The sequence below is a fragment of the Pseudomonas sp. NPDC087598 genome, assembly GCF_044743525.1.
Lineage (GTDB): Bacteria > Pseudomonadota > Gammaproteobacteria > Pseudomonadales > Pseudomonadaceae > Aquipseudomonas.
In genome coordinates, this window is sequence record NZ_JBIUWQ010000010.1 from 54,197 (window position 1) to 110,147 (window position 55,951).

Consider the following 55,951-nt stretch of genomic DNA (forward strand, 5'->3'; position numbering starts at 1 on the left):
AAGCGCTTGCAAACCGATCGCCTCGACATTGTCTGGGTGCACGACATCGCTCAGGACTTCTACGGCGATCAATGGCTGGAGTACTTCAATCAGGCACGCACTGGCGCGTTCAAAGTGCTGACGCGTCTGCGCGAAGAAGGCGTGATCAAGGGCTGGGGCCTAGGTGTCAACAAAGTCGAACCGTGCGAACTGACGCTGGATCTCACCGAAGCTCAGCCGGATGGCTTCCTGCTCGCCGGTCGCTACACATTGCTCGACCACGAACGTCCGTTGCAGCGCTTGATGGAATCGGCGCGGGCGCAAAATGTCGAAATCGTTGTCGGTGGCCCGTACAGCTCGGGGATTCTGGCCGGTGGTGCGCACTTCGAATACCAGAAGGCCAGCCCTGAAGTCATCGCCAAAGTCGGGCAGATCCAGCGTATCGCCGCTACTTTTAACGTCGATGTAAAAGCCGCCGCACTGCAATTCTCACTGGCCAACCCAGCGGTCGCCGCCGTGATCCCCGGCGCGAGCAAACCGGGACGCATCGCTGAAGACGTCGCTGCGCTGTCGGCAACCATTCCAGCCGGTTTCTGGCAGGCCATGCGTGACGCAAAACTGGTCTCCGAACGCGCACCATTACCTATCGATGAGGTGAAAGCATGAAGATTGATCTGAGTGGAAAACTGGCCATCGTCAGCGGCAGCACTGCCGGTATCGGTCTGGGCATCAGCCAGTCGCTGGCCGAGTCCGGCGCCACGGTGGTGGTGATTGGTCGCGACACGGCCAAGGTCGAGCAGGCACTGGCGAGCATTCGCGAGAAAGTGCCGGGCGCACAATTGCGCGGTCTGACCGCCGATCTCGGCACCGCCGAAGGTGCGCAGAAGCTGTTCGCCGCCGAGCCGAAAGCCGACATCCTGGTGAACAACCTCGGCATCTATAACAACGTGGATTTTTTCGAAGCACCCGACGAGGAGTGGACGCGCTTCTATGAAGTCAACGTGATCTCCGGCGTGCGCTTGTCTCGGCATTACGTGCCGGGAATGGTCGAGCAGGGTTGGGGACGGGTGATCTTCCTGTCTTCGGAATCCGGCGTGGCAACTCCGGCCGACATGATCAACTATGGCGTGACCAAAAGCGCCAATCTGGCGGTGTCTCACGGTCTGGCCAAACGCCTGGCGGGCACCGGCGTCACGGTCAATTCGGTCCTGCCGGGGCCGACCTACACCGACGGTGTCGAGGCGATGCTCAAGGACGCCGCCGCCGAGTCTGGCCGCAGCCTGCGCGACGAGGCAGACGCTTTTGTGCGCCGCGCCCGGCCGACCTCGATCATCCAGCGCGTCGCGGATGTCGAAGAGGTTGCGCATCTGGTGACCTACATTGCTTCGCCGCTGTCCTCGGCCACCACCGGCGCCGCTTTGCGCGTCGATGGCGGCGTGGTCGACAGCCTGACCATTTGAGTATTTGAAGAGAGAATTTTATGGCAACTGCATCCGCAACAATCGACATCCCGGCCTCGGCCGATCAGGTCTGGCAATTGATCGGCGGCTTCAACACGCTGCCGGACTGGCTACCGTTCATTCCCAACAGCGAGCTGAGCGACGGCGGCCGCGTACGTACTTTGCAAACTGCCGATGGCGGCGTGGTGATCGAGCGTCTGCAAGCGTTCGACAACGCAGCAAAGAGCTACAGCTACTCGATTGAACAGGCTCCGTTCCCGGCCACTGATTATCTGGCGACGATCAAGGTTGAAGCTAAGGGGCAGGGCGCACGGGTGACCTGGTCGGGACGTTTCACGGCCAAAGGCGTGAGCGATGAGGAAGTGGTGGCGTTGTTCAACGGCATCTACCAGGGCGGCCTCGAAGCGCTGCGCGCCAATTACCCGACTTAATCATCCAACACAAAAACCTGTGGGAGCGAGCCTGCTCGCGAAGAGGGAATGTCAGGCAACATCTTTGTTGAATGACACACCGCTTTCGCGAGCAGGCTCGCTCCCACATTGATTGCATTCCAAGGTGGGGGGATCAGGTGTTAGAGATCAAACGCTGCTGACAATCCAGCACCAGTTTCGCCCCACCCAGGTCACTGCTGCCCACCTCAAGATTGAAGCCGTGCAGGCTGACAATCGCCGCGACAATCGACAAGCCCAGTCCAAACCCGCCGTGCGGCTGTCCGCCCTCGGCCCGATAGAAACGCTGAAACACGGCTTCACGCTCGGACTCGGGAATGCCCGGCCCGGAGTCATGCACTTCAATACGCGTATGACCACCGGCATTCACCCCGCGCAAGATCACCGTGCCCCCGGCCGGGGTGAACTTGATCGAATTGCTCAGCAGATTCGCCAGTGCTTCAAACAGCAAGGCCCGATCGCCATTGAGCGGCGGCAATGTCTCTGGCATGTTCAGCTCGAAACGCAACTCGCCTTCCTCGGCCAGCGGCAGGTAAAACTCGTGCAGTTCCTGTAGCAACAACACCGGATCCAGCTCGACAAACCCCGAGCGGCGCTGGCGATCTTCCAACTCTGAAATCCGCAACAACCCGCGAAACCGCGCCATCAGCGTATCCGCCTCGGCCAGCACCAGATCCAGTTGCGCCGCCTCTTGCGAGCCTTCGCCCGCCTGCTGCTGCATGCGATACAACTGCGCGCGCAGGCGGGTCAGCGGTGTGCGCAAGTCATGGGCGATGTTGTCGCACACGCCTTTGACTTCATTCATCAAACGCTCGATGCGCTCCAGCATGGCGTTGACGATGGCGGCGAGCATGTCCAGTTCATCGCGGCGATTGGACAGCGGCAATCGGTGGGTCAGGTCGCCGGCGACAATCGACTGCGCGCTGGCCTGAATCGCGCGGATGCGCCGCAACGGCCGCCGTCGCAGCAAATGCCAACCGGCGATCCCCGGCAGAATCGTCAGTGATACCCCCCAGAACAGCGCATGCAAAATGATCCGTGTCACCGCGAACAGGGAACCGTTGTCACGCAGCAACACCAGCCAGCGACCGTCGCGGGTCTGCGTGGCGACGGCGTCGCAGCTGTCATTGGGCAAGGTCGGGTCATCGGAGTTGGCGCAGTCGGCGAGCATGTGAATCTTGCCGTCCAGCGGCAGGCCATCGGGGATCTGCTGGAGCGCGCCGCCGAGGTAAACGCCCTCGGCATCGAACAGGCCATAGGCGTCGATCCCGCGAATGTCGAAGGTCATGCTGGCGGCGAGGGCTTCTTCCAGTTGCTCGCCCCGAAAGTGCGAAAACAGATGCTGACGTTGCATCAGCGAATGCTTGGCGAGGTTATCGAGGTAGCCGGAGACCTCGTAATACATGACCCCCATGAGGATCGCGCTCCAGGCCACAAACAACGAACTGTACAGCGCCAGCAAACGGCTGCTGGAGGAACGCCAACCGTCAGACGGGTTCGGCAATGACATAACCCGAGCCTCGTACCGTGCGAATCAGCGGCACGTTGCCCGCCGCGTCGATCTTCTTGCGCAGGCGCCCGATGTGCACGTCGATCAGGTTAGTACCAGGGTCGAAGTGATAGCCCCAGACCTCTTCGAAAATCATCATCCGCGAGAGGATCTGGCCGCTGTTGCGCATGAGGAATTCCAGCAGCTTGTACTCGGTCGGCAGCAGCGTCAGCACCTGCTCGGCGCGGCGTGCTTCATGGCTGATCAAGTCCAGTTGCAGATCGGCTACCTGCAATGTAGTGGCCTGGGTGGCGCCGCTGTTCTGCCGGCGCAGCAACACTTCAACGCGCGCGGCCATCTCGTCGGTGGCGAAGGGTTTGGTCAGGTAATCATCGCCGCCGGCGCGCAAGCCGCGTACGCGCTCGTCAACATCGGAAAGGGCGCTGATCATCAGGATCGGCGTGGCCACGCCCATGGTGCGCAGGGTGGTGACGATGGCCAGACCGTCCAGCTCCGGCAGCATGCGGTCGAGGGTGATCAGGTCGTAATTGCCGCTCACGGCGCGGTCGAGGCCTTCGCGGCCATTGTCGACCCAATCCACGTCGAGGCCGTGGCTGCTCAGTTCGGCGACGATTTCCCGGGCGGTCACGGCGTCGTCTTCGATGGTCAAAATACGCGTCATAGGGCTGGCCTTGATCGGTTCAAACGGAATGGCAGCATTTTGCCAAGAAATTTCCGTGACGCTTTAAATTAACTTTCATGTTGTAGCTGGCATTTACAGGACTTGGAAACAAATTCGTCCAACATTGATATCATCTGGCCATAATTTCAATCAGGAGCGGTTCCGTGCGTAGCTTGATTCGCCGTGGCTGGATGCCAATCACCGTTTTATTGCTGGCGCTGCTGAGCACGTCGACCTTCGCTGCGAACACGCCCTGTTCCGGCAAAAAGGGCGGTATTGCTCGCTGCGATGGCGATCTGTTTCTGTGCAATGACGGCTCCATCAGTGGCTCGAAGAAAAGCTGCGCAGCGATGTTTGGCGAGCCTCAGCAGACCCGTCCACAAAACTTCCTGCAGAGTAACGATGGCTGCGCCTGTGGCACAGGTTCTTTTTGCACCGGGCCTCGTGGCGGTGTGTATTGCCTGACGCCCAGCGGCAACAAGAGCTACAAACGCAAATAACGCGCCGGTTCGCCAATGCATAAAACCCGCTGCAAATTGCCACTTGTTGCAATTTGCAATGTCCTAGGAAGTTCATATTTTCTAAGTGATTGAAAAATAACGATTTATTTAATGTTCGCGAATGGCACGGTCACTGCAATTCATCTTTCGACGAGTTGTAACACCATTTTTCATGCCTGGAGCACTACAACAATGAATAGATCCTCTGATGGGTTTTATCCTGCCTACGAAGGAGAGTCGAGCAACGTCTCAGGCGTGTCCTGGGGCGCGATCTTCGCCGGTGCCGCGGCTGCTGCGGCGCTGTCGATGATTCTGGTGCTACTCGGCTTCGGTCTGGGTTTTTCTGCCGTTTCGCCATGGGCCGGGGAGGGCGTCAGCGCCAAGGGCTTGGGCATTTCGACGATTGTCTGGCTGGCGGCGACGCAGATCATCGCTTCCGGGCTGGGTGGCTACATCGCCGGTCGCCTGCGGGTGAAGTGGGCGAACATGCACGGGGATGAAGTGTATTTCCGTGATACCGCCCATGGTTTCCTCGCCTGGTGTGTAGCGACTCTGGTTACCGCGATTCTGGTGGTCGGTTCGGTCAGCAGCGTCATCAGCGGTGGCGTCCAGGCCGGTGCCAGTGTTGCCGGCGGTGCAGCGAGCGCTGTGACCCAAATGGCCGGTTCCGCAGCGGCGAACACCGACAGCAACCAATACGGTTACTTCATCGACAGCCTGTTCCGCGATGACCGCCCGGCGTCCGTCAGCGATGACGCGGCCCATGGTGCAGTGGCGCGAATCTTCGCTCAGAGCCTGGCCAACGGTCAGCTCAGCGCGGAAGACCGTACCTATCTCGCACAACTGGTTGCGCAACGTACCAACCTGAGCCAGGCCGATGCCGAACGTCGTGTCGACGAGGTGTATGCCCGTACTCAGAAAGCCATTGCCGACGCCAAGCTGAAAGCCCAACAAGCGGCTGACACCGCTGCGAAAGTCGCTGCCTGGACCTCGCTGTGGATGTTCATTGCGCTGTTGGCCGGTGCGTTCTTCGCCAGCCTCGCAGCCACCTTCGGCGGTCGTCGTCGCGATGCGGTCGAATATGTCGAAGTCGAAACGTACGCCACTTCCACCACACTGCCTCCAGTCCGTTAAACAGGGAGAATCACCATGCGCTCATTACTGCTGTTTTTCCTCGGCGTGCCGATCCCGATCATCATCCTGATCGCCCTGTTCGTGCACTGATTGCTCTATTGAGGCCTATGCCTCGGCCGCTTCCACCTTCGGGTGGAAGCGGCTTTTTGCTTTCTGCCGGACCAGCGGCGAGAATTGCCAGCGGAAGTGGATTGGCCGCTTTCGCTGTTATTTAAGGATGAACACGTTGGACAAGAAGGAAATCAAGCGGCAACTGGTGGAAATGCTCGACGCCGGCCGTTCAAAGACCGAAACCTTCAAGGCCCTCTCGGGTGGCAAGGTCAAGGACCGAGTGTTGGCTGCCTGGATCGGCGGCCGTGCTGATCCCGCGCTTAGAGAACGTCACTCCGTCAAGGTCACGATCCTCGTGGTGTTGACCTGCATTCAGGCATTGATCGGCGCATTTGCCGGGTTCTTTCTGTTTTACGAAGTCAGTGTGGGCATGGCCCTGACCATCATGCTGATCGCGGGAGGCATTCCGTTGCTGTTTGCGTGGGGCTTCTACAAGAACGTCGCCGCGGTTTACACGGTCTACGTGATCCTCACCATCAGTCAGTTGTCGCGCATGTTCAAGGGTTTCGACGAGGATCCAGTGTCGACGCTGATCGGCGTTGGCATCACCCTGGCAATCGTCGGCTACGCCGCCTGGCTAAAAACGCTGTTGTTCCCGGACCTCGGATTCATCGGCGCGAAAAAGGTCAAGGGTCAGTTTGTGTTCTCCAACTGATCGTTGAACAATCCGACCGTTTCACTGGCCTGGATCAATATTCCTGTTGGCGATTTCGCCTAACTTAAATGATCCAGGCCTTTGCTGAGACATGAACTACATTGTTCTCGCGCGCACCGCGTTGCGCTGATGGAGTACCCCGCGAGCCCGCCCGATCGAAGAATTATCCGGGCCGCAAGGTGTAGTGCAGCAAGGAGCTGACGCAACTCTCCCCTGAACCTTTTCACGGATGAACACCGCAATGCACTGCCTAGAAAGAACCTTCGATATCCAGCCCTTGGCGCAGGCGGATATGACTGTCCATATCAACGGTCAACCGGTCACGGCCGCCATCGGCGAAACCGTACTGAGCGTTATTCAATCTCTCGGCGTACGCCAGATCGCCCGCAACGATCATGACCAGATCAGCGGCGCTTACTGCGGCATGGGCGTGTGCCAGTGCTGTCTGGTGAAAATCAATGGCCGGCACAAACGCCGCGCCTGCCAGACCGTGGTGCGCGATGGCATGCACATCGAAACCCAAGTCAACCGCATAGCCGGGCAGGAGGTCGTATGAGCCTGCAACCGGTAATCGTCGGCGGTGGTCCGGCGGGCATGGCAGCGGCCATCGAACTGGCTCGCCACGGCGTGCGCTGCACCTTGCTGGAAGAGGCTTCGCGCCTCGGTGGGGTGGTCTATCGCGGCCCGCTGCGTGACGGCGTGCAGCTGGATTATCTCGGCCCACGCTATTCCGAAGCGCTGGGCAAACTGCACGGAGAATTCCAGGAGCAATCAGGCCTGATCGACGTGCACCTCAATCATCGCGTGGTCGGCGCCGAAGGCACCCGTGCCCTGGTGGTGCTGGACGGCGACGAGCAACTGCACGAGTACGAATATTCGCAACTGCTGCTGTCCGCCGGTTGCCACGAACGCAGTGTGCCGTTTCCCGGCTGGACGCTGCCCGGAGTGATCCTGCTCGGCGGTCTGCAATTGCAAATCAAGAGTGGCGTGGTCAAGCCGCAAGGGCCGGTGATCATCGCCGGCACCGGGCCGCTGCTGCCGCTGGTGGCGACGCAACTGCATGCATCCGGCGTCAAGGTTGCGGGCGTGTATGAGGCCTGCGCGTTCGGCAAGATTGCCCGCGAAAGCCTGGCACTGCTGAACAAGCCGCAATTGTTCCTCGATGGCTTGAGCATGCTCGCCTACCTGAAACTGCACGGCATCCCGATGAACTACGGCTGGGGCGTGGTCGAGGCGCATGGTGAGGGTGAGCTGAAAAGCGTCAGCGTCGCCCCGTATTCCGACACCTGGGAACCGGACATGACCCGCGTCGAGCGTTTCGAAGCGAAGACTCTGGCCGTCGGTTACGGCTTCATTCCGCGCACCCAACTCAGTCAGCAAATGGGCCTCGATCACGGTTTCAGCGACGACGGCTATCTGCGCGCCAACTCGAATATCTGGCAGCAAAGCAACGAGCCTCATGTGCATCTGGCCGGTGACATGGGCGGGATTCGCGGCGGTGAGGCAGCGATGCTGGCCGGCAGGATCGCCGCGACTTCGATCCTGCTGCAACGCGGTGTGCTGGAAGAAGAACTGGCCCGGGTTCGCCGCGACCGTTATCTGGGCAAACTGAAAGCCATCGTGCGTTTCCGTGCGGCGGTGGATCGCTACACCGAACGCGGCGTTGGCCAAACGGCGCTGCCTGCTGCCGACACAGTGATTTGCCGCTGCGAACACGCGACCCGCGCCGACATCGACCGGGCGCTGGAGCAGGGTGTGCAAGACATCGCCAGCCTGAAAATGCGTACCCGCGTGAGCATGGGCGATTGTCAGGGGCGGATGTGCGTCGGCTATTGCAGCGACCGTCTGCGCCAGGCGACCGGGCGCAAGGATGTCGGTTGGCTGCGCCCGCGTTTCCCGATCGATCCGATCCCTTTTTCTGCGTTTCAGTCCATCGGCACGGAGGCCGCTTCCCATGAGTAAGTTCTACGACGTGGTCATCGCCGGCGGTGGCGTGATCGGGGCGTCCTGCGCCTATCAATTGTCCAAACGCAAAAACCTCAAGGTCGCGCTGATCGACGCCAAGCGCCCGGGCAATGCGACCCGTGCATCGGCCGGCGGTCTGTGGGCGATCGGCGAGTCGGTCGGCCTCGGCTGCGGGGTGATTTTCTTCCGCATGATGTCCGCCAACCGCAAGCGCGAAACCCAGGGCGCGGCGGTCGCGGTGGACGCCAGCACGCCGCACATCCTGCCGGAGTCATTCTTCGATTTCGCCTTGCAGTCCAATGCGCTGTACCCAGAGCTGCACCGTGAGTTGAAAGACAACCACGGCATGGATTTCAAGTTCGAAAAGACCGGGCTGAAATTCGTGATTTATGACGACGAGGACCGGCTCTACGCCGAGCACATCGTCAGCTGCATTCCGCATCTGGCCGATCAGGTGCGCTGGCTCGATCAGGCCGCGCTGCGCGAGTCGGAACCGAGCGTCAGCCATGAAGCCCGTGGGGCGCTGGAGTTTCTCTGCGACCACCAGGTCAGCCCGTTCCGCCTCGCCGACGCCTATGCCGAAGGTGCGCGGCAGAATGGCGTCGACTTCTTCGTCAACACCAATGTGACCGGCGTGTTGCATCACGGCTCGCGGGTGACGGGCGTGCAGACGGCCGAGGAGGGCGTGTTCCATTGCAAGACACTGATCAACGCCAGCGGTGCCTGGGCGGCGGATCTGAGCGAGTGGGCCACGGGCATTCGCATTCCGGTGAAACCGGTCAAAGGCCAGATTCTGCTGACCGAGCGCATGCCGAAAATCCTCAACGGCTGCCTGACCACCAGCGATTGCTACGTCGCGCAAAAGGATAACGGCGAGATCCTGATCGGCAGCACCACCGAAGACAAAGGCTTCGACGTCACCACCACCTACCCGGAAATCGCCGGGCTGGTGCAGGGCGCGGTGCGCTGTCTGCCGGAGCTTGCGCACGTCAACCTGAAACGCACCTGGGCCGGCCTGCGCCCGGGCTCGCCGGACGAGTTGCCGATTCTTGGGCCGATGCGTGGCGTGGAGGGGTATTTGAATGCGTGCGGGCACTTCCGTACCGGCATTCTGACTTCGGCGATTACCGGTGTGCTGTTGGACAAACTGGTCAACGACGAACCGCTGCCGCTGGATATCACGCCGTTCCTCGCCGACCGTTTCGAGAAAGCCCCGGTCAAGCAATCACTCGAACTGGAGATGGCCTGACACAACCCCCTGTAGGAGTGAGCCTGCTCGCGATTGCAATCCGTCAGTAACGAATAGGCTGACCGACACACCGCCATCGCGAGCAGGCTCACTCCTACAGGTTTTGCGGCGCTGGCAGATTTTATGAGCGCCAGGCTCCCACATTTTGATATGTCCAAGAAGATCAGGTGTTGCGCGATTCTTCTTCGAGTTGATCCGACTCAAACAGCCGCGCCAGCTCCGCCCGGGCTTCCTGGGCGGTTTGCAAGACTTTGGCGTCGTCGTCGTACACCGCGTGTTGCGCTTCCAGCACCTGTTCGTCGTGATGCTTGAAACGCTTGATCCGCGCATCGGCCTGCGCCTGGGTCAAGCCGAGACCGACCAGTGTGCGCCGGCTCATTTCCAGACTTGAATAATAGGTCTCCCGAATCGCCTCCGCGCCGACATCCACCAAGCGATGTACATGCTGACGGTTGCGCGCCCGGGCGATGATTTTCATGTGCGGGTAGAGCTTGCGCACCACCTCGGCGGTCTTGATGTTGGTCTCCGGGTCATCCGTGGCAATCACAAAATATTCCGCCTCGCCGACCTTCGCCGCATGGAGGATTTCCGGGCGCATCGGGTCGCCATAGAACACCGGCACACCGCCGAAGCTACGCGACAGTTCGATGGTCTCCACCGAGGTGTCCAGCGCGACGAACTTGATGTTTTGCGCACGCAGAATCCGCGCGACGATCTGGCCCATCCGGCCCATGCCGGCGATCACCACACGCGGGGTGTCGGTGTCGATCTCGCGGAATTTCTGTGGCACTTCCACGGGCTGCACCTTGGGGCTGACCAGCCGTGCGCAGATCAACAGCAACAACGGCGTCAGCGCCATCGAAAGGGTAATAGTCAGCACCAGCAAGTCGTACAGGCGCGGCTCGAACAGACCCTGATCGCGGCCGATCTTGAACACCACAAAAGCAAACTCACCGCCCGCCGCGAGGACGATGCCGAGGCGAATCGCGCTGATCTTGTTCAACCCGCCGGCCAGGCGTCCCACCACAAACAGCAGCGGCAGCTTCAGGCCGATCAACAGCAGCGTCAGCCCCAACACGGTGACTGGTGCACTGAGCAGCAGACTCAGATTGGCGCCCATGCCGACGCTGATGAAAAACAGCCCCAGCAGCAGGCCCTTGAACGGCTCGATCTGCGCTTCCAGTTCATGGCGATATTCCGAGTCCGCCAGCAGCAGCCCGGCAAGAAACGCCCCCAGCGCCATCGATACACCGACCAGATCCATCAGCCACGCCGTACCGATCACCACCAGCAGCGCCGTGGCCGTCGACACTTCCGGCAGACCGGTTTTCGCCACCACGCGGAACACCGGGCGCAGCAGATAACGCCCGCCGACCACCACCACGGCGATCCCGCCGAGCACTTGCAAACCGTGATTCAAACTCTCGGCATTGCTGGTGGTGTGATCACCGCCCGCGAGCATCGGCACCAATGCAATCAGCGGGATCGCGGCGATGTCCTGAAACAGTAGAATGGCGAACGCCAGGCGCCCGTGAGGGCTGGTCAGCTCCTTGCGTTCGGCAAGGCTTTGCAGGCCAAACGCGGTGGACGACAGCGCCAGACCCAGCCCCAACACGATTGCACTGTTCAGCGGCTGGCCGAACACCGACAGCGCCAGCACGCCAATCACCGAAGCGGTCAGCAGCACCTGCGCCAGACCGACGCCAAACACCGATTTGCGCATCACCCACAAGCGTCGTGGCGACAGCTCAAGGCCGATGATGAACAGCAGCAACACCACGCCCAGTTCGGAAATATGCGCGACGCTTTGCGGATTGCCGATCAGGCCCAGCACCGACGGACCGATGATCACCCCGGCAAACAGATAACCGAGCACCGCGCCCAATTGCAGACGTTTGGCCAATGGCACGGTGAGCACCGCGGCGAACAGAAACACAACGGCGGCTTGCAACAGATTGCCTTCATGGGGCATGGATTGACTCCTGACAACGGTACGGCGGGGGCGACAAGGATAAGGGCTGAATCGATTCAAGATCCACAGAAGATCCCGCTGCAGAACGGGTTTCACTGATCATGCGGCGTACGTCAGGTGGTATCGTGCAGCCCCGACGCAAGGCGCAGCCGAAGCGTCAGGATCATCTCGATACCCCGTGACGTTACAAGGAGCTTCTCCAGAATGGATTTTAGAACCCTGCTGTGTGCCGGGCTTGTATGTATGACCGCAATTGACGCCAACGCCGAATCCTCGACATTGCCCGGGCACTACTACCTGTCCGGCGTCATGGAAATGGCCGCCGAATTGCTGCTGCAGGCAGACGGGACATTCAAGGCCGGGATGGAATATGGTTCCGCCAGCGGCATGGCCAGCGGCAAGTGGTACGTCGAGGACAACGTCGTCACGCTGGAAAGCCAGGCCAGTGCGCAACCCGCCGAGGCGCTGGCCTTCGAAGAGCCTGGGGAAATCAGCCTGGCGCAACTGGAAGACAATGCCAGGCACTATCCGGATGAACGCGCTGGCCTATGGCGCAACCACTATCTGTTAGAGATGCGCTATGCGCGTTTGCGTGAGGCGCCAAAGGTCCAGCCAGGTTTTGTCTACGTTCAGTTCGACCATGGCGTCAGCGGTCCTTTGCCGTTGGAAACCGGCATCCCGGCCAGACTCTGGCTGCCTTACGATTCACAGAAAACCATCCGCAAAATCGGCTTCAGCAGCGTCAAAAACACCGCGCCCGAGCAGTGGCTGGAGGTCTCGCCCGACACGCGTCTGTTCAGCTTCAACTGGAAAAAACCCAAGCTCCAGCCCATCGTCATCGACAAGCCGCAGGAAGATAAATTGGCCGATGCACAACGGTTTTTACCCGAGGATGAGCAAGGCCGAATTCAGAATCACTACTTGATCGAGCTGTTCCACTACGACCCGGTACCCGCACCGCCGATCAAACCGGTGGACGTGTATTGGCAGTTTGCCGATGGGTCGACTCAGCAGCAGGTCTGGACCGACTCAACTCAGGCCCGGTTGAAGCTGCCCTATACCGGCGCCAGTCCCTTGCAGAAGCTTGGCCTGCGCACGCAAGGATCGACCGAGGACGTGCAGTGGTTTGACGTTGCCGCTGACACGCGATTAATGAAGGTGCAGTGGCAGGCCGAGCACGGTCCCGGAGAGTTGGCGGCGATGTTTGAGGATCTGCAACTGCAGGTCGAACCAAACTGTCTGGCGGTGAGCGGCTGGAGTGACAAGGCCTGTTTCCGTCGGCGCTGATGGCGTGACGCGGCAGTACCCGAACCCGCCCTTGTGGCGGGTTTTTACTGCTTGGCGGCTGTAACAAATTGCATCAATTGGTTACATTTATAACCTCTGCGAATCAATTCCCCGAGTGCGTCCATGGCCATCAACTTCGACCTCAACGACCTGCAAGCCTTTCGCGCGGTGGTCGAGCAGGGCAGTTTCCGCAAGGCCGCCGACACTGTGCGCCTGTCGCAACCGGCGCTGAGCCGACGCATCGAAAAACTCGAAGACGCCCTCGGCGTGAAACTGTTCGAGCGCACCACGCGCAAAGTCAGCCTGACCCAGGCCGGACGTGGCTTCATGCCCAGCGTCGAACGCCTGCTCGATGACCTCGACGTGGCGTTGCTCGGCATCAGCGAAGTCGCCTCGACCCGATTGGGCCACGTCACTGTCGCTTGCGTGCCGTCCGCCGCGTACTACTTCATGCCCCGCGTCGTTGCGCGTTATCACCAGCAATTCCCGCGGATCAAAGTCAAAGTGCTCGACTCCAGCGCCCACGATGTCCTGAGCGCAGTGGTCAATGGCGAAGCCGATTTCGGTTTGAGTTTCATGGGCACCCAGGAAGCCAAAGTCGAATTCGAACCGCTGGTGCAGGAAAGCTACGTGGTCGCCTGTCGCCGTGATCATCCACTGGCCGGGCGCGCCAGCGTGACGTGGGACGAGTTTTATCAGCAGGATTACATCTCGCTGGACAAGACCTCGGGCAATCGTTTCCTGCTCGATCAGGCCTTGAGCAGCGTCGTGCCGCAGCGCCAGAGCATCTGCGAAACCCGTCATGTGACAACGATGATTGGTCTGGTGGAGGCGGGGTTGGGCGTGGCCGCGGTGCCGCTGATGGCAATGCCCGGGCCGGATCATCCGATTCTGACGCGGGTGCCGCTGACCGACCCGCAAGTGATGCGCAGCGTCGGCATCATCAAACGCCGGGATCGCACGTTGACCCCGGCGGCATTGGAGCTGGAGCGGCTGGTGGTGGAGATGAAAGTCCAGCCGCCGACGATCAACGCTTGACCGAGTCCAGCCCGGTGGCTTGCACATCCGTCTGGGCGGCAGGTGCCGCGAGGTAGGCGAGCAGGGCTTTTGCCTCTTCTGGATGCTGCGCACCGAGCGGAATTCCGGCCGCGAATCGCGTCACCGATTGCACCGACTCCGGAATCTTCGCGACAAAACTCACCCCCGGCACCGGCAACAACTCGCTGACTTGCTGAAAGCCCAGTTGATAGTCGCCCGTGGCGACCACCGAGCCCACCGGGATTTTCGGGATCATGTGCGCTTTCGGTTTTAGCTGATCTTCGATCCCCAGTTTCTTGAACAACTGCTGCTCGATGTACACGCCGCTGGCGCTGTCGGAGTAGGCCACCGATTGCGCGTCGAGCAGGGTTTGCTTGAGCGCTTCGACGCTGCCGATGTCCGGTTTCGGCGTGCCTTCACGCACCACCAGGCCGATCCGCGAATCTGCCAGTTCGACCCGCGAGGCCGGGTCGACCTTGCCCTGTTTGATCAAGTCATCGAGGGCGTAGCCGACCATGATCACCACGTCGGCCTGCTCGCCGCGCGCGAGACGATTGGGGATCGCCTCGGGGGCTTTGCCCATCGACGGGCCGAGCGTGGTGTCGAGGGTGTTGCCGGTGGCCGCCGCGAACTTCGGACCGAGGATTTTGTAAGCGGCGGTAAAGCCACCGGAAGTCATCACGCGCACTTCTTCGGCCTGCGCCAAGGCACTGAAAGCGAGGAGGGCGATGGCCGTCAGGTTGAATAGCTTTTTCATCTCGATCGCTCCTTATGCCGTCGCCGGTTGCAGACGACCACCCGCGCGGCGATAGAGGTACAGCGTCGCGCACAAGGCACACAGCGCACCGATGCTCATCCAGTAACCCGGTGCGGCTTTGTCGCCGGTGTACTGGATCAGGAAGGTCGACATTGCCGGCGTGAAACCGCCGAAAATCGCCGTGGCCAGGCTGTAGGCGAGGGAGAAACCGGCGACCCGCACTTCCACCGGCATGATTTCGGTGAGCGCCGGAATCATCGCGCCGTTGTACAGGCCGTAGATAAACGACAGCCACAACAACGACAGCAGCATGTGGCTGAAACTCGGTGCCTGCACCAGGTACGACAGCGCCGGGTAGGTCGTGGCCAACGCCAGCAGCGACATGGCGATCAGTACCGGACGACGGCCGATGCGGTCGGACAGCATGCCGCCAATCGGCAGCCAGAAGAAGTTCGACACGCCGACCAGTAGCGTCACCAGCAACGCATCCGCGGTGCTCAGGTGCAGCACGGTTTTGCCGAAGGTCGGTGCGTAGACGGTGATCAGGTAGAACGCGGTCGTGGTCAGGGCAACCATCAGCATTCCGCCGAGCACCACCACCCAGTTCTGGCCGAGGGTACGGAACACTTCCTTCATGCTCGGGCGATGTTTGCGTGCGGCAAACTCTTCGGTTTCCGCCAGATTACGTCGCAGCAAAAAGATGAACGGCACGATCATGCAACCGACAAAAAACGGAATCCGCCAGCCCCAGTCGGCGATCACATCCGGTGCCATCCACGCATTCAGCGCATAGCCCAGCGCCGCTGCAACGATGATCGCCACTTGCTGACTGGCCGACTGCCAGGCGGTGAAGAAACCTTTGCGGCCCGGCGTGGCGATCTCCGAGAGATACACCGACACCCCACCCAATTCCGCACCGGCGGAGAAACCTTGCAGCAAGCGCCCGATCAGCACCAATGCCGGTGCCAACAGGCCGATCGATTCATAACCGGGCACCAACACAATCAATATCGTGCCACTTGCCATGATCGACAGGGTGACGATCAGCCCTTTGCGCCGGCCGACGTCGTCGATGTAGGCACCGAGCACGATTGCCCCCAGCGGGCGCATCAAAAAGCCTGCCCCGAACACTGCAAAAGTCATCATCAGGGAGGCGAATTCACTGCTCGCCGGAAAGAACACCGCCGCGATCTGCGTGGCGTAGAAGCCGAACAGAAAGAAGTCGAACTGTTCGAGAAAGTTGCCCGAGGTCACCCGGAAAATGGCGCCGGCCCGCGAGCCGCCGTGTGGGATTGAGGCTGTCATAGAAAGTACTCCACCGCTTTTATGACGTGCGCGACGGGAGGGCGGCGCACGGTTTTTATTGGGGCGGATGGTGGCGCAGATGTAACAATCTGTTAATTGCATTGTTGGCATGGATTGATGTGTAAAGCGGATCAATCCCTCGCGGCCAGCACTAAACCTGTGGGAGCGAGCCTGCTCGCGAAAGCGGTGTGCCAGCCAATGAAGATGTTGAATGTGCCGGCCCCATCGCTGGCAAGCCAGCTCCCACAGGTTTCTTTGGTGTACACAACCTTTGTAAACGACCTGATGCATTGTGGGAGCTGGCTTGCCAGCGATAGCGGCCGCACAGACAACTACAATCCTCAGCCCGCCCAGGCAAAAAACAAGGCGCAGTGCCCCCACTGTTCTTGCAGACACCCCGAAACTTTGTGGGAGCTGGCTTGCCAGCGATGGCGGCCGCTCAGACAACTACAATCCCCAGCCAGCCCAGGCAAAAAAACAAGGAATGATTCCCGAGCCCGGTAGTCCGAGTTCAGGTATCACCCACTTCAAGGAGGTTCACCGATGAACAGCAAAACCCTAATCGCCAGACTGGCCCTCGTCGCCGGCATCGCCGGGATCAGCCCACTTGTTCAAGCGGCGCAAACCTCAAACAACACCGTCGAACATTCCCCCACCGGCGACCGTGAGCTGACCATAGGCGACCGCGCGCCGGACGTTTATCAGCGTAGTGAAAAGGCCTTGAAAAATTGGAACCAGAAAGGATTGAAGCAGCCGGAAGACCAGTCGCAGTGGGTACAGATCAATGACAAATACGTGCTGGTAAAGATCACTAACGGGACGATTATGGAAATCAAACCGGTAGAGCGTTAGACAATGTAGCGCTCTAACCATTTTCGTTGAATCGAAGGAATGGTTAGGGCGTAAGACATAACACTTGGCTCCTCCCATAGAGGTTTTGGTAAAAGTTGCTAGCTGAGAAGATATTGGTTTCTGATCACTATTCAGTGATGGCTCTTTGACACTTGCTGATGATTTTAATTAGAATCCGCTTTGTGAAAAAGCATGCAGGGATTCGGCAAGAATATGCCGGGATAACTAAAATATTATCAGCTTAGCGAATCGTCGAATGGAACCGTCAAAACAGCCATTAAGTAAACTTCTTACGATCGAGGGTACGCAGGAAAGCTATCGGGTTCCGAAGTATCAGCGACCTTATTCATGGTCCGCCCGCGACTGGCAACAGTTGGTGGATGATGTGAATGATGATGCAAATGACAAGGAAGGCCACTATATGGGGTCAGTTATTTGCGTAGATGCCAGTTCTGGTGCGCCGGGCGAACCTCGGGTTTATGAACTGATCGATGGTCAACAGCGAATTACCACTATTTCCTGCTTGTTGATTGCTATTTGGTCAAAGCTCAATGAAGTGCTTTCGGCTGAGGTTGATTTGAAAGAGCAGTCCAGTCTGGATGAGGACGATATTGCTGATTTAAAAGCATTGATGGATGATGTTCGTCGTAAGGTGGTACGAGAGCGCAGATATCAAAAAGATGAAAAGATGCCGGTTCATTCAAGCAGGAATACTTTGCTGGGTGATTTTTATATTGGTCGAAAAAATCGTACCGATTATTATTGCCGGATACTGCCGTCGAGTCAGGATTTAAATCGTGTTGATTATATTAATGCTCTGAGTCATTACAGGTTGTTAGCGCTTGTTGAACACGAGGCACCGAGGAACTGGGGTAATCGTCGTATAGCTAAATGCATTCGTTATTTTTCTGAAGAGTTACCCAGCGATGTGACGGCGCTTAAACTGTTGGCCCAACGAGTAAATGCACTGATTTTTATTCACATCAAGGTCGACAGTCATTCTGATGCCTTCAGACTTTTTGAGGCGATTAACAATCGAGGTGTACCATTATCCGCTCTGGATATTATCAAGAACGCAATGTTGGCCACGCTGGAAAGAAATAGCACTGGTGCTATTGATGAGGCTTTCGAAACTTGGTCCGCCATGACCGAAAGTCTGGGACCAGATGCAGGTCTTCATGAAAGCTATCTGCGGCACTTTTATAATGCATTTCAAGTGGAGGCGGGGCGGAGCGTCCCTAATTTTAAACGAGCAACCAAGACCTCGTTGATTTCTATTTTTGAGTATTTGATAAAAAAGGATGCAGGCGATTTGTTGGATGCTCTAGCCCGGCGTGCCAGTTTTTATACTGCTATTACGCAGCCGGAACGTGCAGATATTGCCCCATTGCGTCGCTCGAAACTGTTGAATTTATCGCGCCTGGATGCCAAGCCAAGTCATCAGTTTTTGCTTTATATGTTGGATAGAGAAGAGAATGGGTGTTGTGCGTCTGCTGACGTAAATAAGTCAATCGATTTTCTTTCACGATACTTTGTGCGCCGAAATCTGACCAGCACCCCTGCCACTAACCGTTTAGATGGTTTGTTTATCGATCTTGTGAGTGTTTGTGAAAAGACCATTAAGAAGAGTGGGGGCTTTTCTTATGAGTTGGTTCGCGGCACTTTGCTCAAGGCGAAGGGTAGCGATGCGCCTGCGGACGATGGGGATTTTGAAGAAGCCTTGAGTACTCATATCTATTATTATAACCCGGTCGTTGCTCGTTACTTGTTGTGCAATTATGTGATGGGGCGCGAAACAAAAGAGCGCCAGATTGATTTGTGGCGCAGAGACGACAAAGGGCGATATGTCTGGACAATTGAACATGTTCTTCCTCAAGGTACATTGAAGTCGGGCTGGATTGAGATGTTGGCAGGTGGCGACGTTGAGAAAGCGCTTGAAATTCAGGAACAATTTGCCGATCAAATAGGTAATTTGACACTGTCTGCTTATAATTCAAATTTGTCCAATGCTGAATTGGTTGAGAAGCAGAAGAAGACTTTGGTCACGCTTGCGGGTGATAAGGCTGCTATAGGATATAAAAACGGCTTATTGCTGAATGACTTGAAGTTCAAGGTCGGAAGAAAAATTTCATGTCTCTCAGGTACCGCCAGTTGGAATGATGAGCACATCGATGCCAGGACTGATGTTCTTGTCGAAGCGATGATGTCGGATTATAAACTCTGAGACTTTATCGGCGTTTATTTGAAACGTTAGATTGTCAGGCGAATTTTAACTTGGCGCTATTTAGGTAGCGCCTCGAATTATTCACCTACTCGACCCGAATGTGATTCATCACCTGCCCACCCCCCAACCGATACTGATTATTGCCACTGCGCTTGGCCTCATACATCGCCAGATCCGCAATGTGCAGCAGGCGATCCATGGCTATCGCGTGATCCGGAAATACCGCCACCCCAAGGCTGGTACCAATGTGGCGCTGGTCGTTGCCGATGCTGATCGGGGGCGACAGTTCGATGAAGATTTTCTGGCAGATGCTGCGGGCTTCGTCTTGCAGGTCGAGGCCCGGTGCCAGGCCTTGCAGGATCACGACGAACTCATCACCGCCAATGCGCGCAACCGTGTCGGTGACGCGCAGAATGCGTTTCAGCCGCGTGGCCGTGGTGATCAGGACTCGGTCGCCGGCGGCGTGACCGTAGTGGTCGTTGATGGTTTTGAAGCCGTTGAGGTCGATAAATACCAGAGCTACGCGCGTGTCAGTCTGCCTCGCGTGATCCAGCGCTTCGGACAAGCGTTGTTCCAGCACCAGGCGATTGGGCAGGCCGGTCAGCAGATCGAAATGGGCGAGGTGTTGCAGGTAGCTGGCCGAGGCTTTCTCTTCGGTGATGTCGCGCACCACGCCCATCATTTTGATCACCGCCTCGTGGTCGTTGCGCACCACGTTGCCGGTTTCCCGTAGCCAGCGAATCGTGCCGTCGGGCCAGACCACGCGGTATTCCTCATCGTGGTTTTCACCGGTTTCCAGGCAGCGCAGTTCACCGGCGCGCACCCTGACGCGATCGTCCGGGTGCACGCACGAACAGAACAGCGCATAGGACGGTGTGATTTCGCCGATCTTGAAGCCGAACATGCCGTAGATCGCATCCGACCAGTACAGACGGTCTGAGTCGACTTCCCAATCCCAGGTGCCGATGCGCGCAAAATACTGGCTGCGCTTGAAACGCTCGACATCGCCGTCCTGATGAATGTTCTGGCCTTCGGCGGCACGTGTCAGCAGTTCACGGTATTCGGCAAGTTGCTTGCGCAAACCGCGTTCTCGCCAGATAAGCAAGGCAATGACGGCTAGCATGACCACACCGATGGCGAGGCTGATCCAGAGCAGAGTCATTGGGGAGCTGCCAGCATGGCGAGTCGATCCGGGAGGTAATGGCGGTTGGCTATGTTAATTCTTCATCACTCGCTTCGGATACAGCGTTGATCTGCGCTTACGGGTTGCCATTGACGGGCAATTCTGGGAAAACGGCGGCCAGCTGAACAATAGAGTGAATGTCATGAATGATGAACTGCAGGTAATCGATCTTCAGGTGGGCGAAGGCAAAGCCGCCGTCAAAGGCGCGCTGATCACCACCCACTACACCGGTTGGCTGGAAGACGGCAGCGAGTTCGATTCCTCCCACAGTCGCGGCAAACCGTTTCAGTGCGTGATCGGCACTGGCCGCGTGATCAAGGGCTGGGATCAAGGTTTGATGGGCATGCAGGTCGGCGGCAAACGCAAACTTCTGGTGCCGGCGCACCTAGGTTACCGCGAGCGGACGATGGGCAAGATCCCGCCGAATTCCAATCTGGTGTTTGAGATTGAGTTGCTGGAAGTGCTGACGCGGGATGATTGAGGTAATCGGACTGTTGGTTCGCTTGTCGACGATGCAACTTTAAGGTCTGTTTTCAACCTGACTGACCACTCAGGAAAAACTTTTTGGCCCGCCGAGACAAATGCCAGAGCGGGCCTTTCCTGACTTGTCAGCTCTTGAAACCCTGTAGTCCATTAGCATGGCAATAGTCGCTTACAGCGCGTGTCACACCATCTAGTGAGTCATCCTCGCCAGCCTCCGGGTAGAACAGCAAGTCGCTTCCAGCTGGATGGGGGACAATCTTGTTGAAGTGATCGACGAGCTCACCGCGTTCATCCTCGGTCCGAGCATCTTCAATTGCCTGAATCAGAGACTTGAATTCCTCTTCGGTGTAGTAAGCCAGATGACTCTTTAATTCCATTATTCAACTCCCCTGTGAATGTCGATATGGCGTCTTGGGGTGACGACATTGATGTTGTCCGTATCAAGCCCATTGCAACGGCTGACCCAGCGGGAAGCAAATGTCTACCTCAAGCTTTGCTGCGGCAGACAGATTGACCAGCGCATCCAGAGAGAGCTTGTCGATTTTGCCATTGAGCACATCGTTGAGCCGCGGCTGGGTAATGCCCAAGCGTTTGGCTGCTTCTTTTTGAGGAAGCTCCCAAGCCCGGATGGTCTCGCAAAGCGTGCGCATCAGCTTGGCCCGCAGACGCATATTGGCGGCATCCTGCGGCGTGTCTTCCAGTGCATCCCAGACACTTGAGTAGCGCGGGAAGCGGGGGTGATGTTCCTTCATGCTTGGGCCTTCCTGGGGTTTGGCTTTCAGATATTCGTCGGCAGAAAGAAAGCTTCGCGAGCAGGCTCACTCCTACAGTGATTGCGGTGGTTCTGCAGATCCAGTGTGGGAGCGAGCCTGCTCGCGAAGAGCGATCACGCGGTCAATCAGGCTGCGTGCGCCATCTCGGCCAAGGTGTCGGCCACCGTCCTTTGCAGTGAGGGGAATCGGCGGCTCACTCGGCGCAGCGCCGGCAGGACGGCGTCGATTTCCAGTTCATCGAGTTGGGCGAGGACGGTGACGGCGGAGGCGACGATGGTTTCTCGTTCGCTTTCGAAGAGCACCAGGCAGGTGTTCTGCGCCCAGCGTCGGTCGCGTTCGTTGAAGCCCATGGCTACCAACGCCGCGACGACTTGTGCATCTGTTTTTTGGGTCATGGTCATTGCCTAAGGTCGGGGTCGAGTTTATCGAGGGCGCGGTTGACCGCGAGTTCGCCGAGCATCACCACTTGCTGGATGCCGAGCACGGTGTTGCGGTAGGGCGAGTCGAGCAGGGCGGCGAAGTCGCTGAGCATGATGCTGGCCGAGGCCATGGATTCGCAGGCGTGGGCCATGAGCTCTTCGGTGCCGGTGTTCGGGTCAACGAGGAACATGGTGCTGGGTCTGCGCGGTGGCGAAGGAGGCGTCGGTTTGAGGTAGTGATCGAGGGCGCGTTCGGCGGCGTCGTGGAGTTTTCTGGAGCCCGGCGTGGAATAGGGGGACGTAGGATTTGGATCGATTTCCGCGCCTGTTTCGGGCGGGTTCGGAGTAATTTGAACATATGCTGGGAAACCTCAATGAGGCTGACGCCGTTCTGCGACTAAACATTAGGTGGCAGCTATACGCAGGTTAGTCGACCGGGATCCCAAGCATTACCGGCGCGCTCGAAAGCGCCCTGCGCATAGCCGCCATTGAGTGCAGGCATGGAAATGCCAGACTGAATAACAGCTTGCGAACTTGAGAAAACACCGAGCGACTAAACCCGATCACTGAACATTCAGCGACGCGAACCAAGTTACCGGCACCCCTCAAGCCGCACAAGCCGGCGGATTCTGGCGTAGTTGTAGGCAAAGGCGCAAGGCGCTGTAGCCTCATGGCTGATGCCTAAATGATGCTGCGTTTTACCGGATGCCTTCGCGAGCAGGCTCGCTCCCACAAGGGCAAATGCATTTCAAAAGGTGGGAGCGAGCCTGCTCGCGAAGAGGCCCTGAAAATCACCTCAGGAACTGACCTTCACCCCACGCCCAAACCGCTCCCGATACACCGACGGCGGCACTCCCACCACCCCGCGAAACGCCACACGAAAACTCTCCACTGACCGATACCCGCAGCGCTCGGCAATCTGCTCGGTGTTGTGCGCCGTGCTCTCGAGCAACTCCCGCGCTCGCGCCAGCCGTTCATGCTGCAACCACGCCTTGGGCGACTGCCCGTTGGCCTCGGTGAACCGCCGCAAAAACGTGCGCTCGCTCATCGCCGCTTCACTGGCCAGATCGCGCACCTCCAACGGCTCATGCAAGCGCTCGCGCGCCCACTGCATCACCCGTGACAGATCGTTGCGCGGCGTTGGGCTGACCGGCGTCGGAATGAACTGCGCCTGGCCACCGGTACGCTGCGGCGACATCACCAGTCGCCGCGCCACCGAGTTGGCGACTTGCGTGCCGAAGTCCCGCGCCACCAGATGCAGACAGGCGTCAATCCCGGCCGCGCTGCCCGCCGAAGTGATCAATTGGCCTGAGTCGACGTAAAGCACATCCGCATCGACTGCAATTGCCGGGAAGCGCTGCGCCAGTTCCGTGGTATAGCGCCAATGCGTGGTGGCGGCATGCCCGTCGAGCAGGCCACTGGCCGCCAGCACAAACACCCCCGAGCAAATCGACAATAACCGTGCGCCACGGGCATGGGCCTGACGCAAGGCATCGAGCAGCGCTTGCGGCACCTCGGCATTGCGATCACGCCAGCCAGGAATGATGATGGTGCGCGCCTCGGCGAGCAGTTCCAGACCGCCATCGGCCAATACCTGAATGCCGCCCAAGGCACGCATCGGGCCTTGATCGACCGCCGCAATGGCGTGCGTGTACCACGGGAAATCGAACTCCGGCCGGGCCAGGCCGAAGATCTCCACGGCAATGCCAAACTCGAAGGTGCAGAGGCCGTCGTAGGCCAGAATTGCGACCAGACCTGGTGATGTCGGCATTTGGCGGAAAATTCCCGGTGAGTGTCTTGTCCGCCACTGTAGCGGCAAGCGGGCGCTCGATAAAGTCTGTGCACACCCGTTCAGATAAAGGAGCAAACCCCATGACCAGTCTGGTTCGCGACATCCCTGCCGCTCCGTCGGCAATCGCGCTGATGCACTTCAGCAATCGTCTGACCTTCGAAACCGATTGTTCCGACGTCTTCAGTAGCCAGGAGGCCGGTGAGGTGGATTTTGTCCTGGTCGACGTGCGCGGGCCGCTCGCCTTCGAACGCGGGTATGTGCCGGGGGCGATCAATTTCCCGACGCGGTCGCTCACGGCAGAGGCGCTGGCGGGCTACCCGAAAACCACGTTGTTCGTGGTCTATTGCGCCGGCCCGCATTGCAACGGCGCGAACAAGGCTGCGGTGAAACTGGCGGCGTTGGGGTACCCGGTCAAAGAGATGATCGGCGGCGTGACCGGATGGCTGGATGAAGGCTTCGAACTGAGCGTGGCTACAGCGGCAAACACGCCCATCCCCTGCGAATGCTAATGCCTTTGTAAGAGCTGCCGAAGGCTGCGATCCTTTGATCTTGTTGCTAAAAAACCAGGTCAAAAGATCGCAGCCTGCGGCAGCTCCTACAGGGGATTTTTGTGCTGTTTGAGGGCTTGTCCTACAGCCTTTGCACCACGACGGCGCGCCTGTTGACTCCGGTCAATCGGCTCGCCGATTTTCTATAAGTATTTGTCGCTTCAACACAATTTACCCTGTGCGCGCCGCCATAGACTGCCGGCCACTTCGGAGTTTGCCGCTAAATGGCCATGACCGAACGCTGAATCGAAAGCTGCCAATAAAAGCCTCCGCACACAGGAGTTATAAATGAAGAAGCTAGTGATGTTTGGTGCCCTGGCACTGTCGATGTTGTCCCTGACCGCTGTGGCCGAAGACGCCAAGCCGATCCGCATCGGTATCGAAGCCGGTTACCCGCCATTCTCGATGAAAACCCCTGACGGCAAACTGGCCGGTTTTGACGTGGACATCGGCGATGCGTTGTGTGAGCAGATGAAAGTCAAATGTACCTGGGTCGAGCAGGAATTCGATGGCCTGATCCCGGCGCTGAAAGTGAAGAAAATCGACGCCATCCTGTCCTCGATGACCATCACCGACGACCGCAAGAAAAACGTCGACTTCACCATCAAGTACTACCACACCCCGGCGCGCTTCGTGATGAAGGAAGGCTCCGGTGTCAAAGATCCGCTGACCGAACTCAAGGGCAAGAAAGTCGGCGTGCTGCGTGCCAGCACCCACGACCGTTACGCCACTGAAGTGCTGGTCCCGGCCGGGATCGACCTGGTGCGTTACGGCTCGCAACAGGAAGCCAACCTTGACATGGTCTCCGGGCGTATCGACGCGATGCTGGCCGACTCGGTCAACCTCAGTGACGGTTTCCTGAAAACCGACGCTGGCAAAGGCTTCGAATTCGTCGGTCCGACCTACGAAGACGCCAAATACTTCGGCGGCGGCGCCGGGATTGCAGTGCGCAAGGGCGATACCGCGCTGGCTGAGCAGTTCAACAAGGCCATCACCGAAATTCGCGCCAACGGCAAGTACAAACAAGTGCAGGACAAGTACTTCGACTTTGACGTATACGGCCATTAATACGCCGTAAAAAAAGTGGCCCCGGTTATCCGGTGGCCACTTTTTTTGTGCCCATGATTTATCCTCCACCACACCTTTCCAATGTAGGAGCTGCCGCAGGCTGCGATCTTTTGATGCTGATGTTTAAAAACAAGATCAAAAGATCGTAGCCTGCGGCAACTCCTACAGAGTTCGCGGAGTTTTCTTATGCAACGCATCGATCATGTTCTGCCCTGGAGTCACCTGGGCAGCGAGCGCTCCCTGAGTGTGTTTCGTTATGGCGCCGGCACGCGCAAGGTGTACATCCAGGCCAGCCTGCATGCCGATGAACTGCCGGGTATGCGCACCGCATGGGAACTCAAGCAACGTTTGAACGCACTGGAAGCGCAAGGTCGCTTGCAAGGCGTGATCGAACTGGTGCCGGTCGCCAACCCGATTGGCCTCGATCAACACCTGCAAGGCGCGCACATGGGGCGCTTCGAACTGGGCAGCGGCAAGAACTTCAACCGCGCCTTCGTCGAACTCAGTGCGCCGGTCGGTGCGTTGATCGGCGAGCGTCTGGGCGCTGACGCCGAGGCCAACGTCGCCTTGATCCGCGAGGCCATGGGCCAGGTCTTCGATGAACTGCCGCCAGCGGCGTCGCAACTGGAGGCACTGCACCGCTTGCTGCTGCGGCATGCCTGCGATGCCGACATTACCCTCGATCTGCACTGCGATTTCGACGCCGCGATTCACATCTATGCGTTGCCGCAACACTGGCCGCAGTGGCAATCGCTGGCGGCGCGGCTGAAGGCTGGCGTGGCGCTGTTGTGTGAAGATTCCGGCGGCAGCTCGTTCGATGAATCCTGCTCGACGCCGTGGTTGCGTCTGGCGCGAGCCTTCCCGAACGCGGCGATTCCAGCGGCCAACCTCGCTACCACGCTGGAACTGGGCAGCATGGGCGACACCCGGGTCGATCAAGCTCAGGCCAACTGCGAGGCGATTCTCGGTTTTCTGGCGGAGCAGGGTTTCATCAGCGGCGAGTGGCCGGCGGCGCCGAGCGAGTGCTGCGAAGGCCTGCCGTTCGAGGGCACCGAATACCTGTTCGCGCCGCACCATGGCGTGGTGAGTTTCCTGCGTAGCGCGGGCGAGTGGGTAGAGAAGGGCGATGCATTGTTTGAGGTGGTCGATCCGTTGCAGGACCGCGTGACCACCGTGCGCGCCGGCACCAGTGGCGTGTTGTTCGCGATTGATCGCGGGCGTTATACCGAGCCGGGGATCTGGCAGGCGAAAGTGGCGGGGCGGGTGCCGTTTCGCACGGGCAAACTGACTAACGACTGACAGATCTTCGCTGGATATTTTGGCCCTTTCGCGAGCAGGCTCGCTCCCACTTTGGAAATGTATTCTCCTGTGGGAGCGAGCCTGCTCGCGAAGGGGCCATCAACAACACCCAATTCATAGCCCTTCATTGGATTTGATGGCCTCATCGCTGGCAAGCCAGTTCCCACAGTGATTGAGGGTGTTCACAGATATTGTATTCACACAAATCCTGTGGGAGCTGGCTCGCCAGCGATGGCGGTTTTGACGGCGCCACAGCATTAGGATCCCTGGCCCAGGATGTTAGGCTCCCCCCCGAACCCGACACTCTGTGAAAGGAAGGCTCTATGTTGAAGGTGTTTGCTCTGTTGACCCTGCTGGCGTCCACCGCCGTCCACGCTCAAACCACGCTGCAATCCGATCTACCGCTCAAGTACATCGAACAGGTTCACACCGACGCCGATCCGCGTCCGCTGGTGATTTTCCTGCATGGCTACGGCAGTAACGAGGCCGATCTGATCGGGATGAAATTCCAACTGCCCGCGCAATACAACTACCTGTCAGTGCAGGCGCCGTTGGCATTGGGCGAAGGGCGTTTCCAATGGTTTCGCAAGAAAGGCGAAGGTGCCTACAACGGCGAGACTGATGATCTGAAGGCCAGTGGCCAGAAGCTTCGGGATTTTGTTGCGCAAGCGGCGAAGAAATATCACACCACTCCGGACAAGGTGTACCTGATCGGCTTCAGCCAGGGCGCGATGATGACCTACGAGGTGGGACTGCGTCCGCCCGTGGCCGTGGGCGGTATCGCGGCGTTGAGCGGACGGTTGTTGCCAGTGTTGAAAACCGAACTGAAGACCGCGCAACAACCGCTGCCACTGAGCATCTTCATCGGTCATGGCACGGCTGATGATCGCGTGCCGTACCACGACGGCGTAGCGGCCAATGAACTGTTGCAGAAACTCGCCTACACCCCGCAGTTTCACGCCTATCCTGGCGTCGGCCACAGCATCAGTGCGGCCGAGCTACGGGATTTGAACGCATGGTTGCAGCAACTCAATCCTTGAGGATGGTTTTCACCAGCGCGTCGTGATCTTTTTTGTCGCTGACCCGGGAAATGACCTGGACCAGCGCCATGCGTGTACCGGAACCGGCCATCAACGTCGTGTTGAGTGTCTGGCCGCCGCCCTGAGTGGCGGTGCTGTCGACCTGACGCAGGCCCAGGCCTGTGCCTTTCTGGGTCAGGCTTTTTTCGCTGAGCTTGTTGAAGTCCGGCAGCGCCTTGCGCTGGGCATCAACGAAGTCAGCGACGGTGCCGTCGAGGAACTCGCTGTCGTTGTCCTTGACGTTGTTGCCTTCGGGAATCTGGTTTTCGGCGGCAATCACCACGGTTTTGGTGGCCTGATTGGTGTACATCGTGCCCGTGGCGCCCGTCGGACTGGCCGGCAGCGGATCGGCGACGAAGCCTTTTGGCAGCGTGAAGGTGAACTTGCCATTGAGCATCGAGACCTTCTCGGTCGTGGCTTTTTCCTTGGCCTTGGCGGCCTGAGCGTTGATGGCGCCGAGGCCGGCGACTGCCGCCAGCAACAGGACGACAGCTTTTTTGCTCAACAATGTCATTCGAATCTCCGGGAAGTGGTCGTGCCTAGGCGGGCGATCATCCCACGCAGCGCCTTGGCACTCCAGCCCGGCTCGTCCGGACTCACGTACATGAAGTGACTGATTCCCTGTGGCGAGGGAGCTTGCTCCCGCTGGGGTGCGCAGCGCCCCCCGCTTTTTTGCGACTGCTAAGCATCCCAGCGGGACGGTGCGACGATTAGACAAGCTCCCTCGCCACAGGAATAACCTCAGCCTTCAGACGTTCGCGTTGACCTCACCGGCGCCGGTTTGGCGAGCAACTTGCGGGTCACACCAAGCATGGCCACCGACACGGCAACACCTAGGGCAAATCCGGTCAGCCCCAGGCTCGGCAAGGTCAGCGCCGAGACCAGGCAAAACGCCGAAAACGAATACATCCCGGTCGCCGTTGCCCGTAGCAGCGCGGCAGTAAACGCCGGGCCGCGAGTCTGCTGGGAAAACACCGCCATGACACTGCCCAGCACCGGGAACACCGCCAGCAGTCCGCTCCAGCGTTCGCCGACGGTACTGGCCAGCATCGTCACCACCAGCGTCAATGCCGCACCAGCAATCATTCGCCAGATCAGTCGATCCGACTTCGGCGCCGGGCCGTTCAGCGCCGGTTGCACGTCGGGAAACAGGTAGGGCGCCGCCAACAACGCAATGGCCGCGGCGATTACCGAGAATGGCAATGAAGCCGGAATCAGTGACAGCAGCCACGCGAGCGCAGCCCAGACAGCCAGCGAAACGCATAACGCCCACGGCCAGTTCGCGCGTTGGGCGACCTGCGCGTAGGTGATGCAGAACGCAATCATCGCGAACATCGCCGACAACGCGGCCACCGCCGAGTGCGCGGCAAACTGCGGCCCTTGCTCGATGGCGAGGAAAAACAGAATCGGCCCGACCACCACCGGCAAGCCCGACAGCCACCCGGCCACGCTTGGCCCCCAACGCTTGCCGGCCAGCGAAATCAGCAGCAGGAAACCGGGAATCAGCAGCAGTTTGAGGATCAGCACGCAGGTGTCTCCGTCGGGTAAGAGTGGGGCCACGTTAGCACTGGTGCTGACGGATTGCTGCATTGTTGTACAAAAACTGTATACAAAACTCGGTTGGCGATTCGTGGCTATGCTCTGATTATCAGGGTTTTGCCGGAGTCGATGCCGCGATGAACAGAACACCGAAGGTGTTGCGTGGATGCTGCGGCATCGGCTTGTGGGCGTTGCTGCTGACCCCGACCTGGGCCAATTGGCAGGACGCGGTGCCGGGCGCGCAGATCATTGGCACCGGCGATTTCAGCGTGTGGGGTTTTGATGTCTACAACGCTCGCCTGTGGAGCGCTGCGCGGCCGCTGGCACCGGACCAACCGTTTGCTCTGGAACTGATCTATCGCCGGACCATTTCCCGCGACGACCTGGTGAAAGCCAGCGTCGATGAAATCAAGCGTCTGGCTGGCAGCAACATCAGCGCCGCGCAACTCGCCGGTTGGCAAATCCAGATGCAGCAGTCGTTTGTCGATGTACAGGCCGGCACGCGCATCACCGGGGTTTATCTGCCGGGGCAGGGCGCACGTTTTTTTGTCGGGCAGCAGTTACAACATGAGATCGATGATCCGCAGTTTGCCCGGGCTTTTTTTGATATCTGGCTGGATCCGCGAACGCGCAGCCCCGAGTTGCGTCAGCAGTTGCTGGGTGTGAGTCGGTAAATCTGTAGGCGCTGTCGAAGGCTGCGATCTTTTGCCCTTCAAGGCTCAGCCCGAAACGTCTAAGCTGCGCCATTGCAACTTGTTTCTGGATGTGTGCGTGAAATTCAGCTTACCCAAAATTGCCACCGCGCCGTTTTGCCCGCCGGAAGTCGCCGGCAGCGTCACGGTTGATCCCAATGCCGCGTTTTTCAAGCGGGTGCTGAGCTTCGCCGGCCCCGGTTTGCTGGTGTCGATCGGCTACATGGATCCGGGTAACTGGGCGACGGCCATCGAAGCCGGATCGCGTTTTGGCTACAGCTTGTTGTTCGTGGTGTTGCTGGCGAGTCTGGCGGGCATGGTCGTGCAATGCCTGTGCTCGCGGCTGGGCATCGCCACCGGGCGCGATCTGGCGCAATTGTCCCGCGAGCGCTACAGCACGCCGACGGCGCGCCTGCAATGGGTGTTGGCGGAGATCTCGATCATCGCCACCGACCTTGCCGAAGTCCTCGGCTGCGCGCTGGCGTTTCATTTGCTGCTCGGCTGTTCGCTGACCTTCGGCATTGCCCTGACCGCGTTCGATACGCTGCTGGTGCTGGCCCTGCAGAACCGCGGATTCCGTCGACTGGAAGCGATCATGCTGGTGCTGGTCGCCACCATTGGCGTGTGTTTCTTCGTCGAGTTGGTGCTGATCAAACCCTACTGGCCGGACGTCGCCCAGGGTTTCAAACCGTCACTCGCGGCGATCAGCGATGCGGCGCCGTTGTACCTGGCGATCGGCATTCTCGGCGCCACGGTGATGCCGCATAACCTTTATCTGCATACCTCGATCGTGCAGACGCGGATGATCGGCAAGGATCTGGCGAGCAAACAGGACGCGGTAAAACTCGCACGCATCGACACGATTGGCTCGCTGGCGCTGGCGCTGCTGGTTAACGCGGCGATTCTGATTCTCGCGGCGGCGGCGTTTCACAAGACCGGGCACACCGATGTGGTGGACATTCAGGACGCCTATCACTTGCTCGATCCGCTGGTCGGCGGCGCGCTCGCCAGCGTGTTGTTTGGCGTGGCGCTGCTCGCGTCCGGCCAGAGCTCGACCTTCACCGGCACCATCGCCGGCCAGGTAATCATGGAGGGCTATCTGAACCTGCGGATTCCCTGCTGGCAACGACGCCTGATCACCCGAGGCCTGGCGTTGATTCCGGCGTTTATCGGCGTGTGGCTGATGGGCGACGGCGCGGTGGGCAAATTGCTGGTGATGAGCCAGGTGGTGTTGAGCCTGCAACTGCCCTTCGCCTTGTATCCGCTGATTCGCATGACCAACGATAAACAACTGATGGGGCCGTTTGTGAACCGCTGGCCGACCCGCGTGCTGGCGTGGGGGTTGTTTGTGTTGATCAGCGGCGCCAATAGCTGGTTGATCCTGCAACTGGCAGCCTGACCGTTGATTGTGTGGTGACTGACCTGCCGTCTTCGCGAGCAAGCCCCATTCTCACCTCTGGAATGCAATTCCCTGTGGGAGCGAGCCTGCTCGCGAAGACGTCCGTTCAGGCGCCGACAAAAACGAACAGCGGAATACGCCCATTGAGTGAAGGCCGGTAGTGCCAGCTCAGGCGATCCAGCTCCACGCCATGATCGAGAATTTGCCTCAGCGTCGCACTGGCAATGCCCATCGCCAATGTTTGCCCCGGACACTGATGCCGACCGCTGCCAAAACTGAAACTGCGGCGGTTCTTCCGGTCCGGCAGGAACATATCGGGATTTTCGTTCAGCGCCGGATCGCGGTTGGCCGAGGCCAGCAGCACCAGAATCACATCGCCAGCCTCCATGCGTATGCCATCGATTTCGCAGGACGCCGCGACAAAGCGTCGGGTGTTTTGTACCGAAGGGTCGAAGCGCTGGACTTCGCTCAGCAGGGCTTCGACGGGCTGGGCGCATAGTTGAGGATTTCGCTGCAGCGCCACCAGCGCATTGCCGATCAGTCCTGCGGAGGCTTCAAATGTCTGCGAGCAGAGGCCGATCAGGTTGGCGATCAGGGTTTCTTCATCGCCATTGAAGTGCTGGCGGATTCGCGCAAGCAAAGCGCTGTACCCGGCAGATTCGGCCAGCAATTCGATGAAGTAACCCCGCAGTTGTTCTGCTGCGAGGTGCGCCGCCGCCAATTGCAGGTCATTGCTCAGCGGCGACAGACAGGCGGCGAAATCGGCGGTCAGGTCACTGATTGCCCGACTTTGCGCCGGGCTGAACCCGAGCAATGCCGCGACCACGCACACTGGGCCACGGAACATGGCTTTATATAGACCGTCCGCGTCTGTGCTGATCAGCCGTGCGCTCACCCGTGCGCGGATCTCGTCCTGATCGATCAGCCCCAAAGCAGGTTCGATGGCCGAACGCGGGCAACGCTGGCGCTCGCCGTCGTTCATCCGCATCAACTGGCCGAAGACGTTGCCGGCGATGCCCTCGGCGATCGCTTTGGGCACGGGCTCCTGCGCGGGACGCACCCGGCACTCGGCATTCGCCAGTACCGCGCAAACCGCGCGAGCGCTGCTGGCGACCCATAATTTCAGGCCGGGATGAAACGTCAGCCCACCCTCGGCGCGCAGCGTTGCGTAGTAGGGATAAGGATCGGCGTGAGTCGCAGCGATGATCGGGTCCATGGTTCGCAGCCTTGTCGTGGGGGAAAGTGTTGCTACTATCTCCACTCAGTCACGGCGATGATTCGTCCGGGAGCGAACTATGCACGCAGAACATCAAGACATCGGCGTCTCGCAGGTGGCCGCCGCCATCGCCGAACCGGCCCGCACGAAAATCCTCTGTTCGCTGATGGACGGCCACGCCCGCACCGCCACCGAGCTGGCGGCGATTGCCGAGGTCGGCGCGTCCACCGCCAGCGCGCACCTGGCCAGGCTCAAGGATCTGGCGCTGGTGCGTCTGCATGTCCAGGGCCGCCACCGTTATTACAGCCTCGCCGACACGCGTGTCGCCCAGGCCCTGGAAGCGTTGATGGTGATCGGCCAGAGCGCCACGCCGACCTTCAAGCCGCACACGCCGGATCGCCTGCAATTCGCCCGCACCTGTTACGACCACATGGCCGGGACACTGGCGGTGCTGCTGCATGACCGCTTTATCGAGGCGGGATGGCTGCAGGCAACCGATGAGCAGGCGTATTGCGTGAGCGCCAGTGGCGAGGCGTTGTTTGCCGAGCTGGGGGTTGAGGTCGGCGATCTGTCGACGTTGCGTCGTAAATTCGCCTGCCCCTGTCTGGACTGGAGCATGCGCCGACCGCATCTCGGGGGTTCGCTGGGGACTGCGTTGTTGCAGGTGGCGTTGAAGCGCAAATGGCTGACGCAGGATCTCGACAGTCGGGCGTTGGCGCTGACGGCGCTGGGGCGTAAGGAAATCCGTGCGCGATTCGGCATCGAGTTGCCGGTAGAGGCTGACATCAAAAGATCGCAGCCTGCGGCAGTATCTACAGGGACTGTCTATAGCTGAGTCGCGTAGAAGCTGCCGAAGGCTGCGATCTTTTGATCTGGTCTTGCACCTTGTGCTCATCCGATAGACTCGATACTGTACGCATAACCAGTATCGAGTCGTAGCCATGCAAATCATCGACAAGCTCAGCATCCTCGCCGACGCCGCCAAGTACGACGCTTCCTGCGCGAGTAGCGGTGCGCCCAAGCGCAGTTCCGAGGGCAAGAGTGGCCTGGGCTCGACCGATGGCATGGGCATTTGCCACAGCTACACGCCGGACGGGCGCTGCGTCTCGCTGTTGAAGATTCTGCTGACCAATTTCTGTCTCTACGACTGCCAATACTGCGTCAATCGCCGTTCCAGCGATGTACCACGCGCACGCTTCACGCCCGAGGAAGTGGTCACGCTGACCATGGACTTCTATCGGCGCAACTGCGTCAGCGGTCTGTTTCTCAGTTCCGGCATCATTCGCTCGGCGGACTACACCATGGAACAGCTTGTCCGGGTGGCAAAGCTGCTGCGTGAAGAGCACGAATTTCGCGGTTATATCCACCTCAAGACCATTCCCGATGCCGATCCTGCGCTGATCGAAGAGGCGGGACGTTACGCCGATCGCCTGAGCGTCAATATCGAACTGCCGACCGATGCCAGCCTGCAGACCCTGGCGCCGGAGAAAAACATTGGCTCGATCAAGCAGGCCATGCAAACCATCTACACCGGCGAGCAAACCGTACTCAACGAACCTCGCGGCCCAAAATTCGCTCCGGCGGGGCAAAGTACGCAGTTGATCGTCGGCGCCGATGACACCGACGACAGCACGATCCTCCACGGCGCGCAGGCGTTGTACGGCAACTACCGTCTGCGCCGGGTTTACTACTCGGCGTTCAGTCCGATCCCCGACAGCCCGAAAAGCGTGCCGCTGGCCGCGCCGCCGCTGATGCGTGAACACCGTTTGTATCAGGCTGATTTTCTCTTGCGCAGTTATGGCTACAGCGCCGACGAACTGCTCAAGGGGCCGGGCAATCTGGCGCTCGACATCGATCCGAAACTGGCATGGGCGCTACAGAATCGTGAGGTGTTCCCGCTCGATCTCAATCGCGCCGAGGCTTCGTTGATTGCGCGTATTCCCGGCATCGGCCTGCGCACCACCGAGCGGCTGGTGGAGTTGCGCCGGCAACGACGGATTCGTTACGAAGACGTCGCACGCATGCGTTGCGTATTGGCCAAGGCCAAGCCGTTCATTATCACCAGCGACTACCACCCACAGCAGGCCGAAGTGACCAGTCATTTGCTCTACCAGCAATTGCGCGACCGGCCGGCACCGCAGCAGATGGGGTTGTGGGGATGATCAATCTCGATTGCGATGACCTGTTCGACACCTGGCGTCAGCAGGCGCGCTGGCTGCTCAGTCATGAAATCGATCCGAGCGTGGTGAGCTGGGCCTCGGAAGGGGTGGCCGATCTGTTTGCCAGCGATGATCACGCACCTGAGGGGCAGGGGCCGTTTCAGGCGCGAATCCCGCGTACGCTGCTCGATACACTGGAACAGGCCGCGCAATACCGCGGCGATCAACGCTGGAGCCTGCTGTATGAAGTGCTCTGGCGAGTCAGCCACGGTGATCGCACGGCGATGATGGCCGGCGACAAACTCGGCAGCGAGTTGCAGCGGCGGATCAAGCAAGTAAGCCGCGAAGCCCATCATTTGCATGCATTCGTGCGCTTCATCGAACGACCGAAAGATCTACCCGGCCCACAATATGTGGCGTGGCACGAACCGGCTCACGACATTCTGCACCGTGCCAGTGAGCATTTCATCGGGCGTATGGGCCGCCACCGTTGGCTGATCGCTACGCCGCGTGATGGCGTTTATTACGACGGCGAACGACTGATTCACGAACGCCAGTGCCCGACTGAATGGCAACAATTGGCACAGAACGTTGACGATCCGCACGGTGATTTGTGGTTGACCTATTACAGCCACATCTTCAACCCGGCGCGGTTGAATCCTAAAGTGATGCAAGGGCATCTGCCGGTGCGGTTCTGGAAGAATTTGCCGGAGGGGGAGTTGATCCCGCAGTTGATCACTCAGGCGCGCATGGGCAAACAGCAGGATGGGCAAGCGAGCGGGATTGCCAGTCGCACAGGCAAGCGGATTGCGTTGAAATGAAAATCCAAGATTCAAATAAAAAGCCCCCACCGATCACTCGATGGGGGCTTTTTTACGTCTGGGCCGTCAGATCAAACCTTGACGATCCAGCCCGCTGGCGCTTCGATGTCGCCGGTCTGCACGCCAGTCAGCTCTTTGTAAAGCTTCTGGGTAACAGGGCCGACTTCGGTTTCGCTGTGGAAAACGTGCAGGTGGTCGTTGTAGCTGATGCCGCCGATCGGGGTGATCACGGCTGCAGTACCGCAAGCGCCGGCCTCTTTGAAGTCCGACAGCTTGTCGATCAGCACATCACCTTCAACCACTTCCAGGCCCAGACGCGATTTTGCCAGTTCGATCAGCGACAGACGGGTGATACCCGGCAGTACCGACGGCGAGTTCGGGGTGATGAACTTGTTGTCGTGGGTGATCCCGAAGAAGTTGGCCGAACCGACTTCCTCGATCTTGGTGTGGGTCATCGGATCGAGGTAGATCGCATCGGCGAAGTTGGCTTTCTTCGCTTTCGAGCCCGGCATCAGGCTGGCGGCGTAGTTGCCACCGACCTTGGCTGCGCCGGTGCCTTGTGGGGCAGCGCGGTCGTAGCTGGAGATCTGGAAGTTGTGCGGGGTCAGGCCGCCCTTGAAGTAGGCGCCGACCGGAATGCAGAAGATCGAGAAGATGAACTCGGGGGCGGTGCGCACGCCGATGTTGTCACCCACACCGATCACGAACGGACGCAGGTACAGCGCGCCGCCGGTGCCGTATGGCGGAATGAAGCGCTCGTTGGCACGAACCACGGCTTTACAGGCTTCGATGAACTGCTCGGTGTCGACCGTCGGCATCAGCAGACGCGCGCAGCTGCGCTGCATGCGCAGGGCGTTCTGGTCCGGGCGGAACAGGTTGATCGAGCCGTCCTTGCAACGATAGGCCTTCATGCCTTCGAAGCACTGCTGACCATAGTGAAGGGCAGTCGAGCCTTCGCTGATGTGCAGCACGTTGTCTTCGGTCAGGGTGCCTTTGTCCCACTCGCCATCGCGAAAGTACGACAGATAGCGTTTGTCGGTCTTGATGTAGTCAAAACCCAGCTTGTCCCAATTGATGCTTTCGTTACCCATGACACCCTCTATCACTGAACAACCGTCGAAACGGTTCAAGGCTTCTGACGTTTTTTGGATGGGCACAACAATACTTCATTCTTGAGCGGTTTCGCAGCCCGGACTATCGGATGACAGACAGATAGTTCGTGTTGACCTCAAGAATTCGCGAGCAGGCTCGCTCCCACATTTGAAATGCATTCCCCTGTGGGAGCGAGCCTGCTCGCGAAGGGGCCATCACAGCCACCCTCAATAAATCTGAATCACAGGTGCAACGCATGCCCCAATGCACGCAGCGCCGCTTCCTGCACCGCTTCACCCAAGGTCGGATGCGCATGAATGGTGCCGCCGATGTCTTCCAGCCGCGCACCCATTTCCAGGCTTTGCGCAAACGCCGTCGACAATTCCGAAACCCCGACACCCACCGCTTGCCAGCCAACAATCAGATGATTGTCGCGACGAGCGACCACGCGCACGAAACCGCTTTTCGATTCCAGGGTCATCGCCCGACCGTTGGCGGCGAACGGGAAGCTGGAAACGATGCAGTCCAGCCCCGCAGCCTTGGCCTCGTCCGGCGTCTTGCCGACCACCACCAGTTCCGGGTCGGTGAAGCACACGGCGGCAATGGCGGTCGGGTTGAATTCGCGGTTTTTGCCGCTGATCAGTTCAGCGACCATTTCGCCCTGGGCCATGGCACGGTGCGCCAGCATCGGCTCGCCGCTGAGGTCACCGATGGCGTAGACGTTGCGCATACTGGTCTGGCAGCGGCTGTCGATCTTGATCGCCGAGCCGTTCATGTCCAGATTCAAGGCTTCCAGGTTCCAGCCTTGGGTATTCGGTTTGCGACCGACGGCGACCAGCACCTGATCGGTTTCCAGGTTAAGGGTTTCACCTTCGGGATCGCGCACTTGCAACGTGCCGTCGAAGCCTAGAACGCTGTGCTTGAGATACAGCTTCACGCCCAGCTGTTTCAGTGCGTCATGCACCGGTTGCGTCAGTTCCGCGTCATAGGCCGGCAGGATACGATCCTGCGCTTCGACCACACTGACCTCGGCACCCAGCTTGCGATAGGCAATGCCCAGCTCCAGGCCGATATAACCACCGCCAACCACAACCAGGCGTTTCGGTACCGACTTCGGCGCCAGGGCTTCGGTGGAGGAGATGATCGGCCCGCCAATCGGCAGGATCGGCAGATTGACGCTGGTCGAACCGGTGGCCAGCACCAGATGTTCGCACTGGATACGGGTGTCGCCGACTTCGACGGTTTTGCCATCGATCACCTTGGCCCAGCCGTTGATGACCTGAACCTTGTTCTTTTTCAGCAGGGCAGCGACGCCAGTGGTCAGGCGATCAACGATGCCGTCCTTCCACTCGACGCTTTTGCTGATGTCGAGCGTCGGCGCCGAGACGCTGATACCCAGCGCCGAATGCTGGTTGTGGTGCTGAGTCTGGTGAAACTGCTCGGCCACATGAATCAGCGCTTTTGACGGGATGCAGCCGATGTTCAGGCATGTGCCACCCAGCGATTGGCCTTCGACCAGAATCGTCGAAATGCCCAGTTGCCCGGCGCGAATGGCCGTGACGTAACCGCCGGGGCCGCCGCCGATGATCAGAAGCGTAGTGTTCAAAGATTGCATGCGAGCCTTACTCCACAAACAAAGTGGCAGGTTGTTCGATCAGACCACGGATGGCCTGGATGAAGAGCGCCGCGTCCATGCCGTCGACCACGCGGTGATCGAAGGAGCTGGAGAGGTTCATCATCTTGCGGATCACCACCTGGCCTTTGACGACCATTGGCCGTTCAACGATTTTATTGACGCCGACGATCGCCACTTCCGGCAGGTTCAGCACCGGTGTGCTGACGATGCCGCCCAGTGCACCGAGGCTGGTCAGGGTAATGGTCGAGCCGGACAGTTCATCGCGGCTGGCCTTGCCATTGCGGGCGGCATTGGCCAGACGGGAAATCTCGGCGGCGCTGTCCCACAGGCTGCGAGCTTCAGCATGACGCACCACCGGCACCATCAGGCCGACATCGCTTTGTGTGGCAACACCGACATGCACCGCGCCGAGGCGGGTGATGACCTGGGCTTCGTCGTCGTAACGGGCGTTCATCTGCGGGAAGTCGCGCAGGGCGACAACCAAGGCGCGGACGAGGAACGGCAGCAGGGTCAACTTGCCACGGCTGGCGCCGTGTTTTTCGTTGAGGTGGGCGCGCAGTTCTTCGATCGCGGTGACGTCGATTTCCTCGACATAACTGAAGTGAGCAGCGCGCTGAGTGGCATCCTGCATGCGCTGGGCGATCTTGCGGCGCATGCCGATCACTTGAATCTGATCTTCATCGTTACGCTGGGCGTAAGCGGCGCCTGCCGGTGACGATGCGTTCGATTGACCTTGCGCCAGATAGGCGTCGAGGTCTTCGTGCAATACGCGACCGGCCGGGCCGGAACCACGGACCAGGCGCAATTGAATGCCCAGGTCCAGCGCATGTTTGCGCACGGCCGGTGAGGCCAGCGGACGCTCATCGGCTTCGCGGGCGACCATCGGGCCCTGGCAAACGGCAGCAGCCGGACGCGGAGCGGCGACAGCAGGCTTGCTCTCAACGACGGCTTCGACCTTCGGTGCAACAGTTTCTTTCGCCGCAACCGGAGCCGGTTTGTCGGACTCCTTCAGGTTGCCCGCGCCTTCAACTTCGATGCTGATCAGCACACTGCCGACCGCCATCACTTCACCCGGCTGACCGCCGAGGGCAATGACTTTACCGTGCACGGGCGACGGGATATCGACCATCGCCTTGTCGGTCATCACGTCCGCGAGTACCTGATCTTCCACGACCAGATCACCGACCTTGACGTGCCACTGCGACAGTTCCACTTCTGCGATGCCTTCGCCGATGTCCGGCATCTTGATAACGTGCGTGCCCATTCAGACCTCCATGACCCGTTTCAACGCCGCGCCCACTCGGGACGGCCCTGGGAAATACGCCCACTCTTGCGCGTGCGGGTAGGGGGTGTCCCAACCAGTGACGCGTTCGATTGGCGCTTCCAGGTGGTGGAAGCAATGTTCTTGCACCAGCGACACCAGTTCGGCGCCGAAACCGCAGGTGCGGGTGGCTTCGTGAACCACCACGCAACGGCCGGTTTTCTTCACCGATTTGACGATGGTCTCCAGGTCCAGCGGCCACAGGCTGCGCAGGTCGATGACTTCGGCATCGACGCCGGATTCTTCGGCAGCGACTTGCGAGACATACACGGTGGTGCCGTAAGTCAGCACGGTCACATCTTTACCCGGGCGGGTGATGGCGGCGACGTCCAGCGGCACGGTGTAGTAACCGTCCGGAACCTGAGCTTGCGGGTGTTTCGACCACGGGGTTACCGGGCGGTCGTGGTGGCCGTCGAACGGGCCGTTGTACAGGCGTTTCGGCTCAAGGAAGATCACCGGGTCGTCGTTTTCGATGGAGGCGATCAGCAGGCCTTTGGCGTCGTATGGGTTGGATGGCATGACGGTGCGCAGGCCACAGACCTGAGTGAACATCGCCTCGATGCTCTGGCTGTGGGTCTGGCCACCGTAGATGCCGCCGCCGCAAGGCATGCGCAAGGTCATCGGTGCGGTGAACTCACCGGCCGAGCGATAACGCAGGCGAGCGGCTTCGGAAATGATCTGGTCGGAAGCAGGGTAGACGTAGTCGGCGAACTGGATTTCGGCGACCGGGCGCAAACCGTAAGCGCCCATGCCGACGGCCACGCCGACGATACCGCTCTCGGAAATCGGCGCATCGAATACCCGCGAGGTGCCGTACTTGGTTTGCAGCCCTTCGGTGCAACGGAACACGCCGCCGAAGTAACCGACGTCCTGACCGAATACCACCACATTGTCGTCACGCTCAAGCATCACATCCATGGCCGAGCGCAGGGCCTGGATCATGGTCATGGTGGTCGTGGTCATGGCGGTGTCCAGCTGAATATTGTTGTTGTGATCGTTCATGTCAGATCCCCAACTGCTGACGCTGGCGCTTCAAGTGCTCCGGCATCTCTTTGTAGACGTCTTCGAACATGGTCGCGGCGCTTGGAATCTGACCGCCGGCGAGGGTGCCGTACTGTTCGGCCTGTTTCTGCGCGGCAATCACTTCGGCTTCGAGCTCGGCGCTGACGGCGGCGTGCTCTTCTTCCGACCAGTGGCCGATCTTGATCAGGTGCTGTTTCAGACGGGCGATCGGGTCGCCCAGCGGGAAGTGGCTCCAGTCATCGGCAGGACGATATTTGGACGGATCGTCGGAGGTCGAGTGTGGGCCGGCGCGATAAGTGACCCATTCGATCATGGTCGGCCCGAGGTTGCGGCGAGCACGTTCGGCAGCCCAGGCAGAGGCGGCGTAAACAGCATAGAAGTCGTTGCCATCAACCCGCAGCGAAGCGATGCCGCAACCAACGCCGCGTCCGGCGAAGGTGGTGGCTTCACCACCGGCGATGGCCTGGAAGGTCGAAATCGCCCACTGGTTGTTGACCACGTTGAGGATGACCGGCGCACGGTAAACGTGGGCGAAGGTCAGTGCGGTGTGGAAGTCCGATTCGGCGGTGGCGCCGTCACCGATCCACGCCGAGGCGATTTTGGTGTCGCCCTTGATCGCCGAAGCCATGCCCCAGCCCACGCCCTGAATGAACTGGGTCGCGAGGTTGCCGGAGATGGTGAAGAAACCGAAGTCCTTGACCGAGTACATGATCGGCAACTGCCGGCCCTTGAGCGGATCGCGCTCGTTGGACAGCAGTTGGCAGATCAGGTCGACCAGCGGCACATCGCGGGCCATCAGGATGCTTTGCTGACGGTAGGTCGGGAAGCACATGTCGTCGATGTTCAACGCCAATGCCTGGGCGCTGCCGATGGCTTCTTCGCCGAGGCTTTGCATGTAGAACGACATTTTTTTCTGACGCTGGGCGACCACCATGCGGTTGTCGTAGATCCGCGTCTTGAGCATGGCGCGCATGCCTTTGCGGAGGATCTCGACCGGCACGTTTTCAGCCCATGGGCCGAGGGCACTACCCTGATCGTCGAGCACACGGATCAGGCCACGGGCGAGGTCGGCGGTGTCGGCGGGTTCTACGTCAACGGGAGGTTTGCGCACCGTGCCGGCATCGGTCAGATGCAGGTAGGAGAAGTCGGTTTTGCAGCCTGGACGGCCCGAAGGTTCAGGGACGTGCAGACGCAGCGGTTCATACGCTTGGGTCATGGCTTCTACGCTCGATCTTGTGAATTTCTTGTAGTGAGCTGGCAGTCATTCCTCGGTAGAGGAAATCTTGTCCTACAACAATCATAGGCGCGGGCAAGAAGAATATTTATCTCTGTTTCGTTGCGCTGAAGATCATTTGCAGATAGAAATTCTGCATAAACATAAAAAACAGGTGGTTTTGTCTCATGCGCAAACTGGACCGTACCGACATCGGCATTCTCAACAGCCTTCAGGAGAACGCGCGCATCACCAACGCCGACCTCGCGCGCTCGGTGAATCTGTCACCGACGCCGTGCTTCAACCGGGTCAAGGCAATGGAAGAATTAGGGCTGATTCGCGAGCAGGTAACGTTGCTCGACGCCGACCTGCTGGGCCTGCATGTGAACGTGTTCATTCACGTCAGCCTGGAGAAACAGGTCGAGGAAGCGCTGCAGCATTTCGAAGAGGCGATTTCTGATCGCCCCGAGGTGATGGAGTGCTACCTGATGGCCGGCGACCCGGACTATCTGATCCGGGTTTTGGTGCCGACCATTCAGTCTCTGGAGCGTTTCATGATGGACTTTCTGACCAAAGTGCCTGGGGTGGCGAACATTCGCTCGAGTTTTGCGCTGAAGCAGGTGCGCTACAAGACGGCGTTGCCGTTGCCGGCCAATGGCCTGACGCTGGGCACCTAGCCCTAACGCTTTCGCCGCCTCTGGATCAGCACCTTATTGCGGCGAAAGAGCTGAAAATCCGGATATTTCCTGATCAGTCCACTTTTTGTAGCATCCGGATTTGAGATCGGCATACCCCGAAGCATTACTTCCGCTTTGTTTGGTCGTTGTGGTGATCTCGCGGTCAACCAGCCAATGACATTTGAGTTCGGCTCGGGTAATACCCACGTAAGCTAAACGCAGTGCCTCATCTGATTGAGCGTTGTCATAAGACGCTGGCGATTTATCGCCCAGGTTGGTGAGACTGTAAATGTCGTTGCGTTTGGATTTCGTCGGTTTATAGAAACAATCACCGATAACGAAAACAGATTGCGCCTGCAATCCTTTGGACTTGTGAAAGGTCATCAGTTTGACGTTGCGCTGTTTTTTTTGCGCTTCGTTCAATAAGCCTCGCAGGGCGGTTCGGTATGTTTTTTCAACATCGCCAACGCGAAACACCATCAGTATGCTATGACCGTCGTCATAGGCTTGTCTGACGAGTTGCAGAATCGTTGCGTCCGGTTCGATGATTTTTTTATCTTTAGCCACGTAGTGTATGTATACGGGCGTCTTTTGATTAACGACTTTTTCGTTCGCTGCAATCCCGTGCTTAGCCTTATCGGTTGTGGTGGGACGGACAACTTGTTCGGCAGCATCAATGATTGTCTGATGGGAACGGTAGTTGTTCTGCATGTACAGAGTGTTGCGTGTATGGGCGTGGAAATGTTTATGGAAGTCCATCAGATACTGAGGTGAGCTGCCGCGCCAGCCATAGATACTTTGCCAGTCGTCGCCGACTGCCATCAGACTGTTGCCCAATCCGGGCAGGCCTTGATTACGATTACGTATCTCTTTGCAGCATTGCCGGACCCAGGAAATGTTCAGGCCGGACACGTCCTGGAACTCATCAATCATGAGGTGCCGCATGCCGTCTAGCTCAGCTGTTGGAATGCGCTTGATATTCTCCGGATTGTGTTCGCCAAACAGTGCGAATGCCTTGTTGAAGGTGATCAATTTTTTGGGCGACATGCTTTCCAGATAATCATGAAAGCCGCGCCAATAGATCTGCAAGGCGAGGTAGAAAGGCTGGCGTGGGTCGCCCGGCGTAAAATCCAACGAACCGATCGCCTGAACCACATCCAAACCCAGGTTCTCGATGTAGTTGCCTTCGGCAAAGAACACTTCGGTCAGCTTCGTTTCCTTGATAGTCGTACCCGGCAAGTGATAATCAAAACCGGCATCCTGAACGATCATGTGTTCGGCATTGCCCATCAGTGTCTTCGCGGCCATGACGTTATTGATGAGAATGTATTTTTTCCCCCGATAACATTCTCCAATCATCGCCTGGCGGCTCCAACTCTCTTGTTTGATATTCACTGTCTGACCTTCGCGCCTGGGAATTTCGGCCGACTGGTTTTTCGTGTCCGGCCAACCAAGAATTACCAGCGTTTCGAGCTCTTCCAAGTAGCCATGGGCTATGAAGGGTTTTCTCTCGATGCTGAAGGTTCGACGCTCGGCCACACCCGGAATTGGCCATAGACCCAACTCCACCCATGCAGCCTCAATTTCATCGCAGACGGCTTCATCCTTTTCGGACATCTTGCCGAGAATGTGATTTTTTCTGTTTCGCATGGACTCGGACATAGGATCCGGCTTGACGAAGACGATCGATTTGTAGAGATCCAGAATGTGTTTTTTGAACGTCAGGTCTTTCTCGTAAAGGCTATTGAAAACTTGGGAAAGAACCAATCCTTGCTCAGTCGTGATTTTTGACGAGAAGGGGTTTTCCAACTCGTCCTCATCCTCACCTGATTTTTTTGCGCCCAAGAAATCGAAATAGTCGATAGGCGCATCCGAGAACGCTTTCATGAAGCCGAATACTTTGCTATGAAATGTGCGCACCAAACTCTTGGTTTGATCTTCACTCAGGTCTTTGCCCCACGATTTGAAAATCCTCACCATCTTTTTCTGCAAGTCTTTTTTAGACTCAGTGGTGAAGGTAGTCACCTGCATGTGATGAAGGGGGATGCCCAGGTGAAAGTGTTTAAGTACGACACGCAAGGCCAGTGTCGTGGACTTGCCGGAACCCGCGCCAGCAATCACGGATGTACAGGTGGCGTCGGCAAAAATCATCGCCCACTGCTGATCGCTCGGTTGTTCTTTCTCATCAAGTTTTTCCCACACCTCGTCACGCATTTTCTGCTTGATATCATCGGTGACGGGCATGAGTTCATTGTCAAAGAGGCAGTGATCTTCTCCCGGCAATGATGCGGCTGAGCGCAGGTCGTTGATCTCTAGAACGGCGCGCCCTTTTGCATACCCGTCTGCGTAGCCGAGCTCCTTTCCGACAAGCAAGCCTGTGTCATTGCCCAGCCTGATTCCTTCTTCTTTGCCCTTGAAGAAGGAACGCCTGTCGATGGCTCTAAGTGCCTCAAGGGCCTTGGACAACAGGTAGGCGATTGCGCGTCGGAAAATCGAAAGGTCGCGATTGAAGGTTTCAGCTTTCAGCTCAGGGGGCTGCCCGTGTGGAGAAGTTTGACTCATGGTGTCCCTGCAAAAAGTCTTCTCGACGAAGTCTGGCTTCGGCGACGTCCGTGTTAATACTCACCCGCGTGATTGAGTCGCAGGTGTCTACCGGAGCGGTTTAGGTTTCCGGATATTACACGGTAGTGGCATTTTGGCTAGGGTGCGACCTAGAGCGGTTCTTTCGTTGAGGGAGCAAAAAAATCGACGGGTAGTTCAACTCACATCTTGTTGATCGGGATCTTCAGATACACGACGCCATTGTCCTCAGCCGCCGGAAAATTCCCCGCCCGCACATTCACCTGAATCGCCGGCAGCAACAGCGTCGGCATGCCCAACCCGCTATCACGCTTGGTGCGCATCTCGACGAACGCCGCCTCATCAACCCCGTCATGCACATGAATATTGTTTTTGCGCTGCTCACCGACAGTGGTCTGGCACTGCGATTGCCGACCCTCGGGCGGGTAGTCGTGGCAAACGTAGAGTTTCACGCTGGCAGGGAAGGCCAGCAGTTTGTGGATCGAGTTGAACAACTGATGCGCATTGCCGCCCGGGAAGTCGCAGCGGGCGGTGCCGACGTCGGGCATGAACAGCGTGTCGCCGACCAGAATCTGCTCGCCGTCGATCAGGTAGGCCATGTCCGCTGGCGTGTGGCCGGGCACGTGCAGGGCGGTAGCCTTGAGATTGCCGATCCTGAACGATTCATTCGGCGCGAACAGGTGATCGAATTGCGAGCCGTCGACGCAGAATTCCGGCTCCAGATTGAACAGCGCCTTGAACACGTTCTGCACTTTGCTGATCGACTCGCCAATGGCGATCTTGCCGCCCAGTTCGCGGCGCAGATACGGCGCGGCGGAGAGGTGATCGGCGTGGGCGTGGGTCTCCAGCAGCCATTGCACTTGCAGGCTGCGCGCGCGTACGAAGGCGATGATCTTGTCCGCCTGCGCGGTGCAGGTGCGCCCGGCGGCGCCGTCGTAATCGAGCACCGGGTCGACGATCGCACATTGCCCGCCGTCAGCCTCATAGACCACATAGCTGTAGGTCGAGGAGGCGGGGTCGAGGAAAGCTTCAATCAGCGCGGGCATGGACACGAACCTGTGCAAGAGGATGAAAAGTCAGTCATGGGTTGCAACACTTTATGTAAAAACATAATGTTCGCAGCTTAAGTGACGTTGAAGGCTTCCTGCAAATGCAATCCAGTCTGACCGAATGTGAAGTCGCCCAATTGCGCGCCTCGGCCTCCAAGGCCTGCGCGTTGCTCAAGGCCTTGGCCAATGAGGATCGGCTGTTGATCCTGTGCCAACTGACCCAGGGCGAACGCAATGTCGGCGAGCTGGAAAAAATGACCGGCGTGCGCCAGCCGACGCTCTCTCAGCAACTGGGTATTCTGCGTGATGAAGGGTTGGTCTCGACCCGCCGTGAAGGCAAGTACATTTTTTACGGGCTCGCCAGTCCTGAGGTCATCCAGGTGATGAAGACCCTGTCCGGGCTCTACTGTGGGGCCGTACTCAAAAGCCTGGGCCATCAATAAATGCCAGCCAACCCCCTAAACCTGTGGGAGCTGGCTTGCCAGCGATGAGGCCTTGTCAGCCGACATTAATGGCGACTGACACTCCGCCATCGCTGGCAAGCCAGCTCCCACAGGTCGACAACAATCCTTGCGTGCAGCAATAAGGAACAAGCAATGAACGATCAACACTGGGGCCCATCCATCAGTGCAGACATCGTGGTCATCGGCGGTGGTACGGCCGGCATCGGTTTTGTCGCCAGCTTGCTCAAGCGTGACCCGACCCTGAACGTCACGGTTATCGAACCGGCTACGCACCATTACTACCAACCGGCGTGGACGCTGGTCGGCGGCGGTGCTTACAACGTCAAAGACACCGCACGGCCGATGGCCAAGGTGATGCCGCGTCAGGCCACGTGGATTCAGGCAGCGGTGACCGGCATCGACCCGGACACGCGCCAACTCACACTCAACGATCAACGCACGGTCAGCTATCAGAACCTGATCGTCTGCCCCGGCCTGCGCCTGGCCTGGGAGAAGATCGAAGGCTTGCAAGAGAGCCTTGGTCAGCACGGCGTGACGTCCAACTACAGTTATCAGCATGCGCAATACACCTGGGATCAGGTGCAGAAACTGCGTGGCGGCAAGGCGCTGTTCACCCAGCCGGCGATGCCGATCAAATGCGCCGGTGCGCCGCAAAAAGCGCTTTATCTGTCGTGCGATTACTGGCGCAAGAATGCCGTACTGAACAAGATCGAAGTCGAATTCAATCTGGCCGGCGCGGCGCTGTTCGGCGTGGCGACGTTCGTGCCGCCACTGATGAAGTACATTGAAAAATACAACGCACAATTGGCGTTCAATTCGAATCTGGTCAAGGTCGACGGTCCGGCGAAAACGGCCTGGTTCGAACGCAAGGACGCTGACGGCAACGTTGTTCTTGAGTCGAAAACCTTCGATCTGCTGCATGTCGTGCCGCCGCAGGTCTCGCCGGATTTCATCGCGCAAAGTCTGCTGGCCGACGCCGCCGGCTGGTGCGAAGTGAATCCGCACAGCCTGCAGCATCCGCGTTATCCCGAAGTGTTCGCGCTCGGTGATATCTGCGGCACCAGCAATGCGAAAACCGCTGCTGCGGTGCGCAAGCAAGTCGTGGTGGTGGCGGAAAACCTGCTGGCCCTGCGCAAGCAACAACCGCTGCCGCTGAAGTATGACGGCTACGGTTCCTGCCCGCTGACGGTGGAGAAGGGCAAGGTGATCCTCGCCGAGTTCGGCTATGCCGGGAAGTTGCTGCCGACCTTTGCGCTGGACCCCACCGTGCCGCGTCGCTCGGCATGGTTTCTCAAGGCGACGCTGCTGCCGTGGTTCTACTGGAACGGCATGCTCAAGGGGCGCGAGTGGCTGACAAGCCTGTCCAAAGTCGACTGAGAAAACCCTATGTTGCTGGCAAGTCTGTTTGGTGTGGTGATGGGCCTGGTCCTCGGTCTGACCGGGGCGGGCGGCGGCATTCTCGCGGTGCCGGCGCTGGTGCTCGGGCTCGGCTGGACGATGACCCAGGCTGCGCCGGTGGCGCTGTTTGCGGTGGGCAGTGCGGCGGCGGTCGGTGCCATCGATGGTTTGCGTCATGGTCTGGTGCGCTATCGCGCGGCGCTGTTGATTGCGGCGCTCGGCGCGGTGTTTTCGCCGCTGGGGATCTACTTCGCGCACCAGTTGCCGGAGAAGATCCTGATGATTCTGTTCAGCCTGCTGATGGTCATGGTGGCCTGGCGCATGTTACGCCGCGAGCGTCAGGAACAAGGCCCGAGCGACCATGGCCACGGCAGTTGGGGGCAGAAAAACTGCATGCTCGATGAAGAGACCGGGCGCTTCGACTGGACCGCCAAATGCACGGCGACCCTCGCAGCGTTGGGTGCGGTCACTGGGGTGGTGTCGGGACTGCTCGGTGTCGGTGGCGGCTTTTTGATCGTGCCGGCCTTCAAACAACTGACCGACGTGCAGATGCGCGGCATCGTCGCCACTTCGTTGATGGTGATCAGCCTGATCTCGGCGATTGGCGTGATCGGCGCGTTCCATGCCGGAGTCCGCATCGACAGCCTCGGCGCAGCGTTCATCGTCGCCAGCATTGTCGGCATGATCATCGGCCGCAAGCTCTGCGCACGGGTGCCGGCGCGGGCCTTGCAGGTGGGGTTTGCCAGTGTGTGTCTGGTGGTGGCCGGGTATATGCTTTTTCGAGCGTGAAGCAAAAACTGTGGCGAGGGAGCTTGCTCCCGCTGGACTGCGCAGCAGGCCCTGCTTTTAAAAGAGCGGCCGCTGCGCGCCCGAGCGGGAGCAAGCTCCCTCGCCACAGTGTCGGGCTATAGCACCAGGTGCGGCAACCACAGCGAAATCGCCGGGACATACGTCACCAGCATCAGCACCAGAAACAGCACTGCATAAAACGGCAGCAGCGCCTTCACGGTCGCTTCGATACTGACCTTGCCCACCGCTGAACCGACAAACAGCACCGCGCCCACGGGCGGCGTGATCAAACCGATGCCGAGGTTGACCAGCATGATCATGCCGAACTGCACCGGATCAACCCCAATGCCCAGGATGACTGGCATCAGGATCGGCGTCAGGATCAGGATCAGCGGCGCCATGTCCATCACCGTGCCGAGCAACAGCAGCATGACGTTGATGCACATCAGGATCACGTAGCGGTTGTCCGACAGCGTCAGGAACAGCGTGGTGATCTTCGCCGGGATCTGCATCAGGGTCATGATGTAGCCGAAGCTGGCAGCGAAGCCGATCAGGATCATCACAATCGAAATGGTGCGTACCGTGCGGTGCATCAGTTTCGGCAGTTCGCGCCATTTGTAGTCGCGGTAGATGAACATGGTGACGAAGAACGCCCAGAGCACGGCGATGGCCGCCGACTCGGTGGCGGTGAAAATCCCCGAGAGGATGCCGCCGAGGATGATCACCATCGCCATCATCCCCCACAGCGCTTCGCCGCAGATTTTCAGGGCTTCACGCAGCGGGATGACCTCGCCTTTCGGGTAGTCGCGTTTCTTCGCGAAGATCAGGCACAGCACCATCAGGCACGCGCTCATCAGCAGGCCCGGGACGACGCCGGCCATGAACAGCGAAGCAATCGAAACGGTGCCGCCGGCCGCCAGCGAATACAGCACCGAATTATGGCTGGGCGGTGTCAGCAAGGCCTGCACCGAACCGCTGACGGTCACCGCCGTGGAGAACTCGCGGGGATAACCTTTGCGCTCCATTTCCGGAATCAGCACCGAGCCGACCGACGCGGTGTCCGCCACCGACGAGCCAGAGATTGCGCCGAAAAACGTCGAGGCCATGATGTTGACCAACGACAGGCCGCCGCGCACGAAACCCACCAGCACACCGGCGAATGCCACTAGCCGACGCGACATGCCACCCTCGGCCATGATCGCCCCGGCGAGGACGAAGAACGGGATCGCCAGCAGCGAAAACTTGTTCACCCCGCCCGCCACTTGAATCATCAGCGCCTGGAACGGAATGTCGATCCACCACGCGCCGATCAGCGCTGACAACCCGAGGGCGTAAGCGACTGGCATGCCGATCAGGATCAATACGATAAAGCTGCCCAGCAGAATCAATGCGTCCATCAGGCAGCCCCTTCGTTTTCTTCGACCAGATCGAAACGCACCACGCGGCGATTGCTCTGATCACCGAACAGCAGCTTTTCCACCACGAAAATCAGCGTCAGCGCGCCGCCAATCGGGATCGGCAGGTAGGTGATGCCCACCCGCAACGTGGGCAGGGCGCTCATGAACTGGTTCCACGTCGACAGGCACAGCTTGGTGCCCCAAATAGCCATGAACAGGCAGATGGTGCCCATCAACAGTTGCGAAACAATGCTCATGGTGCGGCGCAGGTCCGGTTGCAAGCGGTCGGTGACCATGGCCACGGCCATGTGTGCGCCGGCACGGTAACTGGCGGCGGCGCCGATGAAGGTGAAGACCATCATCAGCAGAATAGCGGTGGGCTCTGGCCAGCTTGAGCCGGTGCCGAGGACGTAACGGGCGAACACGCCCCAGGGGATGATCAGGGCAATCGTCAGCACCGACAGACCGGCGACCCAGATGCAGGCCATGTAGATCCGGTCATTGATGCTCAGCAGCAAATTCTTCATCGGGTTCCACCGTAACCGGGCAGGCGCGCACCTCAGGCGAGGTCGGCGCTGCCGGGCCTTTCGTTGAGAGCTGGGAGGGTTACTGAACGGCTTCGATGCGCTTGATCAGGTCGGCGTAAGGTGCGCCGTACTTCTCGCGAATCGAGGCGGTGGCCTCGTAGAAGGGTTTCTTGTCGACGGTGATGAATTCGACACCGGCAGCCTTGAGCTTTTCTTCACTACTGGCCGACTTGGCGTCCCACAGCGTGCGCTCCTGAGCCTGTGCAGCCTTGGCGGCTTTCTTCACCAGCGCCTGCTGATCCGGGGTGAGTTTGTCCCACGTGATTTTCGACATCACGATGGGTTCGGGCAGGATCAGGTGCCCGGTCAGGCTGTAGAACTTGGCGTTCTGGTAGTGGTTATGTTCGAGCATGGTCGGTGGGTTGTTTTCCGCGCCGTCGATCACGCCAGTCTGCAGGGCGCTGAAAATTTCACCGGTATCCATCGCGATGCCATTGCCACCCATGGCGTTGATGGTTTCGATGAACATCGGGTTGCCTTGCACACGGATTTTCATGCCCTTGAGGTCTTCGAGGCTGCGCACCGGTTTCTTGGTGTAGAGGTTGCGCGTGCCGCCATCCATCCACGCCAGCGCGACGAGGTTGAATTCGGAGTTGGTGATCTTGTCGAGAATTTCGTCGCCGATTTCACCGTCGATGATCTTGCGCATGTGCGCCTGATCGCGGAACACGAACGGCATGTTGAAGACGTTCACATCCGGCACCACCGGACCGACGATGCCGAGGCTGACCCGGGCCATTTGTATCGCGCCGACTTGCGCCTGTTCGACAACTTCCTTTTCCGAGCCGAGCACGCCCCCCGGGAACATCTTGAAGGTCAGTTTGCCGTCGCTGTCGGCGACCAGGGTTTTGCCCAATTGTTCTTCAGCGACCACGGTCGGGTAGCCGGCGGGGTGGATGTCGGCGAACTTGATTTCCAGCGCGTGGGCGGCGCTGGCAAAGGTGAAAGCCAGCGGAAGTGCAGCGGCGAGCAACGTGCGTTTGAAGTCCATTGGGGGTGTCTCCAGTCTTGTTATTTTTGTGTTCAAGGCACAGCGATGCAGCAGAGGCGGGTTACAGCAAATCGTCGAACAAGGGTTCCGGCAGGCCTTTGACTCCGGTGTTCAGGGCAAACACTCCACCGGCCAGGGATTGCGGGTCATGATCGTCGCCGGGGCGAATCGAGGCGACGAACAAGGTGTCCATGCGGCTGCCACCGAAGGCGCACATGGTCGGTTTCTTCACCGGCACCGACAGCGAATAGTCGAGGCGCCCGTCCGGGGTGAAGCGGTGGACGAGGCCGGCGTCGTTGGCGCAGATCCAGTAGCAACCCTCGGCGTCCACGGCGGCACCGTCGGGGCGGCCGGCGTGGTGGTTCATGTCGACAAACACTCGGCGGTTGGACGGTGTGCCCGTCGCGGTGTCGTAGTCGAACGCCCAGATCAGTTGCACATCGGGGTGCGAGTCGGAGAGATACATCGTCTTGCCGTCCGGGCTGAAACCGAGGCCGTTGGGCACGATGAAGCCATCGAGTTGCGCTTCAATCACGCCAGACTGGCCGGCGCTGTATCGATAGAGTCTGCCCTCGGGCGCATTCAGTCCCATGTTCAAGACCATGCTGCCAGCCCAGAAACGACCCTGCCGGTCACACCGGCCATCGTTGAGGCGCATGTCTTCGCGGCCGTGGTCAACGCTGGCCAGCCGCTCGCTGTCGAGGCTGCCGTCGCTGTGCGGGTGCAGATGAAAAAATCCGCTTTGCATGCCGGCGATCCAGCCGCCACGGCTGTGACGGGCGATGCAGGCGAGCATTTCCGGGGTTTTCCAGGCGTGGACATGGCCGGTGTCGGCGCTCCAGCGTTGCAGTCCGCCGTTGGGAATATCGACCCAGTACAGGGCATTTTCCTGCGCTACCCAGACCGGGCTTTCACCCACCGCGTTGCGCGCGTCGACGATCAATTCGGCTTGCATACTCATTCCCTTGGTTTTTATTGGAGGGGGATCAAGCGGACAGCTCAGTCGCCAAACGGGCCGGCCGCGACGAAAGCACCGCCCTGATAGATCCGTGCCGGGTCATCGGCGGCCGGCACTGGCTGCGCTTCGACTTTGTCGCGGAACACTTCGGAAGTATCTTTCGCCTCGAAACCGAGGTGACTGGCGAAGCGGTTGTCCCACCAGACGTCCTTGTTGGCGGACATGCCGTAGACCACGGTGTGACCGACATTCGGCGTGTACAGCGACTGTTCGAGCAGTTGCGTGAGGTCGTCGAAGCTCAGCCAGGTGTGCATCATTCGGCGATTTTGCGGCTCGGGGAATGAGGAGCCGATTCGGATGCTGACGGTTTCGATGCCGTAACGATCGAAGTAGAAACTGGCCATGTCTTCGCCGTAGGACTTGGACAAGCCGTAGTAGCCATCGGGGCGGCGGGCGGAGCCGGCATCGAGGTGTTCGTCCTGTTTGTAGAAACCGATGACATGGTTGGAACTGGCGAAGATCACCCGCTTAACGCCATGTCGGCGTGCCGCTTCGTAAATGTGGAAGACACCACAGATGTTGGCGCCAAGGATTTCCTCGAACGGGCGCTCCACGGAGACACCACCGAAATGCAGGATCGCATCGACGCCCTCGACCAGTTGGTGCACGGCGTGTTTGTCGGCCAGATCACAGAGCACGACTTCTTCACGATCATCAGTGGCCGGGGCGAGAGCGGTGATGTCCGAGAGGCGCAGTACATTGGCGTACGGACGCAGGCGTTCGCGCAGCACTTTGCCCAGGCCACCGGCGGCGCCGGTGAGCAGCAGGCGGTTGAAAGGAGCGCGTGGGGTAGAGGTAGACGTCATGGCAATCCCTGGACACATTGTTATTGGTTTGTTGTAGGTTGTCGTATGACTGCGTTGAAGTATCGGTAGGGTTTCTTGATCTTGTCAACGCGACTTTGGGTGTAAATGACGGAAGGGCTATTCCTCTTTTCGATCACCACAGTTCCGTATTTGCAATGCAATCCCTTGTGGGAGCGAGCCTGCTCGCGAAAGCGGTGTGTCATTTGGAATTTATGTCGACTGACACGCCGCCTTCGCGAGCAGGCTCGCTCCCACAGGGGAAACTCGGTGTGGCGACTGGCTTTACAACAACGAAATCGGATAGCTGATAAAGATGCGGTTCTCATCAAATTCGTTGGTGCTGAAGTCCCGGCGAATCGTCGCGTTACGCCATTTCACATTGAGGTTTTTCAGCGGCCCGCTTTGCACGACGTAGGCCAGTTCCGACTCGCGGCCCCACTCCTTGCCATCGGTGATCGCGCCGGTATGCACGTTATCGCCGCTGATGTAGCGGTTCATCAGGGTCAGGCCGGGAATGCCGAGGACGACGAAGTTGTAGTCGTGACGTAACTGCCAGGAGCGCTCCCTGGCGTTGTCGTAACTGGCGTTGTAACTGTCGTTGGCCAGGGTGCCGCCGCTGGTGCCATTGACCCGCATCCACGCGCTGTCGCCGGTGAGTTTCTGCAGACCGACGTAGAAGGTACTGCCACCGTATCTGGCTGAGAGCATGGCGAATGCAGTCTTGTTGTCGAGGTCGCCGGCCTGGGCACTGCCGTCTTCCTTGCCGGTGAAGAAACCGAGGTTGGCGCCGAGTGTCCAGTCACCCAGCGGTTGGCTGTGGCTGAGGTTAAAGTACTGCTGCTGATAAATATCAGTGAGTTCGGCGTACCACACGCCGACCAGCGTGCGCTTGTCGTTGAAGGTGTATTCGCCGCCGCCGAAGTTGAAGCGATCCGAGGTGAACGCGCCTTTGCCGTTCATCGACATGTCTTCCATGCTTGCGTCGTTGCGCGGACTGTTGCCGCGGAACTGGCCGCCATAAAGGCTCAGACCGTTGATTTCGGTGGAGGTGATCTGTCCGCCACGAAAGGTCTGCGGCAAGGAGCGGCCGTCGTCAGAGCGCAGGATCGGCAACACCGGCATCCACTCACCGACCTTCAATTCAGTCTTCGAGACCTTGGCTTTCAACGCCACACCGAGCCGGCCGAAATTGTCTGCCGGGCGGCCGTCATCGTGGATCGGCAGCAGTTGCGTGCCACCTGAGCCTTTGCCGCCATCGAGCTTCTGCGAATACAAACCGAGCACGTCCAGACCGAAACCGACGGTGCCTTGGGTGAAACCGGATTTGGCGTCGAGGATGAAGTTCTGCGTCCACTCTTCAGCCTTGCCCTGCGGGTTATCGGGGTTGGTGAAGTTGCGGTTGAAATAGGCGTTGCGCAGGTTCAGCGTGGCTTTGCTGTCTTCGAGAAATCCCTCGGCGTCGGCACTCAAGGGCAAGATCGCAAGACTGCTGCAGCCGATCAGACTCAAGGTGGTGAGAGGGCGGGTAGCGGGAAAACGGGATGGGCGGACGGAATTGCGGACGAGTGTGCTCACTGTGACGTTCCCTGTTTCGTTTGTTGTTTTTATTATTTGTTGTATGTCGTCGTACAACATTGGTGCGGATATTTCCTGCGTTTTACGGGAATGTCAACTAGAGGTTGTACGATTACTTCAGCGACGCAAAGCCCTCCCCGTCAAGGGGAAGGCTGTTTTCGCCGCTGTCAGTTGTTGTAGAGCGCTTCATTGTTATCGATCAGCGGATTTTTTTCGGTCAGCACTACTTGGGCGATTTGGTCCTTGCGCATAAAGCTCACCTTCGGATGCGACTGGGTGTAACGGATGAACCTTTCCATCACCTCAACCACCGCCGGCGTACCGCCGATGCGGTCGTGCAGACTGACCGACATCATCCGCCGCTTGCTCGCACCTTCGGCATAGAGCCGGTCGAATTCCAGCACCAGTTGCTGGTAGAACTGGTCGGCGGAAAAATGCCGGCCCTCGATCAAGACGATGTCGTTGTTGCGCAGGGTGTAGGGCACCACAGCGAACTTGTGCCCGCGCACCATCGTCACGAAGGGCTCGTCGCGGCTGACGTCATCGATGTGATAAGTGAAGTTCAGATCCTGCAGCACTTTCAGCGTATTGGGGCTGCGCCGTAACCAATTGGCGTTGTAGCCAACCGAGCGCTGGCCGGTGAGTTTTTCTACCGCCGCCACACCGTCGCCGATGAATTGTTTTTCCTGCGCGTAATTCATGTTGTAGGAGTCGGCCCAGCGCATACCGTGCGCTGCGAGCTCATGGCCACGTTCGG

General features: G+C 59.1%; 55 protein-coding genes (2 of these 55 cut by a window edge). 27 read left to right on the top strand and 28 right to left on the bottom strand.

Translation table 11 applies throughout. The annotated features are described in order from the left end of the window. The 3 genes in view from ACIOWE_RS08095 to ACIOWE_RS08105 are tightly spaced (at most 20 nt apart) and all read left to right on the top strand, a layout consistent with a single transcriptional unit that may run on beyond the window. A protein-coding gene (locus ACIOWE_RS08095; RefSeq protein WP_201237728.1) for an aldo/keto reductase crosses the window boundary here: on the top strand, positions 1-645 show its 3' portion. Its footprint begins 378 nt before the window's first position; only the last 645 of its 1,023 coding nucleotides appear in the window; its start codon lies off the left edge, out of view; its stop codon occupies positions 643-645. After that, complete coding sequence (locus ACIOWE_RS08100) at positions 642-1,439, top strand: SDR family NAD(P)-dependent oxidoreductase (RefSeq protein ID WP_401389588.1); 798 nt, start codon at positions 642-644, stop codon at positions 1,437-1,439. Before ACIOWE_RS08095 ends, ACIOWE_RS08100 begins: the two co-directional genes overlap by 4 nt. A 20-nt stretch (positions 1,440-1,459) precedes the next feature. After that, positions 1,460-1,870: an SRPBCC family protein gene (locus ACIOWE_RS08105; protein ID WP_401389591.1), complete on the top strand. Its 411-nt coding sequence runs from the start codon at positions 1,460-1,462 to the stop codon at positions 1,868-1,870. 133 nt (positions 1,871-2,003) lie between these two features. Here the strand turns inward: ACIOWE_RS08105 and ACIOWE_RS08110 are convergent, their stop codons facing one another. Continuing rightward, positions 2,004-3,398 carry a sensor histidine kinase gene (locus ACIOWE_RS08110; protein WP_401389594.1) on the bottom strand — a complete coding sequence of 465 codons (1,395 nt, stop codon included), beginning with the start codon at positions 3,396-3,398 and terminating at the stop codon, positions 2,004-2,006. Continuing rightward, complete coding sequence (locus ACIOWE_RS08115; RefSeq protein ID WP_042559723.1) at positions 3,376-4,059, bottom strand: response regulator transcription factor; 684 nt, start codon at positions 4,057-4,059, stop codon at positions 3,376-3,378. Before ACIOWE_RS08115 ends, ACIOWE_RS08110 begins: the two co-directional genes overlap by 23 nt. A gap of 164 nt (positions 4,060-4,223) precedes the next feature. Between ACIOWE_RS08115 and ACIOWE_RS08120 the strand changes: the two genes are divergently transcribed. The 6 genes from ACIOWE_RS08120 (at position 4,224) to hcnC (ending at position 9,673) form a co-directional block, all read left to right on the top strand. Then, positions 4,224-4,559 (top strand): hypothetical protein, encoded by a 336-nt coding sequence (locus ACIOWE_RS08120; protein ID WP_401389597.1) that lies wholly within the window; start codon positions 4,224-4,226, stop codon positions 4,557-4,559. Between the two features lie 192 nt (positions 4,560-4,751). After that, complete coding sequence (locus tag ACIOWE_RS08125) at positions 4,752-5,693, top strand: hypothetical protein (protein WP_201237732.1); 942 nt, start codon at positions 4,752-4,754, stop codon at positions 5,691-5,693. Positions 5,694-5,910: 217 nt separating this feature from the next. Next, positions 5,911-6,459 carry a hypothetical protein gene (locus tag ACIOWE_RS08130; RefSeq protein WP_401389600.1) on the top strand — a complete coding sequence of 183 codons (549 nt, stop codon included), beginning with the start codon at positions 5,911-5,913 and terminating at the stop codon, positions 6,457-6,459. Positions 6,460-6,700: 241 nt separating this feature from the next. Continuing rightward, the gene (locus ACIOWE_RS08135) at positions 6,701-7,015 is read left to right on the top strand and encodes a (2Fe-2S)-binding protein (RefSeq protein ID WP_103307239.1); all 315 of its coding nucleotides are present in this window, start codon (positions 6,701-6,703) and stop codon (positions 7,013-7,015) included. Continuing rightward, positions 7,012-8,421 (top strand): cyanide-forming glycine dehydrogenase subunit HcnB, encoded by a 1,410-nt coding sequence (gene hcnB / locus ACIOWE_RS08140; RefSeq protein WP_401389603.1) that lies wholly within the window; start codon positions 7,012-7,014, stop codon positions 8,419-8,421. Before ACIOWE_RS08135 ends, hcnB begins: the two co-directional genes overlap by 4 nt. Beyond that, a complete protein-coding gene (gene hcnC / locus ACIOWE_RS08145) occupies positions 8,414-9,673 on the top strand; it encodes a cyanide-forming glycine dehydrogenase subunit HcnC (RefSeq protein WP_401389606.1) in 1,260 nt (419 codons plus the stop codon). Before hcnB ends, hcnC begins: the two co-directional genes overlap by 8 nt. A 163-nt stretch (positions 9,674-9,836) precedes the next feature. Here hcnC and ACIOWE_RS08150 read toward each other — a convergent pair whose 3' ends face one another. Beyond that, entirely contained in the window at positions 9,837-11,645 is a 1,809-nt protein-coding gene (locus tag ACIOWE_RS08150) for a monovalent cation:proton antiporter-2 (CPA2) family protein (protein ID WP_401389609.1), read from the bottom strand. A gap of 243 nt (positions 11,646-11,888) precedes the next feature. On the opposite strand from ACIOWE_RS08150, the gene ACIOWE_RS08155 reads away from it, so the two are divergent. After that, on the top strand, positions 11,889-12,932 hold the full coding sequence (locus ACIOWE_RS08155; protein ID WP_401389612.1) for a hypothetical protein: 1,044 nt from the start codon (positions 11,889-11,891) through the stop codon (positions 12,930-12,932). Positions 12,933-13,055: 123 nt separating this feature from the next. Continuing rightward, on the top strand, positions 13,056-13,970 hold the full coding sequence (locus ACIOWE_RS08160; RefSeq protein WP_401389615.1) for a LysR family transcriptional regulator: 915 nt from the start codon (positions 13,056-13,058) through the stop codon (positions 13,968-13,970). Here the strand turns inward: ACIOWE_RS08160 and ACIOWE_RS08165 are convergent. Beyond that, entirely contained in the window at positions 13,960-14,727 is a 768-nt protein-coding gene (locus ACIOWE_RS08165) for a substrate-binding domain-containing protein (protein WP_401389618.1), read from the bottom strand. The two genes, ACIOWE_RS08160 and ACIOWE_RS08165, sit on opposite strands and share 11 nt — an antisense overlap. Positions 14,728-14,739: 12 nt before the next feature. After that, on the bottom strand, positions 14,740-16,032 hold the full coding sequence (locus ACIOWE_RS08170) for an MFS transporter (protein WP_401389620.1): 1,293 nt from the start codon (positions 16,030-16,032) through the stop codon (positions 14,740-14,742). 543 nt (positions 16,033-16,575) lie between these two features. On the opposite strand from ACIOWE_RS08170, the gene ACIOWE_RS08175 reads away from it, so the two are divergent. Together ACIOWE_RS08175 and ACIOWE_RS08180 are read left to right on the top strand one after the other, a co-directional pair. Next, the gene (locus ACIOWE_RS08175; protein WP_401389623.1) at positions 16,576-16,884 is read left to right on the top strand and encodes an RcnB family protein; all 309 of its coding nucleotides are present in this window, start codon (positions 16,576-16,578) and stop codon (positions 16,882-16,884) included. A gap of 256 nt (positions 16,885-17,140) precedes the next feature. Continuing rightward, positions 17,141-19,108: a DUF262 domain-containing protein gene (locus ACIOWE_RS08180; protein ID WP_401389626.1), complete on the top strand. Its 1,968-nt coding sequence runs from the start codon at positions 17,141-17,143 to the stop codon at positions 19,106-19,108. An 85-nt stretch (positions 19,109-19,193) separates the two neighbouring features. Here ACIOWE_RS08180 and ACIOWE_RS08185 read toward each other — a convergent pair whose 3' ends face one another. Next, positions 19,194-20,270, bottom strand: a complete 1,077-nt coding sequence (locus ACIOWE_RS08185; RefSeq protein ID WP_401389629.1) for a diguanylate cyclase domain-containing protein — start codon at positions 20,268-20,270, stop codon at positions 19,194-19,196. 163 nt (positions 20,271-20,433) lie between these two features. Here ACIOWE_RS08185 and ACIOWE_RS08190 point away from each other — a divergent pair, with 163 nt between their 5' ends. Then, the gene (locus ACIOWE_RS08190) at positions 20,434-20,772 is read left to right on the top strand and encodes an FKBP-type peptidyl-prolyl cis-trans isomerase (RefSeq protein WP_401389632.1); all 339 of its coding nucleotides are present in this window, start codon (positions 20,434-20,436) and stop codon (positions 20,770-20,772) included. Positions 20,773-20,899: 127 nt separating this feature from the next. Here the strand turns inward: ACIOWE_RS08190 and ACIOWE_RS08195 are convergent, their stop codons facing one another. The 5 genes from ACIOWE_RS08195 to ftrA form a co-directional block, all read right to left on the bottom strand. Continuing rightward, positions 20,900-21,151: a bacteriocin immunity protein gene (locus ACIOWE_RS08195; protein WP_401389635.1), complete on the bottom strand. Its 252-nt coding sequence runs from the start codon at positions 21,149-21,151 to the stop codon at positions 20,900-20,902. Positions 21,152-21,214: 63 nt separating this feature from the next. Beyond that, a complete protein-coding gene (locus ACIOWE_RS08200) occupies positions 21,215-21,526 on the bottom strand; it encodes a helix-turn-helix domain-containing protein (protein ID WP_401389638.1) in 312 nt (103 codons plus the stop codon). 146 nt (positions 21,527-21,672) lie between these two features. Further along, positions 21,673-21,948: a hypothetical protein gene (locus ACIOWE_RS08205; protein WP_401389641.1), complete on the bottom strand. Its 276-nt coding sequence runs from the start codon at positions 21,946-21,948 to the stop codon at positions 21,673-21,675. Then, positions 21,945-22,316, bottom strand: coding sequence for a DUF6124 family protein (locus tag ACIOWE_RS08210; RefSeq protein ID WP_401389772.1), 372 nt, complete (start codon positions 22,314-22,316; stop codon positions 21,945-21,947). The genes ACIOWE_RS08205 and ACIOWE_RS08210 overlap by 4 nt, the downstream gene beginning before the upstream one ends. 446 nt (positions 22,317-22,762) lie before the next feature. Next, positions 22,763-23,737 (bottom strand): transcriptional regulator FtrA, encoded by a 975-nt coding sequence (ftrA, locus tag ACIOWE_RS08215; protein ID WP_401389644.1) that lies wholly within the window; start codon positions 23,735-23,737, stop codon positions 22,763-22,765. A 101-nt stretch (positions 23,738-23,838) separates the two neighbouring features. Between ftrA and ACIOWE_RS08220 the strand changes: the two genes are divergently transcribed. The 4 genes from ACIOWE_RS08220 (at position 23,839) to ACIOWE_RS08235 (ending at position 27,713) form a co-directional block, all read left to right on the top strand. Next, the gene (locus tag ACIOWE_RS08220) at positions 23,839-24,267 is read left to right on the top strand and encodes a rhodanese-like domain-containing protein (RefSeq protein ID WP_401389647.1); all 429 of its coding nucleotides are present in this window, start codon (positions 23,839-23,841) and stop codon (positions 24,265-24,267) included. A gap of 327 nt (positions 24,268-24,594) precedes the next feature. Beyond that, on the top strand, positions 24,595-25,374 hold the full coding sequence (locus tag ACIOWE_RS08225) for an ABC transporter substrate-binding protein (RefSeq protein WP_305438483.1): 780 nt from the start codon (positions 24,595-24,597) through the stop codon (positions 25,372-25,374). 186 nt (positions 25,375-25,560) lie between these two features. Continuing rightward, complete coding sequence (locus ACIOWE_RS08230; protein ID WP_401389650.1) at positions 25,561-26,673, top strand: succinylglutamate desuccinylase/aspartoacylase family protein; 1,113 nt, start codon at positions 25,561-25,563, stop codon at positions 26,671-26,673. Positions 26,674-26,996: 323 nt separating this feature from the next. Next, positions 26,997-27,713 carry an alpha/beta hydrolase gene (locus tag ACIOWE_RS08235; RefSeq protein WP_401389653.1) on the top strand — a complete coding sequence of 239 codons (717 nt, stop codon included), beginning with the start codon at positions 26,997-26,999 and terminating at the stop codon, positions 27,711-27,713. On the opposite strand, the gene ACIOWE_RS08240 is transcribed toward ACIOWE_RS08235, so the two are convergent. Beyond that, positions 27,703-28,266 carry a hypothetical protein gene (locus tag ACIOWE_RS08240; protein ID WP_401389656.1) on the bottom strand — a complete coding sequence of 188 codons (564 nt, stop codon included), beginning with the start codon at positions 28,264-28,266 and terminating at the stop codon, positions 27,703-27,705. The genes ACIOWE_RS08235 and ACIOWE_RS08240 overlap by 11 nt on opposite strands. Before the next feature lie 227 nt (positions 28,267-28,493). Continuing rightward, on the bottom strand, positions 28,494-29,279 hold the full coding sequence (locus ACIOWE_RS08245; RefSeq protein WP_401389659.1) for a hypothetical protein: 786 nt from the start codon (positions 29,277-29,279) through the stop codon (positions 28,494-28,496). Positions 29,280-29,428: 149 nt separating this feature from the next. On the opposite strand from ACIOWE_RS08245, the gene ACIOWE_RS08250 reads away from it, so the two are divergent. Together ACIOWE_RS08250 and ACIOWE_RS08255 are read left to right on the top strand one after the other, a co-directional pair. Further along, a complete protein-coding gene (locus ACIOWE_RS08250; RefSeq protein ID WP_201237752.1) occupies positions 29,429-29,965 on the top strand; it encodes a chalcone isomerase family protein in 537 nt (178 codons plus the stop codon). 97 nt (positions 29,966-30,062) lie between these two features. Next, on the top strand, positions 30,063-31,382 hold the full coding sequence (locus tag ACIOWE_RS08255) for an Nramp family divalent metal transporter (RefSeq protein ID WP_401389662.1): 1,320 nt from the start codon (positions 30,063-30,065) through the stop codon (positions 31,380-31,382). Positions 31,383-31,488: 106 nt separating this feature from the next. Here ACIOWE_RS08255 and ACIOWE_RS08260 read toward each other — a convergent pair whose 3' ends face one another. After that, on the bottom strand, positions 31,489-32,598 hold the full coding sequence (locus tag ACIOWE_RS08260; protein ID WP_401389665.1) for a cytochrome P450: 1,110 nt from the start codon (positions 32,596-32,598) through the stop codon (positions 31,489-31,491). 79 nt (positions 32,599-32,677) lie between these two features. Here ACIOWE_RS08260 and ACIOWE_RS08265 point away from each other — a divergent pair, with 79 nt between their 5' ends. The 3 genes from ACIOWE_RS08265 (at position 32,678) to ACIOWE_RS08275 (ending at position 35,578) form a co-directional block, all read left to right on the top strand. Further along, positions 32,678-33,433, top strand: coding sequence for an ArsR/SmtB family transcription factor (locus tag ACIOWE_RS08265; RefSeq protein ID WP_401389668.1), 756 nt, complete (start codon positions 32,678-32,680; stop codon positions 33,431-33,433). Positions 33,434-33,539: 106 nt separating this feature from the next. Beyond that, a complete protein-coding gene (locus ACIOWE_RS08270) occupies positions 33,540-34,760 on the top strand; it encodes a putative DNA modification/repair radical SAM protein (protein ID WP_401389671.1) in 1,221 nt (406 codons plus the stop codon). Then, positions 34,757-35,578, top strand: coding sequence for a TIGR03915 family putative DNA repair protein (locus ACIOWE_RS08275; RefSeq protein ID WP_401389674.1), 822 nt, complete (start codon positions 34,757-34,759; stop codon positions 35,576-35,578). Before ACIOWE_RS08270 ends, ACIOWE_RS08275 begins: the two co-directional genes overlap by 4 nt. A gap of 71 nt (positions 35,579-35,649) precedes the next feature. Here the strand turns inward: ACIOWE_RS08275 and ACIOWE_RS08280 are convergent, their stop codons facing one another. The 5 genes from ACIOWE_RS08280 to ACIOWE_RS08300 form a co-directional block, all read right to left on the bottom strand. Beyond that, positions 35,650-36,669, bottom strand: a complete 1,020-nt coding sequence (locus tag ACIOWE_RS08280; RefSeq protein ID WP_008086978.1) for a branched-chain amino acid aminotransferase — start codon at positions 36,667-36,669, stop codon at positions 35,650-35,652. 242 nt (positions 36,670-36,911) lie between these two features. Next, positions 36,912-38,285 carry a dihydrolipoyl dehydrogenase gene (gene lpdA / locus ACIOWE_RS08285; protein ID WP_401389677.1) on the bottom strand — a complete coding sequence of 458 codons (1,374 nt, stop codon included), beginning with the start codon at positions 38,283-38,285 and terminating at the stop codon, positions 36,912-36,914. 7 nt (positions 38,286-38,292) lie between these two features. Continuing rightward, positions 38,293-39,570, bottom strand: coding sequence for a dihydrolipoamide acetyltransferase family protein (locus tag ACIOWE_RS08290; RefSeq protein ID WP_401389680.1), 1,278 nt, complete (start codon positions 39,568-39,570; stop codon positions 38,293-38,295). Further along, positions 39,571-40,629, bottom strand: a complete 1,059-nt coding sequence (locus tag ACIOWE_RS08295; protein WP_401389683.1) for an alpha-ketoacid dehydrogenase subunit beta — start codon at positions 40,627-40,629, stop codon at positions 39,571-39,573. It abuts the gene before it with no gap. Position 40,630: 1 nt separating this feature from the next. Then, positions 40,631-41,866, bottom strand: coding sequence for a 3-methyl-2-oxobutanoate dehydrogenase (2-methylpropanoyl-transferring) subunit alpha (locus ACIOWE_RS08300; RefSeq protein ID WP_401389686.1), 1,236 nt, complete (start codon positions 41,864-41,866; stop codon positions 40,631-40,633). 185 nt (positions 41,867-42,051) lie between these two features. Between ACIOWE_RS08300 and bkdR the strand changes: the two genes are divergently transcribed. Beyond that, positions 42,052-42,540, top strand: coding sequence for a Bkd operon transcriptional regulator BkdR (bkdR, locus tag ACIOWE_RS08305; protein ID WP_008059350.1), 489 nt, complete (start codon positions 42,052-42,054; stop codon positions 42,538-42,540). 33 nt (positions 42,541-42,573) lie between these two features. Here bkdR and ACIOWE_RS08310 read toward each other — a convergent pair whose 3' ends face one another. Further along, positions 42,574-45,102, bottom strand: a complete 2,529-nt coding sequence (locus tag ACIOWE_RS08310; RefSeq protein WP_401389689.1) for a UvrD-helicase domain-containing protein — start codon at positions 45,100-45,102, stop codon at positions 42,574-42,576. Positions 45,103-45,302: 200 nt separating this feature from the next. Beyond that, on the bottom strand, positions 45,303-46,166 hold the full coding sequence (locus ACIOWE_RS08315) for an MBL fold metallo-hydrolase (RefSeq protein WP_401389692.1): 864 nt from the start codon (positions 46,164-46,166) through the stop codon (positions 45,303-45,305). Between the two features lie 104 nt (positions 46,167-46,270). Between ACIOWE_RS08315 and ACIOWE_RS08320 the strand changes: the two genes are divergently transcribed. The 3 genes from ACIOWE_RS08320 to ACIOWE_RS08330 all read left to right on the top strand — a co-directional run bounded on the left by ACIOWE_RS08320 (position 46,271) and on the right by ACIOWE_RS08330 (position 48,820). After that, positions 46,271-46,612, top strand: coding sequence for a helix-turn-helix transcriptional regulator (locus tag ACIOWE_RS08320; protein WP_201237763.1), 342 nt, complete (start codon positions 46,271-46,273; stop codon positions 46,610-46,612). 153 nt (positions 46,613-46,765) lie between these two features. Continuing rightward, positions 46,766-48,010: an FAD-dependent oxidoreductase gene (locus ACIOWE_RS08325; protein WP_401389696.1), complete on the top strand. Its 1,245-nt coding sequence runs from the start codon at positions 46,766-46,768 to the stop codon at positions 48,008-48,010. 9 nt (positions 48,011-48,019) lie between these two features. Next, positions 48,020-48,820, top strand: a complete 801-nt coding sequence (locus ACIOWE_RS08330; RefSeq protein WP_401389699.1) for a sulfite exporter TauE/SafE family protein — start codon at positions 48,020-48,022, stop codon at positions 48,818-48,820. 116 nt (positions 48,821-48,936) lie between these two features. Here the strand turns inward: ACIOWE_RS08330 and ACIOWE_RS08335 are convergent, their stop codons facing one another. The 7 genes from ACIOWE_RS08335 to ACIOWE_RS08365 all read right to left on the bottom strand — a co-directional run. Continuing rightward, positions 48,937-50,217 (bottom strand): TRAP transporter large permease, encoded by a 1,281-nt coding sequence (locus tag ACIOWE_RS08335; protein ID WP_401389702.1) that lies wholly within the window; start codon positions 50,215-50,217, stop codon positions 48,937-48,939. Continuing rightward, a complete protein-coding gene (locus ACIOWE_RS08340; RefSeq protein ID WP_401389705.1) occupies positions 50,217-50,744 on the bottom strand; it encodes a TRAP transporter small permease in 528 nt (175 codons plus the stop codon). The genes ACIOWE_RS08335 and ACIOWE_RS08340 overlap by 1 nt, the downstream gene beginning before the upstream one ends. 79 nt (positions 50,745-50,823) lie before the next feature. Beyond that, positions 50,824-51,795 (bottom strand): TRAP transporter substrate-binding protein, encoded by a 972-nt coding sequence (locus tag ACIOWE_RS08345; RefSeq protein WP_401389708.1) that lies wholly within the window; start codon positions 51,793-51,795, stop codon positions 50,824-50,826. Between the two features lie 61 nt (positions 51,796-51,856). Then, complete coding sequence (locus ACIOWE_RS08350) at positions 51,857-52,750, bottom strand: SMP-30/gluconolactonase/LRE family protein (protein ID WP_401389711.1); 894 nt, start codon at positions 52,748-52,750, stop codon at positions 51,857-51,859. A gap of 44 nt (positions 52,751-52,794) precedes the next feature. Next, positions 52,795-53,619, bottom strand: coding sequence for an NAD-dependent epimerase/dehydratase family protein (locus ACIOWE_RS08355; protein WP_401389714.1), 825 nt, complete (start codon positions 53,617-53,619; stop codon positions 52,795-52,797). Between the two features lie 282 nt (positions 53,620-53,901). Continuing rightward, entirely contained in the window at positions 53,902-55,194 is a 1,293-nt protein-coding gene (locus ACIOWE_RS08360; protein ID WP_401389717.1) for an OprD family porin, read from the bottom strand. A 167-nt stretch (positions 55,195-55,361) separates the two neighbouring features. Then, positions 55,362-55,951 carry the 3' portion of a polysaccharide deacetylase family protein gene (locus tag ACIOWE_RS08365; RefSeq protein ID WP_401389720.1) on the bottom strand. The gene runs 361 nt beyond the window's last position, so only the last 590 of its 951 coding nucleotides appear in the window; the start codon falls outside the window, past its right edge; its stop codon occupies positions 55,362-55,364.

Bases quoted from the DNA above. Each gene is read 5' to 3' on its own strand.
- ACIOWE_RS08100 (WP_401389588.1), top strand. From the start codon at position 642: ATGAAGATTGATCTGAGTGGAAAACTGGCCATCGTCAGCGGCAGCACT.
- ACIOWE_RS08105 (WP_401389591.1), top strand. From the start codon at position 1,460: ATGGCAACTGCATCCGCAACAATCGACATCCCGGCCTCGGCCGATCAG.
- ACIOWE_RS08110 (WP_401389594.1), bottom strand. From the start codon at position 3,398: ATGTCATTGCCGAACCCGTCTGACGGTTGGCGTTCCTCCAGCAGCCGT.
- ACIOWE_RS08115 (WP_042559723.1), bottom strand. From the start codon at position 4,059: ATGACGCGTATTTTGACCATCGAAGACGACGCCGTGACCGCCCGGGAA.
- ACIOWE_RS08125 (WP_201237732.1), top strand. From the start codon at position 4,752: ATGAATAGATCCTCTGATGGGTTTTATCCTGCCTACGAAGGAGAGTCG.
- ACIOWE_RS08130 (WP_401389600.1), top strand. From the start codon at position 5,911: ATGAACACGTTGGACAAGAAGGAAATCAAGCGGCAACTGGTGGAAATG.
- ACIOWE_RS08135 (WP_103307239.1), top strand. From the start codon at position 6,701: ATGCACTGCCTAGAAAGAACCTTCGATATCCAGCCCTTGGCGCAGGCG.
- hcnB (WP_401389603.1), top strand. From the start codon at position 7,012: ATGAGCCTGCAACCGGTAATCGTCGGCGGTGGTCCGGCGGGCATGGCA.
- hcnC (WP_401389606.1), top strand. From the start codon at position 8,414: ATGAGTAAGTTCTACGACGTGGTCATCGCCGGCGGTGGCGTGATCGGG.
- ACIOWE_RS08150 (WP_401389609.1), bottom strand. From the start codon at position 11,645: ATGCCCCATGAAGGCAATCTGTTGCAAGCCGCCGTTGTGTTTCTGTTC.
- ACIOWE_RS08155 (WP_401389612.1), top strand. From the start codon at position 11,889: ATGACCGCAATTGACGCCAACGCCGAATCCTCGACATTGCCCGGGCAC.
- ACIOWE_RS08160 (WP_401389615.1), top strand. From the start codon at position 13,056: ATGGCCATCAACTTCGACCTCAACGACCTGCAAGCCTTTCGCGCGGTG.
- ACIOWE_RS08165 (WP_401389618.1), bottom strand. From the start codon at position 14,727: ATGAAAAAGCTATTCAACCTGACGGCCATCGCCCTCCTCGCTTTCAGT.
- ACIOWE_RS08170 (WP_401389620.1), bottom strand. From the start codon at position 16,032: ATGACAGCCTCAATCCCACACGGCGGCTCGCGGGCCGGCGCCATTTTC.
- ACIOWE_RS08175 (WP_401389623.1), top strand. From the start codon at position 16,576: ATGAACAGCAAAACCCTAATCGCCAGACTGGCCCTCGTCGCCGGCATC.
- ACIOWE_RS08180 (WP_401389626.1), top strand. From the start codon at position 17,141: ATGGAACCGTCAAAACAGCCATTAAGTAAACTTCTTACGATCGAGGGT.
- ACIOWE_RS08185 (WP_401389629.1), bottom strand. From the start codon at position 20,270: ATGACTCTGCTCTGGATCAGCCTCGCCATCGGTGTGGTCATGCTAGCC.
- ACIOWE_RS08190 (WP_401389632.1), top strand. From the start codon at position 20,434: ATGAATGATGAACTGCAGGTAATCGATCTTCAGGTGGGCGAAGGCAAA.
- ACIOWE_RS08195 (WP_401389635.1), bottom strand. From the start codon at position 21,151: ATGGAATTAAAGAGTCATCTGGCTTACTACACCGAAGAGGAATTCAAG.
- ACIOWE_RS08200 (WP_401389638.1), bottom strand. From the start codon at position 21,526: ATGAAGGAACATCACCCCCGCTTCCCGCGCTACTCAAGTGTCTGGGAT.
- ACIOWE_RS08205 (WP_401389641.1), bottom strand. From the start codon at position 21,948: ATGACCATGACCCAAAAAACAGATGCACAAGTCGTCGCGGCGTTGGTA.
- ftrA (WP_401389644.1), bottom strand. From the start codon at position 23,737: ATGCCGACATCACCAGGTCTGGTCGCAATTCTGGCCTACGACGGCCTC.
- ACIOWE_RS08220 (WP_401389647.1), top strand. From the start codon at position 23,839: ATGACCAGTCTGGTTCGCGACATCCCTGCCGCTCCGTCGGCAATCGCG.
- ACIOWE_RS08225 (WP_305438483.1), top strand. From the start codon at position 24,595: ATGAAGAAGCTAGTGATGTTTGGTGCCCTGGCACTGTCGATGTTGTCC.
- ACIOWE_RS08230 (WP_401389650.1), top strand. From the start codon at position 25,561: ATGCAACGCATCGATCATGTTCTGCCCTGGAGTCACCTGGGCAGCGAG.
- ACIOWE_RS08235 (WP_401389653.1), top strand. From the start codon at position 26,997: ATGTTGAAGGTGTTTGCTCTGTTGACCCTGCTGGCGTCCACCGCCGTC.
- ACIOWE_RS08240 (WP_401389656.1), bottom strand. From the start codon at position 28,266: ATGACATTGTTGAGCAAAAAAGCTGTCGTCCTGTTGCTGGCGGCAGTC.
- ACIOWE_RS08250 (WP_201237752.1), top strand. From the start codon at position 29,429: ATGAACAGAACACCGAAGGTGTTGCGTGGATGCTGCGGCATCGGCTTG.
- ACIOWE_RS08260 (WP_401389665.1), bottom strand. From the start codon at position 32,598: ATGGACCCGATCATCGCTGCGACTCACGCCGATCCTTATCCCTACTAC.
- ACIOWE_RS08265 (WP_401389668.1), top strand. From the start codon at position 32,678: ATGCACGCAGAACATCAAGACATCGGCGTCTCGCAGGTGGCCGCCGCC.
- ACIOWE_RS08270 (WP_401389671.1), top strand. From the start codon at position 33,540: ATGCAAATCATCGACAAGCTCAGCATCCTCGCCGACGCCGCCAAGTAC.
- ACIOWE_RS08275 (WP_401389674.1), top strand. From the start codon at position 34,757: ATGATCAATCTCGATTGCGATGACCTGTTCGACACCTGGCGTCAGCAG.
- ACIOWE_RS08280 (WP_008086978.1), bottom strand. From the start codon at position 36,669: ATGGGTAACGAAAGCATCAATTGGGACAAGCTGGGTTTTGACTACATC.
- lpdA (WP_401389677.1), bottom strand. From the start codon at position 38,285: ATGCAATCTTTGAACACTACGCTTCTGATCATCGGCGGCGGCCCCGGC.
- ACIOWE_RS08290 (WP_401389680.1), bottom strand. From the start codon at position 39,570: ATGGGCACGCACGTTATCAAGATGCCGGACATCGGCGAAGGCATCGCA.
- ACIOWE_RS08295 (WP_401389683.1), bottom strand. From the start codon at position 40,629: ATGAACGATCACAACAACAATATTCAGCTGGACACCGCCATGACCACG.
- ACIOWE_RS08300 (WP_401389686.1), bottom strand. From the start codon at position 41,866: ATGACCCAAGCGTATGAACCGCTGCGTCTGCACGTCCCTGAACCTTCG.
- bkdR (WP_008059350.1), top strand. From the start codon at position 42,052: ATGCGCAAACTGGACCGTACCGACATCGGCATTCTCAACAGCCTTCAG.
- ACIOWE_RS08310 (WP_401389689.1), bottom strand. From the start codon at position 45,102: ATGAGTCAAACTTCTCCACACGGGCAGCCCCCTGAGCTGAAAGCTGAA.
- ACIOWE_RS08315 (WP_401389692.1), bottom strand. From the start codon at position 46,166: ATGCCCGCGCTGATTGAAGCTTTCCTCGACCCCGCCTCCTCGACCTAC.
- ACIOWE_RS08320 (WP_201237763.1), top strand. From the start codon at position 46,271: ATGCAATCCAGTCTGACCGAATGTGAAGTCGCCCAATTGCGCGCCTCG.
- ACIOWE_RS08325 (WP_401389696.1), top strand. From the start codon at position 46,766: ATGAACGATCAACACTGGGGCCCATCCATCAGTGCAGACATCGTGGTC.
- ACIOWE_RS08330 (WP_401389699.1), top strand. From the start codon at position 48,020: ATGTTGCTGGCAAGTCTGTTTGGTGTGGTGATGGGCCTGGTCCTCGGT.
- ACIOWE_RS08335 (WP_401389702.1), bottom strand. From the start codon at position 50,217: ATGGACGCATTGATTCTGCTGGGCAGCTTTATCGTATTGATCCTGATC.
- ACIOWE_RS08340 (WP_401389705.1), bottom strand. From the start codon at position 50,744: ATGAAGAATTTGCTGCTGAGCATCAATGACCGGATCTACATGGCCTGC.
- ACIOWE_RS08345 (WP_401389708.1), bottom strand. From the start codon at position 51,795: ATGGACTTCAAACGCACGTTGCTCGCCGCTGCACTTCCGCTGGCTTTC.
- ACIOWE_RS08350 (WP_401389711.1), bottom strand. From the start codon at position 52,750: ATGCAAGCCGAATTGATCGTCGACGCGCGCAACGCGGTGGGTGAAAGC.
- ACIOWE_RS08355 (WP_401389714.1), bottom strand. From the start codon at position 53,619: ATGACGTCTACCTCTACCCCACGCGCTCCTTTCAACCGCCTGCTGCTC.